Here is a 57,671-nt window from a genome sequence, read left to right on the forward strand (position 1 = left end):
GCCAAGATCCAGATCTGCAGAAGGAACATTAGCAGCATCTTCCGGAGCATAATCGGTGAGCCGAAAGAACGCTTCACGCACCTGAGCTGTCGCTTCATCCCCTAAGGGTGTGTGCCATGTGGCCAGACCTGCAAGACGGTCCAATCGATAATCGGTCGGCCCGTTGAGTTCAATTACATCGAGTTCTCGCTGGATCAGGTCAATAAAGGGAAGGAAATGCTCCCGATTAAGACCGTTGAGATAAAGGTCGGATGGAGCGCGGTTAGATGTGGTAACCACGACAACATTCTCATCGCAGATGAGAGCGCTAAACAGTCGGCTCATGATCATTGCGTCTGCCGAATTGTTTACCACCATTTCGTCAAACGCGAGCACACGCAAATTCTGCGCTATAGCTTTAGCGACAGGCGGGATGGGGTCGCCAGTTTCGCTTCTACGGGCAGCGCGTAGTCGCTGGTGTACTTCCAGCATGAACGCGTGAAAATGAATGCGGCGCTTTTCAGTAATGGAGAGCGTGTCGTGGAAGAGATCCATCATCATGCTTTTACCGCGCCCAACGCCGCCCCACATGTAAAGCCCTTGAAGGCGAGAGGATTTTTTATTGCCGAACAGCTTACTGAGAAAACCACGATCAGTAATAGCGTTGCTCTGTTCAAGTTGATCCTGCAAACGAGCTAGTCGAGAGACGGCGGCCTGTTGTTCTGCATCAGGACGCAACTCACCTGCTTCGATCAGCCTGTGATAGCGTTCCAGTATTCCACTCATCCGAAAGTCTCGCGTTGATTCACTGGCCGGTCTTACGGACAATTCCAGAGAAAGAGGCAATCAGGCCGTGCTCCTGTTCGACCTGCCCGCGGATAAATACAAGGCGGCCCGTTTCACGAACAATTTCACCGACAGCATCGAGTGGTTGCTCAAGCTGCCCCGGGCCGACGAACTGGTTCGATAGTTCCAGTGTCACAGCACCGCCGACGGGCTGGTCGGCAAGGACTCTCCAGGTGGTGAAAAGAGAAATGTCGATCAGCGCCATGATCGTGCCGCCGTGAATAGTTCCCATCGGGTTAAGATGACGTTTGAGCGGGATCATGCGTAATCGGGCATGACGATCATCATCACGCCTGAGCATCATTTCACCCATCACTTCACGATTGAAGTGATTATCTTCATCTTTACCTAACTGCCATTGCAGCCAGCCAGGCCGATCGGGATGGGGGGCAAGCTGCAGCCCACTGGTATCGCCGGGAACACTGGACACGGTCTTCAGGCTTGCCGTTCGACCTGCATCTTCTTGATTTCGGCAATTGCCTTGGCAGGAGATAGACCTTTAGGGCAGGCATTTGCGCAGTTCATGATCGTGTGGCAACGATAAAGGCGGAAGGGGTCTTCCAGATCGTCAAGCCGTTCACCAGTCATTTCATCGCGGCTATCAGCCAGCCAGCGATAGGCCTGAAGCAAAATGGCCGGGCCGAGGAACTTGTCGGAATTCCACCAATAGCTCGGGCAGGATGTGGAACAGCAGGCACATAAAATGCACTCATAAAGGCCATCGAGCTTGTGGCGTTGATCGGGGCTTTGCAGGCGCTCTTTGCCCGAAGGTGTAGTCGAAACCGTTTGCAACCATGGCCGGATCGAGGCGTATTGAGCGTAGAAGTGTGTAAAGTCGCCCACCAGATCCTTGACCACTTCGAGATGTGGCAGCGGCGTGATCTGAACGTCGCCTTTAAGGTCTTCGATTGCAGTAGTGCAGGCAAGACCATTCTTGCCGTTGAGATTCATCGCGCAGGATCCACAGATGCCTTCCCGGCAGGAACGGCGAAATGTGAGTGTTGGATCGATTTCATTTTTAATTTTGATCAGTGCGTCCAGAACCATTGGGCCGCAGGCGTCAAGATCGATCTCAAATGTATCGTAACGCGGATTCTCACCTGATTCCGGATCCCAGCGGTAAATCTTGAATTTGCGGACGCGGCTGGCGCCTTCGGCCGTGTGATGATGGCCTTTGCCGGTGATTTTGCTGTTTTTCGGGAGAGAAAAAGTTGCCATGTTTCGATCCTGCGCTTGTATGCGCCCTATCTAGCCAATTTGAATTATGCTGCAAGCGCGAGAATGCCTGCGCATTTGGAGGCCTCTATGACGCCGCGCGGCTGTCCATGCAAACGGCAATCTTAATTTGATGGTTGATTTGATCCAAAATTGACCGAATTTTTGCTTTCTGATGCCAAAATTCGGCAAAAGAAGTGCAACGTAAACGCCCGTCCATTGGCTCAATTATGCTGATCGTGTCGACTCGGGGAATAAGTTGGCGGGAAAAATCGCCGTAACGTGTATTAGAGAGCGCAGCATATACAGGGTTAAACTGAACTACGCTCTATCGCGTATTCATTGGTTTTGGTGCTGCCTTAGCGGGCTCAGCAGAAGTGATCATTTTGTTGGCAGCTCTTTAAACAGGTCGTCAGTATGGAAAATCCTGTTTCCTTTGTGGAATTTTGCGGAGAGTGTGTGCATGCATAATTCCGTCATTTCCACCCAGATTGAACGTATTGAAGAGTTCCGGACCGAACCGACGCTGAAATGTTAGCCACGCTCTCCCAAAGCAGGCAGCAATGTAAGTGATCGAAGGCACGGCTAAATCGGATATATTTTCATCCCCGATATGAGTTTGATCGCGAATAGCTAGGACCGCGTTATCGGGACATGCTTTTTTGACCAGATCCTTGCCGGATGGTTCAGAACGATCTGTTTCGAGCAGCTCGGCATCGAAGAAGGGGGCTGACCGGCGCTCTTACTTTCATCTTCAACCGTTCATGGTAAGTTTAATTTAATTGGCAAGCTAATAATAAGACTGACTATGTCATCATATGTCATATAGCTAATTAATCGAATGCTTTCGTTTTGAACCGCCGAAAGCAGAGTGCTGAGCCATGTTTCTGTGGGGGCGAACTGTCAGGAGGCCCGGTATGGACGGACAATTGGAAGATGTTTGGAAAGGATATGAAAACTTCCCTCCAGATATTCAGCTCACAATTTTTTTGGTTTTGTCTGCCAGACGGTGGCGGGCTGAGCTCGATGGGCAATTGCGTCTGATAGGTCAGAATTCGGCGCGAATGGAAACGCTATGGGCGATCAGCCGATCACCGCAGGATAGTACGCAGACTGAAATTGCCCACAATATTAGAGTTGAGCGTGCAACGCTTACCCGTATGCTGGACGGACTTGAAAGCGAAGGGTATGTTAAACGCCTCCCACAGCCTGCAGACGGACGATCTAAATATATTCGTGTGACTGAGGAAGGGGAGCGGGCGCTGGCAAAAATTATGAATATTGCCAGCCCACTTCGTCACGCCTTGCTTGAAGAATTGGGACCAGACGAATTGGATCGCGCGACCCAATTTCTGGTTGATCTGGTGAATCGAATTGATGATCTTGGGCTGTAAACTCGATATTTCCTGAATTCACTCACGTTGAATCTCAGGCATCCGGCAATCCGACACGGCAAACGACAGTCGTGATAAACATCGTTTGGTTATCGTAAATCGCACTATCACTATTCTCTAACAGTCCACAATTATTGTCGTGAATGGTTGAGTGTATGGGCAGGCCGAAGGACTTTCTATGGCTTCTCTTAGGGGCTTGCCATCATAGCTAAAGCGATGCTCTTGATATGTCGATGAAGCACAGTGGTAAGAGTGCCTGTAAAGCCCTTGCGGCATGACATTGTACCGTCTTTAAAGACGGTAAATCGTTTCATATCGACACCAAAGGATTATGCTATGCGGATCGTGCTGCCAGCTTCTCTGGCTCTGCTTCTTGTTTCTACCGCCCCAGCTTGGGCTGCCAGCACGCCAAATTCCGCGAATTCTGTGCAAAGCGATAAGGGGCAGGCACAATTCGCACCGTTGCCCGATGACAAGTCCATCAAACAGACTGCGATGATCGGCGGCAAAAGCATCACTTATACAGCTACGGTTGGCTCGCTTCCGGTGAAGGATAAGAAGGGCAAAACGATCGGAGAAGTTGTCTATACTGCTTATACTGTACCCGGTGCCGCACAGAAACGGCCCGTGACTTTCGCGTTCAATGGTGGGCCGGGAGCGGCCTCTGTCTATCTTAATCTCGGAGCCATCGGTCCGAAAAAAGTTAATTTTGGCGCGAAAGGGGACGTGCCATCCGATCCGGCCGTATTGCAAGATAATCCCAATAGCTGGCTCGATTTTACCGATCTGGTGTTTATTGATCCAATTGGGACAGGCTTTTCACGTAGCCTGGTGGATGAGGAAAAGACCAGCCAAGCATTCTATACAGCCGATTCAGATATCCATTACCTCGGTCGCATCGTTTATGACTGGCTCGTCAAGAACGATCGGCTGACCAGCGCCAAATATCTGGTGGGTGAAAGCTATGGTGGATATCGTGTGCCGCGTCTTGCCTATTACTTGCAGACGCAGATGGGAGTTGGAGTTTCGGGTATGACGCTGGTCTCACCCTATCTTGACCCGCCGGCCATTGGACAAGATGATGCGCTGTCACCTCTGCCATGGATGATCAATCTGCCAAGTATGGCTGCAGGGCATATGGAGCGGCAGGGCATACCTCTTAGTCAACAGACTATGGCTCCGATAGAGAAGTATGTGCGTACGCAGTTTGCGCAGGATTTTCTTGCTGGATTGAATGATAAGGCGGCAACGGCACGTTTGTCTGCCGAAGTGGCTGAATTGACCGGTCTTGATCCCGCGCTTGTCAAACGCATGAACGGCAGGATCGATATTGGCACCTATCTGCGGGAGATTCGTCGTGATCAGGGGCTGATCGGCTCCGTTTATGATTCTAATTATACCGCCTATGATCCTTTTCCATCCAAGGCAGATGCGCAGTATAATGATCCGCTTTTGACCACTCTGATCGCACCGACGACTTCCGCGATGGTCGATTTCGTCACAAGGCAGGTGGGATGGAAAATCGATGCATGGTATAATGCTCTGTCTTATGATGTGAACCGTGCCTGGGATCGTGACGATACGGATAGCCCAGTCAGCGATCTGCGTCAGGCCATTTCAATTGATCCGAAGATGGTGGTCAATATCGTGCATGGCTGGAACGATTTGTCCTGCCCCTATTACGCATCTCGTCTGATTGTTGCACAAATGCCTGATTTTGGCGTCCAAAGCCGCGTCAATCTGCATATGTATCCGGGGGGGCACATGTTCTATTCACGGTCGGATAGTGGAGCAGCCATGCGGCAGGATATTCTGGCCAGTTATCAGCGTCAGGAGTGAGAATCCGGTCCAATAGACATTGTTAAAGCAATCATTCGCAAAGCTATTGCTGTTTGCGATTTTGAACGGCGTCAGGTCTGAATAGCTTTTCCATCTGCGCCTAGAGATGACTGTTGAACAGAGAAAACCCCTCCTCTGACTAATCCAGAGGAGGGGTTTTGTGATTAGTTACCGAATGTACGTTGCCACCATCCTCGACGAGGAGGGCCCGAAGTGTCGCCACCTTCCACCTCGATAGAAGGAGAATCTGACTCATTCTCCGTATTGCCAGTTTCTTCAGCAGCACTATCTGTCGCTGGGGCCGGGCCTGTCGGGCTTTCCGGTACAGGCGGAGACTCATTATTTACGGCCTCACTGCTTGTAACAATCTGTTCTTCAGTTGCCATATCAGCAGCATGTTTATCCGCTAATGCTTCGTTTCCATCAGCAGCAGGTTCAGCCTTTTTTCGGCGAGTGCGACGTTTCGGTTTGGGAGGAGCCTCTTCTGTCGTTTCCGAAGATACTTCACTGCCTTCCTGACCTGCTACGGATGTCTGCTCGGAATCGGTTTTTTTTCGGCGTGTCCGGCGTTTGGGCTTAGGCGTTTCTTCCTCAACTTTTACAGCGCCCGTTTCCTTTGTGTCTAGCTCTGCCTCTGCAGGTGTCTCAGTCTTCTTGCGGCGAGGGCGACGTTTAGGTTTTGGAGCTTCTTCCTCTTCAGTTTCAGCCATAGGAGTATAGGAGGGTGCTTCTTCTGGCTTGGCGGCGGTAACAGTCACGTCACTATTGAGTCGTTTAGGCTCATCGGCAGGGACATCACCTGCTTCTGAGAATACCTCCTCTGAGACTTCGCTAGATACCGTATCATCGGTATCTTCGAAACTTTCTGGGCTCTCCTGATCGTCCCGCTTCTTGCGGCGACGGCCTCCACGGCGACGGCGCTTCTTGGGTTTGTCTTCCGCATCATCTTCAGAAGCGATTTCGTTGTCGGGTTCACTATCCTCTTCGGAATCCGCTTCATCCTCGGAAGAATTGTCATTGTGATCCTGTTGCTCGTCTATGTCAGGCTGCCGCTTCTTGCGACGACGGCCTCCACGGCGACGGCGCTTCTTGGGTTTGTCATCCCCATCCTCATCTTCGACATAGTCGCGTGCATCGCTGCTGTCTTCTTCCTCATCATCGTCGATGATAGGATCGAATTTTGGCGTGGAAGAGGGGCGAGGGCCAGAGCTGGCCACGCGCATTTTTGCCCCTTCATCTTCGCCTTCAGGGATAACTTCAACGCTAACGCCGTAGCGTCTTTCAATCTCGGCCAGGTCGGCGCGTTTGGCGTTAAGAAGATAGACGGCTGCTTCTGTGGAGGCGTAGAGTGAAATAATCGTGCCCTTGCCCTTAGCCGCCTCATCTTCAATCACACGCAGAGCCGAAAGGCCGGCGCTGGAGGCGGTACGGACGAGCCCAGTACCATCGCAATGTGGACAGGAGCGAGTTGTTGCCTCGAGCACGCCTGTTCGCAAGCGTTGACGGCTCATTTCCATCAGCCCGAAGCCGGAAATCCGTCCGACCTGAATTCGAGCGCGGTCATTCTTGAGGGCATCTTTCATGCAGCGTTCGACCTTACGGACATTGGAATTGTGTTCCATGTCGATGAAGTCGATCACGACTAGCCCAGCCATATCACGCAGACGCAACTGTCGGGCAATTTCCTGCGCAGCTTCGAGGTTAGTAGACAGCGCTGTTTGCTCGATGCCGTGTTCCTTAGTGGACCTTCCGGAGTTGATGTCGATCGAGACTAGCGCTTCGGTTGGATTGATGACCAGATAACCGCCGGATCTGAGCTGGACTACCGGATCATACATCGCAGAAAGTTGATCTTCCGCACCATAGCGCTGAAACAGTGGTACGGGATCGGCATAAGCTTTTACGCGTCGGGCATGACTTGGCATCAGCAGTTTCATGAACTGCTTGGCGGCCTTATAGCCTTCCTCTCCTTCGACCACGACTTCTTCAATTTCACGATTATAAATATCGCGGATCGCACGCTTGATGAGATCGCTGTCCGAATGGATTACTGCGGGTGCTGTTGAGGTCATTGTGCGGCTGCGAATCTCGTCCCACAGGCGGGCGAGATAATCGAAATCGCGTTTGATTTCAGTCTTGGTGCGTTGCAGCCCAGCCGTGCGGACAATCAAACCCATGCTGCGGGGCAATTCCAGCGAGGAGACAATCTGCTTCAGCCGCTTGCGATCCGATCCGTTAGAAATCTTGCGTGAAATTCCGCCACCATGGCTGGAATTGGGCATCAGCACGCAATAGCGACCAGCTAGGCTAAGATAGGTTGTGAGAGCCGCTCCTTTATTGCCACGCTCTTCTTTGACGACCTGAACAAGCAGAACTTGCCGCCGATGAATAACATCCTGAATTTTATAACGACGGCGCAGGGCCTGGCGTCTGGCACGCAGATCGTCCATTTCCTTGCTGCGTGACCCGCCTTGGCGGCGGCCGCGACCACGCCGGTTGCGGCCACGGCGCGTACGATTGCCGTTGTTTTCTTCGGATTCGCCTTCCTCTTCATCTTCAGAGTCGCTGGCTTCATTATCCGTGTCACCGTCGACCTGACCGTCTTCTATAGTGGCGACATCATCTTTTTCCGAAGTGTCGATTTCCTCGACACCGGGCGCATCGTCATCCTGATCGTCATCGCTATCATCAACAACATCGTCGTCGTCTTCGCGGGCTCGCAAGGCGGCTTCTTCATCAGCATGCGCCTGCTCTTCTGCGAGTAAAGCGTCGCGATCTTCTTTCGGAATCTGATAATAGTCGGGATGAATTTCGCTAAACGCCAAAAATCCGTGACGATTGCCTCCGAAATCGACAAAGGCAGCTTGTAAAGAGGGCTCGACCCTCGTTACCTTGGCCAGATAAATATTACCTTTGATCTGCTTGTGTTCAGCAGATTCAAAGTCAAACTCGTCAATGCGGTTGCCTTTGAGGACCGCCACCCGTGTTTCTTCCGGGTGGCGCGCATCGATTAACATGCGCGTTGCCATTCATTATTCTCCGGGCGCGCGATGCCCTTGCTGGCCTATATGCTGCCGAGATACAGAACCCGGTGCTTATCCTTGAGGGGAGAGCGCGCGCAAATGTGTGAGTTCCGCAAGACAGGAGACGATATGCCTTGTCGTTGGCGGAAATGTTAAAGGCGCCACGGTCCGACCGGACAGTGGCGGAAGGAAATGTTTCGACCGATAAAAGAAGGCGCAGGGGTACTGTCCGCGCATCAGCCTGGGTCACTGCCGCTGCGCAAGCTGCTAGCTGCGGCGGGAGAAACGGGCTGGAACTTCTCATTATGGCATCAACCTGTACGTAAAACCGGGTATGTTATCCCGGATCAAAGCCGGACGCTTTGTTGCCCGGTATGCAATTGCTAGCATCGACTTGAAAATCGAGCAACCTTGTTGCGCGCCTTGGTAAAATTACCTTATCAAAACGCGTCTTTTTTGCCCTGCTTGTCGTTTAAGGCGCATTGAATGATGTATCGCTGGCCTAAAATAGCCATTTTGCTGGGAGGGCTCATAGGTGTTGGTGTATTTTTTGCCCTGGCATGGTGGCTGCTGTTGTCGTCTAAGCCCATTCCTGATTACGTGCTGCGTATAAAATTGCCTCATGCAGGTAAAACGGTTGGTCTGCCGCATATAGAAGGGGCTGAGAGTCCCGCTGCACCATTGGTTGTGATCGATCCGGGACATGGCGGATACGATCCCGGGGCGTCGGGATCAGGGCTACAGGAAAAAGCTGTGGTGCTGCGATTGGCTCAGGCTTTGCGTAATGCTCTCCTTGAGCAGGGCGGTGTACGTGTGGCTATGACCCGACGTGATGATCGCTTTCTTGTTTTGGATGAGCGGGTTGCGATTGCTCGTGATTTAGGAGCGAATTTGTTCATTTCCATTCATGCGGATTCTGGTGGTTCGGATGAGGAATTGAGTGGAGCGAGTGTCTACACTCTATCCAATGAGGCATCGAGTGAAGCCGCCGCTCGCTTTGCTGTGCGTGAAAATGAAAGTAATATCGTCAATGGTGCCTCGCTGGACGGGCGAGACGATAAGGTCACTTCTATTCTTGTGGAGCTCTCCCAACGCCAGACTCAGGAAAATTCGGTTGAACTAGCTGAGCTGATCTTGCGCGAAGGGAGAGGGCAGCTTGATTTTTTGTCCAGTCCAAGACGGTCGGCGGCGCTACGTGTGCTGCGTGCGCCCGACATCCCCTCAGTGCTTTACGAGGCAGGGTTTATTTCCAATCAGGATGATGCGGCGCATCTTGCCTCGGCGGAAGGTCGAAAGACTATAGCCGATAGTCTGGCACGTGCTGTCCGGATATATTTTATTCGACATTCATATCAGCAAGATAGCATTGTCGAGAATGCAGGCTGAGCATTATGTCAACTGCGGGATAATTGAAGTGGGAAATGGAAAACTCGCTGAGCCTGGTTGCTCGACTTGTCTTTGCTAGTGCCTTGGCCTGAAAGCTGCGGTTGTAGAGGCAAATCTATCCACAGGCCGCTTCATTCTGGCGCGAGACAGAAATTGCGTGCTAAGGGCTCCGACCATGTCCGATAAAGAACTGAGCACCGGCGAGTATTTTCGCTATCGTATTCGGCGTGACACGCGTGGTGTCGTGAGCTTTTGTGCCCGGAACTGGCGGGAACGTCGTCTGTTTCGCTGGGGCGCGGTTCTATGTGCTCTGGGGGTACTTGGACTGATCGCCGGCTGGATTTTGATCGCTCGCGATTTGCCGGATGCCGAAACACTGCTCGACTACGAACCGCCTTTGCCGACTATGGTGCGTGGGATTGATGGCGAGATTGTGCATAGTTTTGCCCGTGAGCGGCGCGTACAGCTTCAGTTTCAGGACTTTCCACCGCAATTGGTAAATGCTTTCACATCGGCGGAAGACAAGACTTTCTGGACGCATGGCGGCGTCGATTTCACCGGCCTTGCCGGTGCGGTAGTGGATTACGTCAGTAAGCTGGGGTCGGGCGAGCGCGCACGAGGCGGTTCGACGATTACGCAGCAGGTCGCCAAGAATATTCTGGTTGGCAATGAATATTCGATCACCCGCAAACTGCGTGAAATGATTTTGGCGCACCGAATTGAAGGTGTGCTGACCAAGCAGCAAATTATGGAGCTTTATCTAAACGAGATTCCACTCGGTCGGCGCAGTTTCGGGGTTCAGGCCGCAGCGCGTGCTTATTTTGACAAGGATGTAGGCGATCTGGACCTACATGAAATGGCTTATCTGGCAGTTTTGCCCAAAGCACCGGAAACCTATAGCCGCAAGCAGCACTACGATGCTGCTCTGGAGCGACGTAATTGGGTGCTTGGTCAGATGGCTGAGAACGGCCATATTACAGAAGCGGAAGCGGCGCGGGAAGAAGCCAAACCGCTGGGCTTGGTCGATCACGCCACCCCGACGCGCTCCGCCGATGCCGGCTACTTCCTGGAAGAAGTGCGCCGTCAGCTCATGGCGAAATATGGTGAGACGGCCGAGGATGGGCCGCATAGTGTTTATGCAGGTGGCCTGTGGGTACGCACATCGCTGGATACTGAATTGCAGAAAGCTGCGCGGGACAGTTTGCGTGCGGGTCTATTGCGTTATCACGCCAATAGAGGGTGGCGCGGGCCTATTGCCACGATCAATTTCGACGATGGCGAATGGCGTAGTCAACTTGCCAGTTCATATTTGTCAATCAATTATCAGGACTGGCGTGTCGGTGTGGTGACGAAACGTAACGGGAATTCTGCGACTATTGGTTTTACCGATGGCAAAGAATACCCTCTTACCAATTTACCCGACGCTTTAAAGCCGGGCGATGTGATTGTCGCTTCGCCAAAAAATAACCAGTATCGCGTGCGTACGGTCCCCGAAGTTTCCGGCGGCTTCCTTGCCCAAAATCCCGCCACAGGCCGTATTCTCGCAATGCAGGGAGGCTTCGATTTCCGGCTCGGTTCCTTTAATCGTGCTACGCAGGCAGACAGGCAGCCGGGATCAACGATCAAACCATTCGTTTACGCCACCGGTCTCGATAATGGCTTCACGCCCGCCACCATGGTCCCTGATAAGACCTATTGCTATTATCAGGGCTCCAATTTGGGTGAAAAGTGTTTCCGTAACTATGGCGGTCGTTCAGGCGGTGAACATACGATGCGCTGGGGGCTTGAACAGTCTCGTAACCTGATGACGATCCATGTGGCGATGGACTCGGGGATGGACAATGTGGTGAAAACGATCGATCGCGTGGGGATCGGCAAATATAAGCCTTATCCGGCCTTTGCTCTTGGCGCAGGAGACACGACCGTTTTGAAGATGGTCAATGCCTATTCCGCTCTTGTCGATCATGGTCTTCAGCATCAGCCTACCGTGATCGATTATGTGCAAGATCGCCATGGCAAGGTCATCTGGCGGGCCGATACGCGTGATTGTACCGGCTGTAATATGGATGAATGGGACGGCAAACCGATGCCGCGTCTTGCCCAGAAGGGCGTGCAGGTGCTCGATCCGCGCACAGCCTATCAGACGGTGCATATGCTCGAGGGCGTGGTCCAGCGTGGTACTGCCGTTGTCTTACGAGATTTAGGACTGCCCTTGTTCGGCAAGACAGGAACGACCACGGGGCCGACGAATGTCTGGTTTGTCGGCGGTTCGCCCGATATTGTCGCTGGCGTCTATATGGGTTTCGACCAGCCGCGTAACATGGGTGGTTATGCTCAGGGAGGGACCTATGCAGCGCCTATCTTCAAGCAGTTTGTCAAGGAAACACGCGATAAGTGGAACGGACGACCGTTTCTGGCGCCCGAGGGCATTCGAATGGTGAGGATCGACCGGCGAACCGGGCATCGTGTCTTCGATGCCTGGCCAAGCGGAGAACCATTGGCTTCGGTTATCTGGGAAGCCTTTAAACCCGATACGGAACCTCGCCGCAATGCCCGACAGGATGAGATAGATGCCTTGCGTGAGCTGGTTATTGCGCAATTGCGCCGACGTGAAGCGCGGGCAAAGGCGGATTCGAGTTCCAACGGTAATGCGCCGGGCAATTTTGCAGAGGAACAGGGTGGAATTTACTAGAAATCCGGAATTAAAGTTGAAGTGAGGGTTGGTATGTATCGTCACTCCTTGCTGGACTTCGTCTCTGCAGGAGTCCATCATAAGGATATGAAAACAGCTCTTCTTACCCTGTGCGGCGGACTCGCTCTCACTGTGTCCGCCATGCCTGCGTTTGCAGCTCTGGATCAGGGAGTAAAAGCGCCCGAATTTGTCACTACAGGGGCTCTGGCTGGGCAGTCTTTTTCCTTCGATTTGGATAAGGCCCTGAAAAAGGGGCCAGTTGTGCTCTATTTTTTCCCGAAAGCATTCACGCAGGGGTGTACGCTGGAATCCAACGCTTTTGCTGAAGCGATGGATGATTTTCACAAGGCTGGCGCTCAGGTCATCGGTCTTTCGGCAGATGACATTCCCACTCTAAAGCGCTTTTCGACTGAAGAGTGTCGTGATGCGTTTCCGGTTGGTCAGGCAACACCCGCTATTATCAGTGACTATGACGTTGCTATGGTGATGAAGGGCAAGGCCACCGGGATGAGTGATCGTACCTCATATGTGATCGGACAGGACGGACGGGTTGTTATGGTTCATTCCGATCTTGACTGGCGTCAGCATGTCGCGCGGACGCTGAAAGCTGTACAGTCCCTGCATCACTGACCAGGTTGCCGGCCAACACGCTTTCTAGAGATGTATTCGCCAAAGAGCGTTTCGCGCGCTTTTGTTTGTGCGCAGCACTTACCCACCACTTTCGTAAAGGTTACGCTTTCGCTAAGCGGATCGTGATCAATTGGAGAATTGTTATGCGTGCCGAAGGGCAGGCTCAGATAGACCGTATCGAAGCTGCACTGGCGTTGGTGCGCAAATCCCTCGACTGGGACCGTGCATTGCGTCGTCTCGATGAACTGAATGCGCGGGTTGAAGATCCGACCTTGTGGGATGATCCCAAGGAAGCCGAAAATGTCATGCGCGAACGCCGTCGCCTTGAATCGGCGGTGGGAACGGTCAACGAGATCACGCAGGAAATGTCGGATGCCGTTGAATTCGTGGAACTTGGTGAAGCGGAAGGCGATGATGATACGGTGACCGAAGGCTTGGAGACGCTCGAACGTCTGGCTGAACGGGCTGATGCCGATAAAGTGCAGGCTCTGTTATCCGGTGAAGCGGATTCCTATGATACATATCTGGAAGTTCATGCCGGAGCTGGCGGTACGGAAAGCCAGGACTGGGCGGAGATGCTTCAGCGTATGTATTCGCGTTGGGCAGAACAGAGGGGCTTCAAGGTCGAGCTGGTCGATTATCATGCCGGCGATCAGGCGGGGATCAAATCGGCTACCCTGCTGATCAAAGGTGAAAATGCTTATGGCTATGCGAAGACTGAAAGCGGTGTGCATCGCCTTGTCCGCATCAGCCCTTATGACAGTTCTGCTCGTCGCCATACCAGCTTTTCGAGTGTCTGGGTTTATCCGGTCATCGATGACGATATCGAAATCGAGGTTAATGAAGGCGACCTTCGGATCGACACCTATCGCGCCAGCGGTGCGGGTGGACAGCATGTTAACACCACTGACTCCGCAGTTCGTATTACGCATCTTCCTACCGGTATCGTAGTCGCGAGTCAGAATGACCGCTCTCAGCACAAGAACCGTGCTACGGCGATGAATATGCTTAAAGCACGTTTATACGAAGCGGAATTGCACCGCCGGGAAGCGGAAGCTTCGGGTGAATATCAGGAAAAGACCGAAATAGGCTGGGGACATCAGATCCGGTCTTATGTGCTTCAGCCTTATCAGATGGTGAAGGACCTTCGTACGGGCGTTACCTCTACCAGCCCGGGCGATGTTCTGGATGGAAAGATCGATGATTTCATTGCGGCTGCGCTGGCTCAGCGTGTGACGGGTGAAGCTGTCGAAGTCGAGGATGTCGATTGATCTGGCGGGCGACTTTCGCGGTTTTACTGTCACTGGGGGCGAACGCCTGCAGTGACAGCGCGAATAATTCTGACCGTCTTGTAACGTCACGGGACTTTCCGCGCGCTTATCGCCCTGTTTCGAGCACGGGCGTGAACTATGTATCTACCGAGCAATCGCGCGACGACAGGCGGGAAGCTGAGACAGTCATGAACCTTGCGGATCTGCGCCAGGGAATGACTGTGGCAGATATTGGGGCCGGGGAGGGATATTATACTGTTCGCCTGTCAGGGCGGGTAGGAGCCTCAGGAAGAGTGCTTGCTCAGGACATTGATGAGGGCGTGGTGCAGCGTCTCGGAAATCGGGTTGAACGTGAAAGACTCGAAAATGTTTCGATAAAGCTGGGCAGGGAAGATGATCCCCGATTGCCTGAAGACAGCTTTGATCGTATTTTCCTTATTCATATGTATCACGAAGTTTCAGAGCCTTATGCCTTTTTGTGGCGCTTGAGACCAGCTTTGCGGCCAAACGGCCGGGTAATTATTGTCGATGTGGATCGGCCGACGGATAGACATGGGATTGACCCGCGGCTGCTCTTTTGTGAATTCGGACAAGTGGGGTTTCGTCTCGTTGAATTTGTCCGTAAACCGGAACTCGCGGGGTATTACGCCCAGTTCGAGGTGGTGGGCAATCGGCCCCAGCCGGAAAAAATTGAGCCCTGCAGCCAGCCTGGTGACAGGAATGACGACGTCGCCGCTTAGCGGTAACGATAGGATGGAAAATGTCTTTTAAAGGTTTACGGCCAATTAACTATGCTGGCCGAGAAGTCTGGCCCCTTATCGAAGGCGGTAAAGGTGTTTCGGCCACCAATCACGCCAGTTCGGGCGCTTGGGCTGCGGCTGGCGGAATTGGGACGATCAGTGCGGTTAATGCAGACAGTTACGATGCAGAAGGCAAGATCGTTCCGCAGGTATATGAACAGCTGACCCGGAAAGAGCGCCATCAGCAGCTGATCGATTACGCCATTGACGGGGCAGTTGCACAGATCGAACGTGCACACGATATCTCAGGGGGCAAAGGCGCTCTCAACATTAATGTCCTGTGGGAAATGGGCGGTGCGCAGCAAGTGCTCGAAGGGGTGCTCGAACGCACTAGAGGCCTTGTCGACGGCGTAACCTGCGGTGCAGGTATGCCTTATAAGCTGGCTGAAATAGCTGCCCGGTATAATGTTAGCTATCTGCCGATCATCAGTTCTGCACGCGCTTTTCGAGCCTTGTGGAAGCGCTCATATAACAAGGTCGCCGATCTGATGGCTGCCGTAGTTTATGAGGATCCGTGGAAGGCCGGGGGGCATAATGGCCTGTCAAATGCGGAAGATCCCACCAGGCCGGAAGATCCATTTCCTCGCGTTAAAGCATTGCGCGATGTGATGCGTAAGGAAGGCATCTCCGACGATGTGCCGATTGTTATGGCCGGAGGAGTCTGGTTTCTGCGCGAGTGGGAAGACTGGATCGACAATCCTGAGCTTGGTTCCATAGCGTTTCAATACGGTACCCGCCCGCTTCTGACGCATGAAAGCCCGATTCCGCAGGGATGGAAGGACGCTTTGCGCGATCTGGAACCCGGTGACGTGCTTCTGCACCGTTTTTCACCCACAGGGTTTTACAGTTCTGCGGTTCGCAATCCATTTTTGCGTACTCTTGAAGCGCGTTCGGAGCGCCAGATTCCTTACTCCCGCGTCGAGGCGGGGGAACATACGGTACAGCTTGATGTCGGGGTTAAGGGCAAGAATTTCTGGGTTGCTCCGAAGGATCGCGAGCGGGCGCGGCAATGGGTGGCCGAAGGGCATACCGATGCGCTGAAAACGCCTGATGATACGGTTATTTTTGTCGATTCCGAGGAAAGAACGCAGATTCGACAGGATCAGGCGGATTGTATGGGCTGTTTGTCCCATTGCAGTTTTTCCTCCTGGAAAGACCATGACGACTTTACCACCGGGCGTCTCGCAGATCCGCGAAGCTTCTGTATTCAAAAGACTTTACAAGATATTGCTCATGGCGGTGAGGTGAATGAAAATCTCATGTTCGCCGGCCATGCCGCGTTCCGGTTCAAGCAGGATCCGTTCTATTCCAACAATTTCACACCGACTGTGAAGGAACTGGTGGATCGTATCCTGACCGGCGACTGATTTCCGGTCGAATGGGTTCAGTCAAAGGCTGTGGAGTAAAGATTGCTCCGCAGCCTTTTGTTTTATCGTGATTTTTATTCTAACTCGTCCAGAATCCGTTCCTCTTCTTCGCTCATCCGCATGGGAAGGAACAAGGAGACCATAAGAGCGCATAAGAGGGCCACAAAGGAGGCGAAGAGGGCCACAAGGCCGATTGCGAGGACCTGCCAGCCGATCATCACGGCAATCGAGGTTCCCTGCGGCAGCCCCGTTCCGCCAAGGGCATCGCTCGTGAAAATCGCTGTGCCAATCACGCCGACCACGCCCCCCGTCCCATGAACGGCAAAAACATTCAGCCGGTCGTCTATATGCAGGCGATGCCTGACCAGATGAGCAGTGCCATAGGAGCACAAAGCGCCGAGCAAACCGATCACGATAGCAGCGCCTGGCGATATGAAGCCGGCTGCCGGGCTGACCACCACAAGCCCGGAGAGCGCACCGCTGGCACAATCGATCAGCGGGTCGCTTGTTTTGCGAATCCGTCCCAGAACGGTCCAGGTCAGTCCGGCGATACAGGCAGCGCCCTGCATATTGATAAGCGCGGTGGAAGCGTCGTCCGTTGCCGCCAGTGCAGAGCCGCCGATCAGCCCGAACCAGCCGAGCCATAATAACGCGACGCCTATGGCGGTCATGGCGGGAGAATGCGGGGCAGGTACGGCACCTTCGCGCAGGGCAATACTCTTACCCATTAATAGGGCTGTCACCAGCGCCGAAAACCCGGCGGTGACATGGATGACGAGACCGCCGGCAAAATCCATCACGCCGAAAGAAGCCAGCCATCCGCCGCCCCATACCCAGTGGGCGACCGGTGCATAGACCAGCAGGCTCCAGATCGCGAGGAAGCACAAAGCCCATGACGAGCGCGCCCGCCCGGCCCATGCGCCGAGCATGAGGGCAGGCGCGAGAATGGCAAAACCCATCTGAAACAACGCAAAACTGCTTTCGGGAACCAGCGTCCCGTCGCGCAGGGCATCGAGCTGGATCAGCATCCACGCATTACCGGCCCCGATCCAGCCATTTGCCGGGAAACCGAAAGCCAGCGTGTAGCCGGTGACGATCCATAAAAGCGATATCACCATGGCGAGGAGCGCGATTTGCCGCAACAGCCGCCGGAAAACTCCGCGCGTCACCTGCCCGCCATAATAAAGCGCCAGCCCCGGCACCGCCGCCACCAGAGCCAGCACGGCACAGATCATGATCCATGCGGTGTCGCCGCTGTCATTGACGGCCAGATAAGGCGACTGGCCAAAACCCGCGGAAGGAACGGCAAGCAATGCCGGAAAGGCAGCCATTCTGAATTTCATTCGAGTGCATCTCCCCCAAAATTAAAAGAGGCCTATGCCAATCTGTTGAAGGGATCAAAGAAAAGCCCGGAACCGGGTAGCCTTGTCTGAAATTGGGACATTTCGTGCCATGGGCCAGACCATTTCTGCCGCTCATGCGCACAGAATTGTTCGATCCCTCAGCGATGGTGCGGGTGCAGATTCCAGCCAGATTGATTCATCCGTCCAGTTACAGGTGACTCATCGTAATGGCGGAATGACCGCAATGTCGGGGGGAATGGACGTTGCAAATGACGCAACGAAACGTCTGCTATTGGGCCGGTAGGAGACTGTCCGCTTTAGGCGCAATTCAGCTAAAGAGCGGTCATTTCGCTTCCGAGGCTCTGCTTAAGAATGGCAGGCTTGGGCGCAGATATCTAGGCATCCGACCTTACGAATTCTCCGCCTGGTCTTCGTCAAGTCAACCTTGCCGCGCTTGTGTGGCATATGAACAGATGCCAAAGAAACAAAGGTCTGATCGCAGGGGGTAAGTATGGATTCCGAACCGAACGAAGAACTCAACATAAAGTTCATTAAGGATGCCCCTTCAGACGAAGATTTCTTTGGGTCGCATGGAAGAGTTTCCGATGCCGTTGCTGATGTGATCATAGAACCAAATGGCATCCAATCGATTGGGCTATTGGGTAGCTGGGGTAGTGGAAAAAGCACTGTTGTTAAGCAGGTTGAAGATCGGTTGGCCAGAAGTGCTCAATACATCCATTCATTCAACTATGACGCATGGCTTAATCAGAACGACCCCCCTCGTCGTTCATTTCTTGAAGCGCTAATCCAAAACCTCGTTGATAACTCGCTTTCCTCAAAGCGCGACTGGGAAAGTCGGCTCGCTGACCTCGCGGGGAAATCCGAGGAAACGACTACAACGACAGATCGAAAACTTTCATCGACCGGCAAATGGCTTGTTGGATCACTAGCCTTGGTCCCAATCGGAACAGTCGTGTTGGGGGCCGGCCTTTCGTCTGAAGACGTAAACAACGAGAAATTGTTGATCCTTCTTGGTGCACTCTTGACCCTCGCGCCCGCTGTCGTCGGACTATTCTTCTACATAATGTGGCGCCCGTGGCAGTTATCTTGGCTGTTAGGCATCACGAAAAAAGGTTTCTGGACCGAACATCGGGAACCACACACTAAGGAATCGATACTTGCCCTTTTGACGAACCAGTCGATTGAGCGAACTGACACAACCACCAAAATCAGTCCCGAGCCTACGGCGTCTGAGTTTCGCGTGGTGTTCCGTGACATTTTGGCTGTGCTCAAAGAAAAGCGAATGCAGCTTGTGATTGTGATCGACAATCTAGACCGGTTGCCTGAAGACGATGCCATGGAGCTATGGGCGACGATACGAAGCCTTTTCGTCGGCCCTGAGTTTTATGGAATCGGGGTTGAGGTTACGCCGCCTCCTACCGTCGTGGTGCCAATCGATGAGAGATCCGTCGAACGAATGTTCGCGTCAAATGGCTCCGCTGAGGCTCCGGCTTTGGCGCAGTCATTTCTGGATAAGACCTTTGATGCATCGTTCTATATCAGTGATCCAGTCATGTCTGACTGGCGAGAATTCTTTAAGCAGAAGCTCAATGAGGCTTTTGGAGAATTCGCGACGGAGGAGCGTGTCTATTGGACAACAAGATTTCTTGAAGAGCGTATGGCGACGGATACGAGACTGCAACGTGTCACGCCTCGCGCACTCATCAAAACCGTCAACTCTATTGTGGCTCTAGCAAAACAGTGGGGTCTAAGCACACTAGATTTCCTCTCACTAGCTCTCTTCGCGATCAATCGCGATCAGATTGCCAAGGCTCCAACCCAGTTCGTGGAAGGGACACGGCCACTTGCTGACCGCGCCCTAGCAGACTGGAGGCGCGAAGTCCTCGCCCTTCACTACGGTGTCACAAAAGATAAGGCCTACCAAGCGCTACTGCTTGAACCTCTCAAGGCGGCGATTAGCTCGGGAAATGCCGATGAGTTTGCAAGACTGGCCGCTGTTCCGGGCTTCAGCGCGGTTTACGAGCAAGTGATTTCGGGCCCTCCAGAGGCAGCAACTACTCCAGGTCCGGACCCCGAATTCGTCTTGAACGCTGCCTTGCTTTCGGAAGAGCATAAGACTCAAAGCTGGGCCTCCAGAGGATTGGTGACACTCGCGCTAACGTGGCCAACTTGCGGGAAAGTCGGCGCTTTCAGGACAGACTTCGCTGAAGCTATTGGTGCAATGGAGCCTTACAACAAACAGGCTTCGTTTCTTACGAGCTCAGCAAGCCAACTGGCCGCCTCTTTGCCAGAAGCCTCACTTGATAGGGAGGGCCTGAACTCCATCGTCGATGCTCTGAAGCTGATAAATAAAGCCGCAATCAAGCGTGGCGTTAAACCCCCGACCGTCATGGCCACGCTCCCGCATAAGGAGCTATTCACGTTGGTTGAGGACGTGCCGAGTGATTTGCTTCCGATACTCGCCACAGACAAGTCAGCCGCAGAGGTCATCACAGCGCTGGAAGCTGCGCTCAAAAATCCAGACGAGTCGACCGACGTCGCGACCGCGACACGCGCCCTTTCTCAAAGACCGACAATTCGCTTCAAGGGTGGCAAGTCTCCAGATTGGAACCCCCTTGTCGCCACGGCCAATAGTACGATTGCTGGCAACAATGCTTCGTTCCACGGTACAGGCCCTTCAGTCGACGTTCTTGGTATTCTGCATGACACAAACGAGAACGCAAAAACCAACATTCAACAATTGTTTGATCAGGGCCATTTAGCCAATCGACTCAATGAGGCGGATGCCGAGAAAGATCTGCGGCTCACGACGGACATCACCGCGCTCATGATGTTGAAGGGGACTGACTTTGCAGCGCCTAACGGCAAGAGTTGGGAGCAGATGGTGAATGACCACAAAGACTTTGCGGAGAACCTCGATAGCTCACTCTCTTGGTACCTAAAGAAAGACCGCATCACGTTTGCTCTAGAAGCCTTGCAAACACGAAAATCATTGCGGCCGGCAATTGGGGAATTGGCCAAACTTTGTGTGTCAGAGAAAGGCTGCGTTGGCCTTTCGACCTCCTACGTGCTCAATCACGTGAGTTTGCTTGGCGGTCTTATTGGCGAGGAGCTCCTTGACTCTGCTTTGACTATTCTCGCCCGAAGAACCGATTTTTGGGCCGCTCTCGAGGCCGTTCAAAGCGGCTCACGATATGAAGCTGCGTTCCTAAGATTAAGTGGCTTGGACGGAGTTGATGGCGATCAACTCTTGGTTGATCTGAAAAAGCGATTGTCGGAGCTTGTTAATGAAGATTGGGAAGAAGGGATCGCAGAAGAGGGCGTCGCATACCGATTTGCCAAACTATATGGCGATGAAATGGGACAAAAGGGTGGCCTTGGAGACGAGCTCAAGGCTGCGCTCAAAGATTATCGTCCCCAACTGTTGAATGCTGAAAACCCAGTCCGCGAACGATGGTTCTTCCTCACCGCTTTTGTCTCGGCGGGGACAAGAGCGACCCTTTACAAAAATCTTCGCGATACAATTCACGCAGGGAGCCACGTGGAGGATCTAGGTGGACTAATTAGAGCTGGAGGGGCGAGATTCCTTGAGGAAGGGAAGTTCGCTGATGCTAGTGATAAAACCGCAAGGCATGTGATCCTTCCGCTCTTGGCGTCAAATGATGGCGTCGCAGTTCTTGATGAGCAAGCCGAGCTTTTTCGGCTAATTTTGAGGGATAGCGACAAGGAAACGAAGGTCGCAGCTCGTGAGGCAATCGATTCCCTGAATTCAAGCTCAGAAACTGATGAGAAAAGAAAATCTCTCGAGGTTCTCGAAGCATTTGAGAGAATGCTCCCAAAGCCGAAGAAGGCGAAGGCCTCAGAGAAATCTGAAGTGGATGCTGGTGACCCGAGTAGCGATGAGTAGTGATCCACATTGAGCGATCAATGGTGAACAAATCTTCGTATTCGGCGCGGTGGGTTCGATCAACGGATCTGAATGTCTGCTCACGGACTCCCGGAACACGGACGCCAATGACCGACATGAAGGCGCGAAGCTGACGTTGCAGTTCGGCATGTGTGGCGTCCGCTAAGTCGGCGTATCCGGAACGGCAGCTTTTTTATCACCAAACGCTATTGCGGCCACTTCGATAGAACGGTGAGTCAGTCTAAATTGGACGGATGAGTCAATCGTTCCATTCCCACTAGTGCGGGAGCAGGCTGCCTATCCAGGAGCGTTTGCCGCGCGGCTGCCTCCGATCTGTCTCTGTGGGTGTGAGCGGCGCCATCAAAACGGTGCATTGCCTGTGCTATGGCAATCGCTTCACCATCCGAGCCCTGACACGCTTCAACAGGATTTCAACGAAGCGTCGGCCGAAATCCTGCCGATCACTGACATGATGGCGCGGGTGGGGCGGTCGGGTGGCCGTGCCGGCTGCTGAATGACGGCATTTCGGGTCTGAACCGCTCCCTTCGCTATCGCGGCAGGGTCTGTCCGGTTGCTGTCCGGTGCGCATCGGCCCCGGCAAAGCTGGAGAGCGCTTGAAGTCTGCCGGGCTGAGCGGCTAAAGACTGGCGCATGAGCCGTTTATCTCGCCTGTTTATGTCCATTGCTGCCCTTTCGGCAGTGTCCGGTCCTGCGTCGCTTGCCGCGCAGGACCGGGAAGTGCCTTACTGGGCCTCGCTGCGTGCCGATAAGGTGAATATGCGTGTGGGGCCGAGCGAGAGCTATCGGATCGACTGGGTCTATCACCGCAAGCAATTGCCGATAAAGGTCGTGCGACTGAAGGAAGGCTGGCGTCTGGTGCGCGATCCTGACGGTGCGCAGGGCTGGATCGTCGCGCGATTGCTCAATCCGGAGCGTTCGGCGCTGGTAACGGGCGACGGGCTGGCTGCGATGCGTGAAGAGGCGAATGGCCATTCCGCTTTGCGCTGGAATATCGAGCCGGGCAATGTCGGAAAGCTGGGCGATTGCCGGGCAGGGTGGTGCTATATGGATATAGGCGGCCACCGGGGCTGGATGGAAGAAAAGCGTTTATGGGGTGCGGGCGCTCCCTGAAGGAAGGCGCCCGCCGGACCCGTTTATATTCGTTACCCGCCGTTACAGCAGTTCGACGGCCACAGCCGTCGCTTCGCCGCCGCCGATGCACAGGCTGGCAATGCCCTTTTTCTTGCCCTGCTGTTTCAGAGCGTTGAGCAGAGTCACCGTGATGCGTGAGCCGCTGGCTCCGATCGGATGGCCCAGTGCGGTGGCGCCGCCATTCACATTCACCTTGTCATGCGGCAGATCGAGATCGCGAATGGCGAACATCGCGACGCAGGCAAAGGCTTCGTTGACTTCGTAAAGATCCACTTCGTCTTTCGACCATCCGGTCTTGTCGAGCAGCTTCTGAATCGCGCCGACGGGCGCTGTGGTGAAGGCCTTGGGGTCCTGCGCGTGAGAACTCATCCCCACGATTCGGGCAATCGGGGTGAGGCCCTTTTCCTTCGCCACGCTTTCGCGGGTGAGCACGAGAGCGGCCGCACCGTCGGAAATCGAGGAAGAGGTGGCTGCCGTGATCGTTCCGTCCTTGGCAAAGGCGGGGCGCAACTGGGGGATCTTGTCCGGGCGGCCCTTGCCCGGCTGCTCGTCCATATCCACAATGACATCGCCTTTGCGCCCCTTAATGGTGACGGGGACGACTTCATCGGCAAAAGCGCCGCTTTCGATCGCCTTATTGGCGCGGGCGAGCGACTCGATGGAGTAATCGTCCATCTCTTCGCGGGTCAGTTTGTATTCATTTGCCGTCACCTGCGCGAAGGAGCCCATCGCCGCACCGGCGTCATAAGCGTCTTCGAGCCCGTCCAGAAACATATGGTCATAAGCCGTGTCATGGCCCAGACGCGCACCCGAACGGTGCTTCTTGAGAAGGTAGGGCGCGTTGGTCATGCTTTCCATGCCCCCGGCCACAACCACCTCGACGGAACCGGCCGCCAGTGCTTCGGCCCCCATGATAATGGTCTGCATGCCCGAGCCGCACACCTTGTTAACCGTTGTAGCTTCAGCACTTTTCGGGAGGCCGGCTTTCAGGGCCGCCTGACGGGCAGGAGCCTGGCCGAGACCTGCGGGAAGCACGCAGCCCATATAGATGCGGTCGATATCCTCCCCGGCCACACCGGCGCGCTGCACAACCGCCTCGACGGCTGTGGCGCCCAGATCGGTTGCCGAAGCACCCGAAAGGGCACCCTGCATGCCGCCCATGGGTGTGCGGGCATAAGAAAGAATAACAATAGGGTCATTTTGGGAAAAGACGGACATAAGAATTAACGCCTCTCATTTGCCGGAGTGTTAGCAGCGGTTTCTGATCTAGGAAAAAGGTCTCTTAAAAGCAAATTTCAGCCAATTATGACGCTGTTATTGCGGGGCGTTCGCAACAACACGAAAATTGCTGGATGCGCCCTTGAACAAGGGGGCGGGTGGGATTAGGGCGCACACAACCGAACTAAACAGTCGAGTCAGAACTTGGTCGATCTCACGCAATATTTGCCGATCCTGATTTTCCTGGTCATCGCCCTGGGATTATCCGGATTGTTCGTTTTCCTTCCGATGGGTGTATCCCGTCTGACGGGTGCCAACAAACCCAGCAAAGACAAACTTGCCGAATATGAATGCGGCTTTCCGGCCTTCGAGGATTCGCGTCATCAGTTTGATGTCCGTTTCTATCTGGTCGCGATCCTGTTCATCATCTTCGACCTCGAAGCGGCCTTTTTGTTTCCCTGGGCTGTCAGCCTCGATCTGACTGGCTGGCCGGGCTGGATCACCATGATGGTATTCCTGGGTGAGCTGATTATCGGCTTTGCCTATGCCTGGAAGAAAGGAGCGTTGGAATGGGAGTGAGTGAAACGGTTCCTGCCGCGCGGCCAGGCGAGGTTCGCCAGCCCGATCAGGATTACTTTCAGGCCCTGTCCACGGAAGTGAACGATAAGGGTTTTCTCGTCACCAGCACGGAAGAATTGTTCCAGTGGGCCCGCACGGGTTCGCTGTGGTGGATGACATTCGGCCTTGCCTGCTGTGCGGTCGAGATGATCCATGTGAATATGCCGCGCTATGATATGGAGCGCTTCGGTGCTGCCCCGCGCGCTTCTCCGCGCCAGAGCGACGTGATGATCGTTGCGGGGACGCTGTGCAACAAGATGGCGCCTGCTCTGCGCAAGGTCTATGACCAGATGTCCGAGCCGAAATATGTCATTTCGATGGGCTCCTGCGCGAATGGCGGCGGCTATTACCATTACAGCTATTCGGTGGTGCGCGGTTGCGACCGGGTGGTGCCGGTGGATATTTATGTACCCGGCTGCCCGCCGACAGCCGAAGCGCTGCTTTACGGCGTGATGCAGTTGCAGCGGAAGATCCGCCGCGCCGGCACGATCGAGCGATGAGGGCAGGCTGATGGCAACCATTCTTCATCCCGCACCCAAATTCACCCCCGCTGAAGAGGTGAAGGACGCGATTTGTGCCACGCTCGGGGATATTCTCCTCGAAGCGGTGATCGAGCATGAAGAGCTGATTCTGACCGTGAAGCGGGAGCGGATCGAGGATGCGCTCCGTCTGCTGCGCGACGAGCATGAATATCAGCAGCTCATGGAAATTGCCGGGGTCGATTATCCCCAGCGGCTCGAACGTTTCGAAGTGGTCTATATGCCGCTTTCGGTGACGAAAAATCACCGCTTGCTGGTCAAGGTCAGCACGGATGAAAATACACCGGTGCCGACCGTGACGACGCTGTTCCCCAGCGCAGGCTGGCTCGAACGCGAAGTGTTCGACATGTATGGCGTGCTGTTTCAGGGCAATACCGATCTGCGCCGCATTCTGACCGATTACGGATTCGAAGGGCATCCTTTCCGCAAGGATTTCCCGCTCACCGGCTATCAGGAAGTGCGCTATTCCGAAGAGGAAAAGCGGGTGATCTACGAGCCGGTCGAACTGGCGCAGGATTTCCGCAGCTTCGATTTCATGAGTCCCTGGGAAGGGGCCGAATATGTCCTTCCCGGTGACGAAAAGGCCGAGGCCCCCAAGGCTGACAGCGCCAAGACGACGGATAAGCCCAAGGATACCGGCGCCGGTAAGGCCGCCGATGAAAAGGCAGCCGAAAAGAAGAGCGATGCCGCTCCCGCCCAGACCGATAAGGGCGAAGATAAAAGCGGCGCGCCTGAGGCAACCGAGGATCGTCCGGGCAAAGAACCTCGCAAGGGTGAAACGGTCGAAACCAAGTCGGCCACCGAGGTCGACAAGGATAAGGGCGCGTCATGAGCTTTACAGTAGAGGAATCGCCCACCACCATCGGTGACGAAGCGATCACGAACTACACGATCAATTTCGGTCCGCAGCATCCCGCTGCGCATGGTGTGCTGCGTCTGGTCATGGAACTGGACGGCGAAATCGTCGAGCGGATCGATCCGCATGTCGGCCTGCTCCACCGTGGCACCGAAAAGCTGATCGAATACAAGACCTATTTGCAGGCGCTGCCTTATTTCGACCGGCTCGATTACTGTTCGCCGCTTTGCATGGAACATTCCTATGTTCTGGCTATCGAGAAGCTGATGAACATCGAGGTTCCGCTGCGGGCGCAATATCTGCGCGTGCTTTTTGCGGAGCTGACCCGGATTTCGAACCATATGCTCAATATCGGTTCGCATGTCATGGATGTCGGCGCGATGACGCCCAATCTGTGGCTGTTCGAACTGCGCGAGGATTGCCTCAATTTCTTCGAGCGTGCGTCCGGCGCACGGATGCACAGTGCCTGGTTCCGCCCCGGCGGTGTCCATCAGGATGTACCGCTCAAGCTGCTCACCGATATTGGCGACTGGATTGAGACACGTCTCCCCGAACTGTTCGAAGATGCGATGAGCCTGGTGGTCGATAACCGCATCTTCAAGCAGCGTAATGTCGATATTGCGGTGGTCAGCAAGGAAGATGCGCTGGCCTGGGGTTTCTCGGGCCCGATGATCCGGGCTGCGGGTATGCCCTGGGATATCCGCAAGAGCCAGCCATACGATGTCTATGACCGGATGGATTTCGAAATTCCGGTCGGAACGGCAGGCGATTGCTATGACCGCATGATGGTGCGGGTCGAGGAAGTTCGCCAGTCGGCTAAAATCATCAAGCAATGTGTCGCTGAAATGCCCGATGGCCCGGCGCACAGCACCGACCACAAGGTTTCACCGCCGCTGCGCGGTGAGATGAAGCAGTCGATGGAAGCGCTGATCCATCATTTCAAGCTCTACACCGAAGGCTTCCACGTTCCTGCCGGTGAGACTTATGTCGCGACCGAAAGCCCCAAGGGCGAATTCGGCGTCTATCTGGTCTCGGACGGCTCGAACAAGCCTTATCGCTGCAAGATTCGTCCGACGGCGTTCAGCCATCTTCAGGCCATGGAATTCATGAGCAAGGGGCATATGCTACCCGATGCCACGGCTATTCTGGGCGCTATGGATATCGTGTTCGGGGAGTGCGACCGGTGAGCAAGCTCGAAATCGCGAAACGGATGATTGGTTATTACAATGCGCAGGATGCGGAGAGCTATGTTGCGCTGATGACCGAAAATGCTTCGGAAGCGGGCTATCGCGGCGATGTCGTGCGTGATGGCCGGGAAGGCATTGTTTCCGGTCTGACAGCCATGTTCGGCGAATTCCCCGAAAACCGTGTGGAAATTCTCTACGGCGCGGAATTCGAAAATTATGCTGTGCTGCATGAACGGGTTTTCCGGTCAGCAACTGCCGAACCTTTCGAGGTTATGGCCATCTATAGTTTCGAGGGCGACAAATGCTCTCGAGTGGAGTTTGTTCGCTAATGGCTGAACGCGCACCCGCACCTGATAGCCCCGAACTGCGTGAGCGGTGGGGCAATTTCGCCTGGACACCTGAAAATGCCGAACAGGCAAAGAAGGTCGTCGCCCGCTATCCGGAAGGTCGCCAGAAATCGGCGGTGATGCCGCTGCTCGATCTGGCTCAGCGTCAGGTCGGCGCCGAAACCGATACGCAGGGCTGGCTGCCGCTGCCGGTGATGGAATATATCGCCGGCTATCTCGATATGCCGATTATTCGCGTGCTCGAAGTGGCGACCTTCTACACGATGTATAATCTGGCCCCGGTCGGCAAATTTCATGTGCAGGTCTGCGGCACGACGCCGTGTATGCTGCGCGGCTCGGATGATATTCTCGATGCCTGCTACAAGCGCGGCATGAAGCAGGGCCATACGACGGAAGACGGTCTGTGGACTCTCACCGAAGTGGAGTGCATGGGCAATTGCGCCACGGCGCCGATGGTCCAGATCAATGACGACAATTACGAAGACCTGACGCCGGAACGTCTCGACAAGGTGCTCGACGCGCTGGCGGCAGGTGAAATCCCCAAGGCCGGTACGCAGGAGCCGGGGCGCCATACCAGCGAACCGTCCGGCGGACCGACAACCCTGAAAGACATGGTGGCTGAAAACCATGACTATCGGGGTGAATGGTGAGCGCTTCGCTCGCTACTCTTATTATCGCGCTCGTGGCGGTGGCCCTTGCATGGAAAGTGCTTAAAGGGATCACCAAGACGATCGCACTGGTCGTGATCCTGGTGGTTGCTGCCATTTTCGTATTCGGAGGAATGAGCTGATGCTCGCCGATAAGGACCGTATCTTTACCAATGTCTATGGCTTTCAGCCATGGAATCTCGAAGCGGCACGCAAGCGTGGCGACTGGGATGATACGAAAGCCATCCTCGCCAAAGGGCAGGATGCGATCATCGACGAAATCAAGGCATCCGGTCTGCGCGGCCGGGGCGGGGCAGGCTTCCCCACCGGCATGAAGTGGAGCTTCATGCCCAAGGAAGCGCCGAAAGATAACAAGGGCAATCCGCGCCCGAGTTTTCTGGTCATCAATGCCGACGAATCCGAGCCCGGTTCCTGCAAGGACCGCGAAATCATGCGTCACGATCCGCATAAGCTGATCGAAGGCGCTCTGGTGGCCGGTTTCGCCATGCGTGCGCGGGCGGCCTATATCTACATTCGCGGCGAATATATCCGTGAAGCCGAAACGCTCTTCGCAGCGGTTCAGGAAGCCTATGATGCAGGGCTGCTGGGCAAGAATGCGGCGGGTTCGGGTTACGATTTCGACGTTTTCGTTCACCGTGGCGCCGGCGCCTATATTTGCGGTGAAGAAACCGCGATGATCGAAAGCCTTGAAGGCAAAAAAGGGCAGCCGCGTCTGAAGCCGCCTTTCCCCGCCGGGGCCGGCCTTTATGGTTGCCCAACGACGGTTAACAATGTGGAATCCATCGCCGTTGCGCCGACGATTATGCGGCGCGGCGCGGCATGGTTCTCCGGTTTCGGTCGTGAAAACAACAAGGGCACCAAGCTCTTCCAGATTTCCGGCCATGTCGAGAAGCCTTGCGTCGTCGAAGATGCGATGGGCATTACTTTCCGCGAACTGATCGAAACGCATTGCGGCGGTATTCGCGGTGGCTGGGACAATCTGCTCGCCGTAATCCCCGGTGGCTCCTCGGTTCCGCTGGTGCCTGCCGAGCAGATCATGGACTGCCCGATGGATTTCGACGGTCTGAAGGGTGTCGGCTCCGGCCTTGGCACCGCAGCCGTGATCGTGATGGATAAATCCACCGATATCGTGCGCGCCATCAGCCGCATCGCTTCCTTCTACAAGCATGAAAGTTGCGGCCAGTGCACACCGTGCCGTGAAGGAACGGGCTGGATGTGGCGTGTGATGGAACGTCTGCGCGAAGGCGAAGCCGACAAGTCCGAAATCGATATGCTGTTTGAAGTGACGAAGCAGGTGGAAGGCCACACGATCTGCGCTCTGGGCGATGCGGCCGCCTGGCCGATCCAGGGCCTGATCCGCCACTTCCGCCCTGAATTGGAGCGCCGCATCGATGCCCGTGCGGGTGCCTTCCAGGAGGCTGCTGAGTAATGCCTAAAGTAACCGTAGACGGCCAGGAACTCGAAGTTCCCGATGGTGCCACCGTTTTGCAGGCCTGTGAGCTTGCCGGTAAGGAAATTCCCCGTTTCTGCTATCATGAACGGCTGTCGATCGCCGGCAATTGCCGCATGTGTCTGGTCGAGGTGAAGCCCGGACCGCCCAAGCCGCAGGCAAGCTGCGCGCTGCCGGCGACCGAAGGGCAGGAAATCCGCACCGACACGCCGATGGTCAAGAAGGCGCGTGAAGGGGTGATGGAATTTCTTCTCATCAACCATCCGCTCGATTGTCCGATCTGCGACCAGGGCGGCGAATGCGATCTTCAGGATCAGTCGCTGGCTTATGGTCGTGGCGCTTCGCGCTACCATGAAAATAAGCGTGCGGTGACCTCCAAGAATATGGGGCCGCTCATCAAGACGATCATGACGCGCTGCATCCATTGCACGCGCTGTGTGCGCTTCTCCGAGGAAGTGGCCGGTGTCGATGAAATCGGCGCATTGTATCGCGGCGAGAATCTTCAGATCACGACCTATCTGGAACAGGCTGCCAAGCATGAGCTGTCGGCCAATGTGATCGATCTGTGCCCGGTCGGTGCGCTCACCTCGCGCCCATATGCTTATGAAGCCCGTCCGTGGGAACTGAAAAAGACGCTGTCTATCGACATTTCCGATGCGATGGGCGCCAATATTCGGGTCGACAGCCGCGGCCGTGAAGTGCTGCGCGCTCTTCCGCGCATCAATGACGATGTGAATGAAGAGTGGATTTCGGATAAGGCGCGCTATCAGGTCGAAGGTCTCACCCGCCGCCGGCTCGATAAGGTATGGATCCGTAAGGCAGGCAAGCTTCAGCCGGCGAGCTGGAATGAAGCTTTCGAGCTGATCGCCGCGGCCAAACCGGGCAAGGATATTGCCGCAATAGCCGGTGATCTGGTCGATTGCGAAACGATGTTTGCCGCTAAAAAGCTGGTTAACGCGCTGGGCTCGGACCTCGTGGAAAGCCGTCAGACTGGTATGACCTACGATGTCTCGAACCTCGCAGCGGTCAATTTCAATACGAGCTTCGCCGAAATCGAAAATGCCGATGCGATCCTGATCGTCGGCAGTCATATTCGCTGGGAAGCCGCACTGCTGAATGTCCGGCTGCGCAAGGCGGCCAAGCGCGGGGCACAGATCTTCCTGATCGGCCCTGAATGGGAAACCACCTATCCGGCTGAATTTCTGGGCGAAAACGTTTCGCTGCTGCACGATCTTCCGGCGCATGTCGCAAAGGCTATGTCCGGGGCAGAACGTCCTGCAGTGATCGTGGGCGGTGCCGCTCTTGCTAAAGGTGCGCTGCATCCCGCTCTGGCGCTGGCCGAAGAGTGGAAACTGGTCCGCGAAGGCTGGAACGGCTTCAATGTGCTGCATTTCTCCGCCGCAAGGATGGGATCGCTGATGCTGGGTTTCGCGCAGAAGGGCGGCATGGCCGATCTCGCTGCAGCAAAGCCGAAGGTCGTTCTCTCGCTCGGCGCGGATGAAATGGATTACGAACCTTTCGCCGATGCGCTGAAAGTCTATATCGGTCATCACGGAGACAAGGGCGCGCATGCGGCGGAAATTATTCTGCCCGCTTCGGCCTTCACCGAAAAGGCCGGGACCTATGTGAATACAGAGGGCCGCGTTCAGTTCGCTGACAAGGCCGTTTTCGCACCGGGCGATGCCCGTGAAGACTGGACGATCCTGCGGGCTCTCGCCGATGCATTGGGTGTTTCGGTCGGGTTCGACAGTTTCGATCAGCTGCGCGCGGCCATGATTGCCGAAGTGCCGGCGCTGGGTGTCGAAGGTCTGGCCGATTACGGCGCTCTTCCGGCTGCGGATTCTTCCGTGAAAGCAGACGGTGCCATCAGCTATCCGATCAAGGATTTCTACATGACCAACCCGATCGCTCGGGCCAGTGCGGTGATGCAGCAATGCTCTGCCGAACTGCTCCATGGTGAAGCGCTTCCGGAGGCCGCCGAATGACCGCCTTTTTCGAATCCCTTGGCATGACCTATGGATGGGCCTGGTTCGTGGCGACGGTCTGCGGAATCCTGCTGATTGCGCTGCCGCTGATGCTGGCAGTGGCCATGGTCATTTATTTCGACCGTAAGATCTGGGCGGCTATGGCGCTCCGGCGCGGGCCCAATGTGGTCGGCCCGTTCGGCCTGCTGCAAAGTTTTGCGGACGGTTTGAAAGTCTTCCTTCAGGAAACCATTATCCCTTCGGCTGCGAATAAGGGGCTGTTCCTGATCGCACCGATCATCACTTTTACCGTGGCGCTGATGGCCTGGGCGGTGGTGCCTTTCGCCGACGGGGCCGTGCTCGCCGACATCAATGTCGGTCTGCTCTACGTTCTGGCGATCTCATCGCTCGGTGTTTATGGCGTGGTGATTTCGGGCTGGGCGTCGAACTCCAAATACCCCTTCTTTTCGGCGCTTCGTGCGGCCGCGCAGATGATTTCCTACGAAGTTTCCATCGGTTTCATTCTGATCTGCGTGATCCTGTGGGCCGGTACGAACAATCTCAGTGAAATCGTACTGGCGCAGAAGGGGGCCGGGCTTGGCATCGTCAATGGTTTCTTCTTCAATATTCTGCTCTTCCCGATGTGGGTTCTGTTCCTGATTTCAGGCATGGCCGAAACGGCGCGTCCGCCTTTCGACCTGACCGAAGCGGAATCCGAACTCGTAGCGGGGTATCAGACCGAATACAGCTCGATGTCTTTCGCACTCTTCTGGCTCGGCGAATATGCCAATGTCCTGTTGATGTGCGCGCTGAACACCACGCTGTTCTTCGGTGGCTGGCTGCCGCCGCTCGATATCGGCATTCTTTATGTCGTGCCGGGCTTTATCTGGTGGCTGCTGAAGACTGCCTTCTTCTTCTTCGTCTTCTCCTGGGTGAAGGCGACGGTCCCGCGCTTCCGCTATGACCAGCTGATGCGTCTGGGCTGGAAAATTTTCCTTCCGATGAGCCTGCTCTTCGTAGTGCTGGTTTCCGGTTATCTTATGCTGACGAGGTACGGATGAGCGTCCCCCATCTCATCAAGACCTTCACGCTCTATGAGTTCGTGAAGGCCCACGCGCTGACCTTGAAGTATTTCTTCAAGCCCAAGGCGACGATCAACTATCCGTTCGAGAAGAACGATCTGAGCCCGCGTTTCCGTGGTGAACATGCTTTGCGCCGCTATCCCAACGGGGAAGAGCGCTGCATTGCCTGCAAGCTGTGCGAAGCGATTTGTCCGGCACAGGCGATTACCATCGAAGCCGAGCCGCGCGACGATGGAAGCCGCCGGACGACGCGCTACGATATCGACATGACGAAATGTATCTATTGCGGTTTCTGTCAGGAAGCCTGTCCGGTGGATGCTATCGTCGAAGGGCCGAATTTCGAATATTCGACCGAAACCCGAGAGGAACTCCTCTATGACAAGGCGAAACTCCTCGCGAATGGGGACAAGTGGGAGCGGGCGATTGCCGCGAACCTTGAAGCCGATGCGCCCTATCGCTAACCGGCTCGCCAAGGACTGACGGTCATGATCCATACGATAGCTTTCTATATCTTCGCCGCCATGGTGATCGCCTCCGGGGCGCTCGTCATCATGGCGCGTAACCCGGTCCATTCGGTGCTGTGGCTGATCCTCGCATTTTTCAATGCGGCCGGCCTGATGGTGCTGGTCGGAGCCGAATTCATCGCCATGCTGCTGGTGATTGTCTATGTCGGCGCGGTTGCGGTGCTGTTCCTCTTCGTCGTGATGATGCTCGAAATCGACTTCGCTGAAATGCGCGCCGGTTTTGTGAAGTATTTTCCGATAGGGGTGCTGCTCGCCATTGTGCTGGTGGCGGAAATGATCCTCGGCATCGGTGCCTATAGTGCAGGGGCTCTGCATCTCGGTACGGCCGATGGAACCGGCGCACCGCTGATCGGTGAAAGCAATATCGAAAGCATCGGTGCGCTTCTTTATGGCCGGTATCTCTTCCTGTTCGAAAGCGCAGGTCTCGTTTTGCTCGTCGCCATGATCGGTGCGATCGTGCTGACTCATCGTGAACGTGGCGATGTGCGCGGGCATCAGAATATCAACAAGCAGGTTCGTCGCCGTCCGGATGACGCAACCGTCAACACGCGCCCCGAAGTGGGCAAAGGGATTGAACTATGACCGGGGTGAAGCTGTGATCGGCATTGAACATTACGTCGTCGTCAGCTCGATCCTTTTCGTGCTTGGCGTGCTGGGAATTTTCCTTAACCGGAAGAATGTGATCGTGATCCTTATGGCGATCGAGCTCATTCTGCTGTCGGTGAATATCAACTTCGTGGCGTTCAGTGCCTTTCTGAACGATCTGGTCGGCCAGATTTTCGCGATGTTCATTCTAACCGTCGCAGCGGGTGAAGCCGCGATCGGCCTTGCCATTCTGGTTATCTTCTTCCGTGACCGCGGCACGATTGCCGTCGATGACGTCAACCGGATGAAGGGATAAAAGAACATGTCCTCCATCCTGATAATCGTTTTCCTGCCGCTTCTGGCATCGGCCATTGCCGGACTGGGCAATAAGGCTCTCGGCAATGTACCTGCCAAGGTCATCACCACCGGCGCACTGTTCATTTCCTGTGCGCTGAGCTGGCCGATTTTCCTCAGCTATCTCGCCGGTACGGCGGAACCTTCCGTGGTTCCGGTGCTGATGTGGGTACAGTCTGGCGATTTTGCATTCGACTGGGCTCTGCGCGTCGACACGATGACGGCGATTATGCTGGTGGTCATCACCAGCGTGTCGGCTCTCGTGCATCTTTATAGCTGGGGCTATATGGATGACGAGCCGGATCAGCCGCGTTTCTTCGCTTATCTTTGCCTGTTCACCTTCGCCATGCTGATGCTGGTGACGGCCGATAACCTCGTTCAGATGTTCTTCGGTTGGGAAGGCGTTGGCCTGGCCTCTTATCTGCTGATCGGCTTCTGGTTCCGCAAACCGAGTGCCGGAGCTGCTGCGATCAAGGCCTTTGTGGTCAACCGTGTGGGCGACCTTGGCTTCATGCTCGGTATTTTCGGCACGTTCCTTGTGTTCGGTACGGTTTCGATTCCCGAAATCCTTGCGGCTGCTCCGGGAATGTCGGGGGCGACCCTGCATTTCCTCGGCATGGAATTCCACACCATGACGATCCTGACGCTGCTGCTCTTCATCGGCGCGATGGGTAAATCGGCTCAGCTCGGTCTTCACACCTGGTTGCCCGACGCCATGGAAGGCCCGACGCCGGTTTCCGCACTAATCCATGCGGCGACCATGGTGACGGCCGGTGTGTTCATGGTGTGTCGTTTGTCGCCGATGTTTCAGGCGGCGCCCGACACGATGACTTTCGTCACACTGATCGGCGGACTAACCTGTCTGTTTGCAGCCACTATCGGTACGACACAGTGGGATATTAAGCGTGTGATCGCTTATTCGACCTGTTCGCAGCTCGGCTATATGTTCTTCGCTGCCGGTGTCGGCGCATACGGTGTGGCGATGTTCCACCTGTTCACGCACGCTTTCTTCAAGGCGCTGCTCTTCCTCGGTGCCGGTTCGGTGATCCATTCCATGCATCACGAACAGGATATGCGTTACTATGGTGCGCTTCGTAAGCAGATCCCGGTAACCTTCTGGGCGATGATGGCGGGGACGCTGGCGATCACCGGTGTCGGTGTTTACTGGCTCCATGCAGGCTTTGCCGGTTACCATTCCAAGGATGCCATTCTCGAAGCGGCTTTTGCCAGCGGCACTGAAATGGGCCGCACAGCCTTCTGGCTGGGTGCGATCGCTGCCTTGCTGACGAGCTTCTATAGCTGGCGACTGATGTTCCTGACCTTCTGGGGCAAGCCGCGCTGGTCACAGTCTGAGCATATTCAGCATGCCGTTCATCACGGTCATGATGAACCTGAAGAAGCCAATCCGGCGCGTCAGGAAGATTCCGGCCACGATGTCAGCCATCACGTTCCGTCTCCGGAAGAAGACGATGGCACTGCCGGGTATCATCCGCATGAAAGCGGTTGGGTAATGCTGGTGCCACTGATCCTTTTGTCGGTTGGCGCTGTCTTTGCCGGCTTCGTGTTCAGCCCCTACTTCGTGGAAAGCGAGAGCTTCTGGCAGGGATCGATCGTTTATAACGAACATCTCATGCACGAAATGCACGGCATTCCGACCTGGGTGAAACTGTCTGCCTCCATCGCGATGTTGATCGGTCTGGCTGTTGCCTGGTTCGCTTACATCAAGGACACGTCCATTCCGGGCAAATTCGTCAATCAGTTCAGGCAGGTTCACGCTTTCCTCTACAACAAGTGGTATTTCGACGAGTTGTACAATCTGATCTTCGTCCGTCCGGCATTCTGGCTCGGCAAGGTCTTCTGGAAGCAGGGCGATGTCGGCCTGATCGACCGGTTCGGTCCTAACGGTGCGGCCTGGGTCGTCGAACGTGGCGCTGTCGTCGCGAAGAAGATCCAGTCCGGCTATCTCTATTCCTATGCGCTAATCATGCTGCTCGGCTTGATTGCCGCGATCAGCTGGGTGATGGTGCGCTAAATGGAGGGTTTTCCAATTCTTTCGCTGATGCTGCTGGTGCCGCTCGTCGGAGCGGTGGCCTGTCTCTTCGCAGAGGCTCGCGCCGCGCGTATGATCGCGCTCATCGCAACCCTGATCGATCTCGCTCTGGGGATCGTGTTGTGGCTCAATTTCGATGTCGGCGGAGCTCAGTGGCAGTTCGTCGAACGCGCTGAACTGTTTGCCGGTTTCAGCTGGGCGCTGGGGATCGACGGTATTGCTCTGTTGCTGATCCTGCTGTCGGTTTTCCTCATGCCGATCTGTATCGGTGCGAGCTGGAAATCGATCACCAAGCGCGTGGGCGAATATATGGCGGCGTTCCTGCTGATGGAGGTGCTGATGATCGGCGTCTTCGCAGCGCAGGACCTCTTCCTGTTCTACATCTTCTTCGAATCCAGCCTTATTCCGATGTATCTCATCATCGGCATCTGGGGTGGCGATAACCGGATCTATGCCAGTTATAAATTCTTCCTCTACACTTTGCTCGGTTCGGTGCTGATGCTGATCGCGATGCTGTGGATGGTGAATGTAGCCGGGACGACCGATATTCCCACGCTGATGGCCTATGATTTCCCGGTAAAGGCGCAAACATTGCTGTGGCTGGCTTTCTTCGCCAGTTTTGCGGTGAAAATGCCGATGTGGCCGGTTCACACCTGGTTGCCTGACGCTCACGTGCAGGCTCCGACGGCAGGCTCTGTTATTCTGGCCGGTGTGCTTCTGAAGATGGGCGGTTACGGTTTCATCCGTTTCTCGCTGCCTATGCTGCCTGAAGCCTCGTCCTATTTTGCCGATTTCGTCTGGGCTCTGTCGATGATCGCGGTGGTCGTCACCAGCCTTATCGCTCTGGTCCAGAGCGACATGAAGAAGCTGATCGCCTATTCATCGGTCGCCCATATGGCGATTGTGACGGTGGGCCTGTTCTCCTTCAATGTGCAGGGCCTCGAAGGCTCGGTAATGCTGATGCTGGCGCATGGTCTGGTTTCAGGCGCGCTCTTCCTGTGTGTCGGCGTTATTTATGACCGGCTACACACGCGTGAGATTGCCCGGTATGGCGGCCTGGCCGTGAACATGCCGAAATATGCGGTGTTGTTCCTGTTCTTCACCATGGCCAGCATCGGCCTTCCGGGAACGGCCAACTTTGTCGGCGAATTCCTCAGCCTTGCTGGTATCTATCAGGTATCGACCTGGGCCGCGCTGATCTGCGGTACAGGCATTATTCTGGGTGCAGCTTATATGTTGTATCTTTATCGCCGGGTTGCTTTCGGCGAACAGAAGAATGCCGATGCCGCAGCTTTGCCCGATCTGGATGCCCGCGAATGGGTCATGCTTGGTGCGCTGGCTGCTGCGACCTTGTGGATGGGCGTCTATCCCGAAAGCTTCATGGCACCGATGCGCAATGACATTGCGACACTCGAAGCCCGGCTTGCCCAAGCGGCTCCGGAAAGCGATTCACATTTTGAAATGGGGGAACCCGTACCAATGGCAGATCATGCCGACGCTGCTCATGAAGCAGCCGAGGGGGGAGCACACTGATGGATTTCAAGTCTTCCCTTGGGCTGATTGCGCCCGAGATTATCCTTTCGGTTTCCAGTCTCGTACTGTTGCTGGTCGCCGCCTGGGCCGGTGACAAGGCCAGCCGCGCGATCAGCGTCATTGCCTGCTTCGTTCTGGGCGCCTGTTTCTTCTTGGTTGCGCCGATGGTTTGCGCCGGAGTCGCAGGCCCGGACGCAGTGGCTTTTGATGGTCTGTTTACCGCCGATGCTTTCGCCGGTTTCGCCAAGCTGCTGATTTTCGCGGCGACGGGTGCCGCACTGGTGATTGCACCGAGCTTCTTTGACCGCACCCGTTCGATGAAGGCCGAATATCCGGTTCTCATCCTGCTGGCCGCGCTGGGCATGTCGCTGATGGTTTCGGCCACCGATTTGCTTACGCTGTATATCGGTCTCGAACTGAACAGTCTGGCGTCCTACGTTCTTGCCGCTTTTCTGCGTAATGATGAGCGTTCGGCGGAAGCGGGTCTGAAATATTTCGTCCTCGGGGCATTGGCGAGCGGTATTTTGCTGTTCGGCATGAGCCTGACTTACGGCTTCACCGGTTCCACCGATTTCACGGCGGTCCGGGCAGCTCTGACGGGTGACATGTCCACCGGTGCGCTGTTCGCCGTGATCTTCGTGCTGGCCGGTCTGGCGTTCAAGATTTCGGCTGTGCCGTTCCATATGTGGACGCCGGATGTCTATGAAGGCTCTCCAACGCCTGTCACAGCGTTCTTTGCCACTGCACCGAAGGTGGCCGCTGTTGCTCTGTTGATGCGGGTTTCGCTCGATGCGTTCGGTATGCAGGCGGATGCCTGGCGCCAGATCGTGCTTTTTGTGGCACTGGCTTCGATCATAGTCGGTGCGCTGGGCGCTATCGGTCAGGCCAATATCAAGCGTCTGATGGCCTTCAGTTCGATCAATAATGTCGGCTTCATCCTGATCGGCCTTGTCACCGGAACGGTGGACGGGGCGAGTGCGATGCTGGTCTATCTGGCCATTTATATCGCCATGACTGCGGGCAGCTTTATCGCCATCGTAATGATGAAGGACGAAAATGGCGCTCCGGTTGAGCTGATCGCCGATATCGCCGGTCTGTCGCGTAGCAAGCCGCTTCTCGCCGCCTGTCTGGCGATGATGATGTTCAGCCTTGCCGGTATTCCGCCGCTATTCGGTTTCTGGGGTAAGTTTGTAGTGTTTCAGGCTGCTGTTGAAGCCGATTATGTGGCGCTGGCCGCAGTTGGTATCGCTGCCAGCGTGATCGGTGCCTTCTATTATCTGAAGATCGTCAAGGTCATGTATTTTGACGAGCCGGCGGATGTGGTGAAGGGGTCTTCGGACTGGGCGCACTGGGCTTTGCTTGCCATCAGCGCGTTGTTCATTTCTCCGCTTGGCTATTTGCTGACAGGCTGGCTCGGCGGCGTTGCGGATAAGGCTGCGACGACATTGTTCCTCGTGGCCGCCTGAGCGGCACCGGTTTGATCGAGTTCGTCGCCGAGACGGGGTCTACCAACGCTGACCTTCTCTCTCGCCTCATGTCGGGAGAGAAGGTCGCTGAAGGCGACTGGCTGGTAGCGAACCGGCAAACTGCGGGGCGCGGACGTCAGGGACGGAGCTGGCTTAGCGAAGCCGGTAATTTTTACGGCTCTACTGTCGTCTTTCCGCAAGCGAGTGACCCTGTTCCGGCCGGATTGTCCTTCGTGACTGCACTGGCTTTGTATGAAGCGCTGGTGCCGATGCTCGAACGGCCCGATTGTCTGCGTCTCAAATGGCCCAACGATGTTCTGCTCGATGGTGCAAAGCTGGCCGGAATCCTGTTGGAAAGCAAGGGATCGGGTCCCGGCAGCGGGCTGGTTATCGGTGTCGGTGTGAATCTCGCAGCCGCCCCTGCCATAGCCGATAGGGACGTGCGTAGTGTTGCCGGAAGAGGCGTAGCGCCCGACCGCGATCTTTTCGCCAGTCGTCTGGCGGAGTCTTTCAGCAAAGAACTCCGTTTGTGGCGTCAGCAGGGTTTGAGCCCGGTGCTGGAGCGCTGGCTTGCCGTGGCGCATCCTGTTGGCACTCCCTTATCCGTCCATGCTACGGATAGTTCCCGGATCAGCGGGCGCTTTGCCGGACTGGGCGATGACGGGGCGCTGCTGCTGGAGGATAATCAGGGCAAAACGCATAGGCTGCATGCCGGTGATGTAATGCTGGGAAGGAATTGAGCCATGCTTCTGGCCGTGGATATGGGCAATACCAATGTCGTTTTCGCTTTGTTCGAAGATGGCGAGATCCGTACACGCTGGCGCATAGCGACCGATCCCCGCCGTACCGGTGACGAATATGCGGTCTGGTTGATCCAGCTCATGCAGATCGAGAAAATCGAACCAGCGGTCATCACACAGATGATCGTGTCCACAGTGGTTCCCCGGGCAAGACATAACCTCGAAGTGCTGGGCCAGAAATATTTTGGTGTAACACCCATTTTTGCCGGGGAGGGCGTGGCCGAATGGGATTTCCCGATTGATGTGGATCAGCCGCGCTCGTTAGGAGCGGACCGGGCGCTCAACGCGCTGGCCGCTCATGCCAAGCATGATGGCGATCTGATCGTGGTGGATTTCGGCACAGCGACGACTTTCGATGTGGTGGATTTCCGCGGTGCCTATAAAGGGGGCATTATCGCTCCCGGTATCAATCTGTCGCTTGAAGCATTGGTGAGCCAGACGGCCAAATTACCCCGCGTGGCGATCGATGCGCCGCATACCAGCTCGGTAGTGGGCCGGAACACCGAAGACCAGATGATGATCGGTCTGTTCTGGGGCTATGTCGCGATGATGGAGGGGCTGATTGCCCGGTTGCGCGCGGAAATCGGCCGCCCGGCCAAAGTTGTTGCGACAGGTGGCCTGGCCATCCTGTTCGACCAGAAAACGGAGATTTTTGACGCTGTGGATGCTGATCTGACCCTTGAGGGCCTTGCCCTTCTCGCTGAACGGACGAATGCCCGGTGAAAAAGAATTACGCACCCGAAGATGAGGTTCTTTTCCTCGCACTTGGCGGCTCCGGCGAGATCGGCATGAATGTCAATCTTTATGGCTGTCAGGGCAAATGGCTGATGGTCGATCTGGGTATGACCTTCAGCGGCAATGAATATCCCGGTGTCGATCTGGTTTTTGCCGATCCGGACTTTATTGAGGACCGGCTCGATGATCTTCTGGGCATTGTGCTGACGCATGCGCATGAAGATCACATTGGCGCCATTCCCTATTTTGCCGCCGATTTCGGCGTACCTCTCTACGCCACCCCTTTTACTGCCGAACTGATCCGACGAAAATTGCAGGAAGCCGGCATTGCTGATGAGGTCGAGCTGCATGTGGTCGATGACGATCATGGCCGTATCGAGCTGGGGCCTTTCGGCATATCCTATGTGCCGCTTGCGCATTCCATTGCCGAAGGCAACGCGCTGTTGATCGACACACCGCAGGGACGCATTTTCCACACTGGCGACTGGAAGCTCGACGAGGAACCGCTGATCGGTGAGCCGGCGACCGAAGAAGAACTGACTGCGATCGGCGATGAAGGTGTATTGGCGCTCGTTTGCGATTCCACCAATGTTTTCAATCCGGTGCCCTCCGGCTCGGAGGGTGCGGTCTATCGTGGATTGCTGGAGGAAGTGCAGCGCCATACGGGCAAGCGCGTGCTGGTGACGACTTTCGCTTCCAATGTCGCCCGTCTTCAGACGCTCGGTTATATTGCGCAGGAAACCAATCGCAAACTGTGTGTTGCGGGTCGCTCGCTGGACCGGATCATCGAGGTGGCAAAGGCAAATGGCTATTTGCGGGAATTTCCGCCCACGGTGGATTTCGACACGGCGATGTCCCTGCCGCGCGGTGAAATTCTGATTGTTGCGACAGGTGGGCAGGGTGAGCCGCGTGCGGCTCTTGCCCGGATTGCCGAGGATAATCACCCGATCGGTCTCGATAAAGGCGATGTGGTGCTGTTTTCCAGCCGTCAGATTCCCGGGAACGAATTGTCGATCGGGCGAGTGCAGAACCGTCTGGCGGAACGTGGTATCACCATGATTACCGACCGGCAGAGTGCAATTCACGTTTCGGGCCATCCGGGACGACCGGAACTTGAAGCGCTTTATAGCTGGCTGAAGCCGGAAATTCTTGTGCCCGTTCACGGCGAAATCCGGCATATGCAGGAACAGGCGCGGGTAGGGCTTGCCAATGGCATACCGCATGCTGTGTTTCAGAAGAATGGCGATATTGTTCGCCTTGCCCCCGGAACACCGGGCAAGATAGGTGAGATCGAGACCGGGCGTCTGGTACTGGATGGCGATGTCATTATTCCGGCTGACGGTGAAGCCATCAGTATGCGGCGGCGCATGGCGCGTGACGGGATGCTGATCGTGGTTCTTGATGGCACTCTCAGCCCGCAAATTCAGGGATTTGGCGTTCCACTCGATGAAGATTATGATGCTTTCGTGAGTGAAGCGGAAGAGGATGTAGGAAAGGCCATCGCCAAACTGAAGGGCGGTGCGCGGCACGACCGTGAAGCCGTTATGGAAACGGCACGGCTTGCGGCACGGCGCGCGGCACAGCGCTGGTCAGGCAAGAAACCGCAGACGCGGGTGATACTGGCCGGAGGCTGAAGCGATGCAGTGGACATCGATCCTGGCGATTTATGCTCTTGTCTGGATCATGTGCGGTTTCATCATGCTGCCTTTCGGCATTCGCACGCATGAGGAGCAGGGGCTGGATAAAGTTCCGGGGCAAGCCGAGAGCGCTCCGGCCAACTTCCGCCCCTGGCGTGTGGTTATCCGGGCGAGTATTCTCGCTGCCGTCATATGCGGAGTGTTCGTGGCGAATTACCACTATGGCTGGGTCGGGCTGAACGATCTCAACCTCTATGACCCACCCGAAGCATGGTCTGGAAATCGTTAGATCTCAGAGGCTTTGCGCTAGTTCCTGGCACAATGTTTCAACCAGCCGGGCAACGGGCATGATGCGGCTCAAGGGCGCGCCCTGTCCGGCCCAGCTCGCTGCAAAGCTGTAATCCCCCTCGGCTTTGGCGGCCATGTGAAGGGCTTTGCCTGCATCGTAGGCTATCGGGTAGTCCGGGATGCTGGCGACCGAAATCTCGTCTTCCAAGGCGGTAAAGCGATTGGCGATACAGCGTGCCGGGCGCCCGGAAATAACCCGAGTCAGGCGTGTATGTTCGGCAGCAGGGCCGGTGAGTGCATGACGATAGGCTTCATCGGCGGCGGATTCGGGGCAGCCTATAAAAGCCGTGCCCATTTGTGCGGCTACAGCACCCAGTTTCAAAGCTGCAACTATCCCGGCTCCATCCATAATTCCACCGGCAGCGATGACGGGGAGGGTGGATTTTTGTACGAGCAAACGTGTCAGGGCGAATGTCCCGAGCCGTTCATCGGGCTGGTCGGGATCGAATATTCCCCGATGACCGCCCGCTTCGATCCCCTGAGCAATAATGGCGTCCAGCCCGGCCTGTTCTATGGCTTGCGCTTCTTCAAGACTGGTCGCTGATGCCAGAAGGATCGAGCCATTCGCCTTCAGTGCCTGCACAGCATCGTTGGAGGGCAGCCCGAAATGGAAGCTAACCACAGCGGGACGCATATCGAGCAACAGCGCCAGCATTTCAGGATCTTGATCGAAGGTGCGATAGATTTCATGAAGCTTTTCCGGCGGTTGTGTGTCGAACTCTGCGAAATAGGGGTGCAGGGACGTAATCCAGTCCGCTTCCTTCGCACGGTTTTCCTGCGCAGGCTGGTGAGCGAACAGATTGACGTTGAATGGCTTCTCCGTGGCCGAGCGAAGCTGAGACATCATCTCTCCGGCTTTGCTCGCATTGGCAGCGCCAAGGCCCAGAGAACCAAGCGCTCCGGCATTGGAGACAGCGGCGGCCAGTTCCGGTGTCGTAATTCCGGCCATCGGAGCCTGAATAAGCGGAATAGTCAGGCCAAGCCGTTCACAGAAAGCAGGTAACATTCAAAGCACCGGAAATTTCAGCTCCGCAAACGATCAATAGCCTGAGCGAGTGCGACATAGAGGCGGCCCATATCGGAGGAAAGCAGAGTCACGCCCAGCGCGTTCCCGTCACGCGTCGAGAGAATATCGCGCAGCATGGCTTCGAAATCGTGAATATACCGACTGACCGTTTCCCGAAAATGCGGGTCCTCCTCATAGATTTCGATGATCTGTCGCGCTTCGGAATTATCGAGCAGACGAACGGCACGGCGCGTGAAGATGCCGCGATCTCCGCGCAGATAACTGGCCCAGGCGGTATCGGTCACTTCATTGGAGAAGACCTTGCCAATATCGATAGCGCTTGAGTTGAGGGATTCGATAATCAGCGCCATGCGACGTGAAAAATCGTTGTCGAGCTGTTCTTCGGCCTGTTCGCGCGCATAAGCGACGCGGCTTTCGAGATTGCCGGCCAGTTCATCGACCCGGCGCAACTCATTGGCAAGCTGAGCTGCGGCTTCCTGGCTGGCTGTGCTGGCACGCGAAGCGCTGTCTTCAAGCTGGCCGACGGCCTTCTCTGTATGTTCGCGCAAGGCTTCGGTGATGGCATCGCCGCTTTCTTGCGCAATCCGGGCGGCAATGGCCCGAATGGCTTCGGCATTTTCTCCTTCGAGATTGGTAATGGCCTGACGCGCAGCATCCTGCATCGCATTGATAGCCTGTTGCAACTCTGTTTGCGCGCGTTCGGCCAGTTCTGTGCTTTCGGCGTTGGCCGCGCCGAGTTCTTCGCGCAGTGCGGCGATATGCGTGCTGTGTGCGGAGCCCTTTTCCGCCAGCCGGTCATGCAATTCGTCAAGCTGTTGCAGGGCAGCTGCACCTTCCTGACGGGCGCTTTCGACCTGGTGACTGATTTCAGCCCCTTTCCGGCCTGCATCGCCGAGCCGGGCAGCAATGCTTTCGATGCGCTCTTCGAACTGAGCCAACTGTGCTTCGGCAGCGGTGACCGCTTCAGGCAGGTCTGTCCGCCCATGATCGGCGCTTGAACGAATAATTTCGAGCAGGCGAATGCCATCATTGGTGATCGACTGAACCAGAGTTCCTGTATTCTCGAGCGTGTCGCGGCTTTCTGTGACGCGGTCACGCAGTGCGGAAACGGTTTCTGCCAGAAGGTGACCTGTTTCGTCTCCCTGAGCGACGATAGCCTGCATCTGGCTGTTCAGAGAGGCGACACGATCGGACAAGGCGTCACCGCGTTCGACCAGGCGGTTGACATATTCAACCTGCTCTTCCTGTCGCGCGATAAGCTGCGCGTCGAATGTCGTCAGGCGCGCATCCAGCGCTGCAAGCGCCTCGGCTTCATGCTGTTGAGCCAGACTGGCTCGCCGTGCTGCTTCCGCATCGAAGCGGTCCAGTCTTTCGGTAAGCCGCGTATCGAAGTCCGCTGTTTGCTCATTGAGCGACAAGAGGCGTTTCTGTGCGCTTTCCACAGCGCGCCGGTCCGTTTCCGAGATCTGCCGGAAGGCATCCTGCATACGCTCTTCGACGGCACCAATTTCCTCTTTCCAGCGGGCCAGAGCTTCATCCTGCCCATTACGGATATCGCGCGCAATCCGGGCACCTTCTTCATTGAGAGCAACGCCCCGCTCGCGCAGAGCGGCCAGAGCATCTTCCTCATGCCGGGCGAGTTCGGCGCGCTTGGCGGCGATCTCTTCTCCCAGCGCTTCTGCCCGACGGCGAATGACAGCCAGAGCCTGTATTTCGCGCCTGTCCAGCTCGGACCGGAAATCCTGACTGGTTTCCTGCAAGGCGGTAAAGCGGGCCCGTGTCTGTACTTCCAACTGACTGGCCTGCGCTTCGAAACCCGCCAGTGTTGCATTGACTTCTTCACGAACGGATTCGACCTGCTGCCGATTGGTGTCGCCGAGCGCGTTGAGCTGTTCGAAACCGGAAATCAGCGTATTCAGCTGGTCTTGTGCAGTGTTGCCGGCCTGACCGATCTGATTGGCCACATCGCGCGCTGAATTGGCAATAACGGGCAAATCGCCACGCAGCTTTTCCATATTGCCAAGAGCTGTATTGCTGACTCTGCTAATGGCTTCCACCTGATTGCCATTGTCGCGGATCAGTTCCTGCAGGCGGTCTGCATGGCCTGAAATCCGGTCAGTCGCGACGCGGCCCAGTGAGTCGAGGTCGCGCGACTGGGCGGCGATAAAATCGCGGGCAAGGCTCAATTCGCGATTGACGGTCGACAGGCGTTCTTCAAGACGGGCGGATTCCTGCGACAGACTGAGTGCGGCATCGCGGAAACGTGCTGTTTCACGGCGGCTATTGCGCATGGCAAGCAACCAGAGCGCTACCACCAGCAGAACCGGAACCGACCATGCGGTGATCCAGTCTGACCAGTCCTGCACGGAGGCGCCGTTCAGCATGGTGGTACGATGGGCATAGATAAAAAATGCCGTCCAGATCAGAATGGCTGCGCTGGCCAAAACAGGGAGTAACCATCCCTTTGCGCCGCTCCCAGCTCCGCTCACTTCTTCATCTTGCAGAGTCGGATCCTCACTCCATTCGTCCTGCATTATCAGATCATCACTGTCATTTGCATCGGGTGTATTCCCGGTGGAATAGGTTGGGGTGTCCAATCCTTCATTTTCGGGAGAAGGAGAAGCATTGGGCTCATGCGAACCGATTGAGACGAGATTCTTTCTGCTTGCCATGAAATGAGATTATCACAGGCTGGCAAATGAGGAACCCCACCTGTGGAGCCATTCCACTGTTTAAAGGCCGGAAAGTTCGCCTTATCCGCTGCAATGATACAGCCCGCATCACTACGAATAGGGAATTAACCTTGTTTTGTGCGGAATAGCCTTGTCGACGGCTTGGAATCACCAATGCTGTGGCCTAGTGACCATGCCATTACAAACAGGAGCCTTTGCTTGCGGATCGCGCTGATATCCCTGCTGCATCATACGGATGACGATCCGTCGGCGTTACGGGGAAGCCTGTCGCTTGCAGGGCGCAGCGTTGCGTTGCGTCAACTGGAATTCGCTCTGGCGCTGGGATGCGAACGCATTTTGTGTCTGGCGCCGGAGCAGGATGTTAGCCTGCATATCTTGCAGAAAACGGCTGAAAAACGCGGTGCCCGCTTTCGTGTCGTGGCCAGCGCACGGGCTTGTATCGGCGCTGCGCATGCAGAGGATTCAGTGCTGGCTCTGGCCGATGGCCTTTTGCCCGAAGCTCTTGAACCGTTTGATTTGCTCGAAGAGGGGACAGGCATTCTGACGCTGAATGCTGAAAAGGGCGTGCCAGCGGGTTTCGAACGGATAGATGGAGAAAAGGCGTGGGCGGGCGCCATGATGTTGCCCGGCAGCTTGCTGGAACGTCTCGCTGAATTGCCGGAGGATGTCGATCCGCAGCCGGCCTTGTTGCGGATTGGACTGCAAGCCGGGATTCGCGAACGCTCCATTTCCGATGACCTTGTGGCCGATGGCCGGTGGCTTATGCTGCAGAAGCGTATCGATCTTGAAGCGCTCGAACCCTTGTGGCTCAGCCGTTCCGTGCCGGATTCACGGAATTTCGCACCGACCGGCCATGCGGTGAGCTGGATTTTACGGCGCTGGGGTACAAGTCTGGCGGAACGAAAAGACAGTCTTCGGATTTTTGCCGGAGCGATTGTTTTTGCGCTCGCTCTGGCGCTTGTCTGCGCATGGTTCGGTTTGTCAGCACTGGCATTTATCATACTGATTGTTCCCGGCTTTCTGATCTCTATGCATCAGGGCATTAAGGTCATCCAAAAGGATGGTTTCAATATAGTTGAACCTGGAAACCTGCTTGAGTCCTCGCTTTATTTCGGCATCGATCTGGCGCTGATCTGGGTTTCGGCCCTTGCTATTCAGGATGATTGGGCCGGACGGCTTTTCCCGCCTGTCATGCTGATGGGGCTGGCTTTTCTCGCTGTTCAGCCGGCACGGCGGACAGTTTGGATCGACATCGTCACGGACCGTGCCGTCCTGGCTGGCCTTTTGGCGATTGCGAGCTTTTGGAGCCAAACTGGAGCAGTCATCATGCTGCTCGCTTTGATATTGCTGTTATTCTGTCTCTGGCGAGCCTGGGAAACAAAAAGATAAGGGGGTTTTAACCTCTGAGACTTACAGCGGCTCGCTGCAATGAGGCGTGAATGAATGAGATTATGGACAATCCGGTGAAACACGAACTGCGCGAAGAGCTGGCGCAGTGCGATGCTGCGATTGCCGGATTTGCGCCGGTTCTAAAGCATCTTTTGCTTTATGAGGATAGTGCCGCATTCAGTGAGAGGGTGGTTGCCCAAAGCCGTGGAATGCTGGCGGATATAGCGCATCAGCTATTTAATAGAAGTGAATTTTTTAACAATAATAACAGTCGTATAAAATCCTTTTCTCAGGAAAAGGATGAACTTGCCGAATGTCTCTGGCAGGACAGCGATTTGCTGACGCATGTTCATGGTCTGGCTATCGAATGGCAGTTGGCGGATTATCTGGAAAGTAATGTGGGACTGGACGTGGCCTTATCCCCTCTGCTGCAGGAACTGGTCGGATCAGGGCGTCCCGAACTGGCTGAAATGGCGATGAGTGTGCTGGCGGCGCAGGCCCGTGCATCGCAACAGGCCATGCGCATGGAATTGCCTGTGGAAGAGCTTCCGGCGGAGCTTTTTGACCGGGTTTTGACTCTTTTTGAACGGGCGCAGAGCGGAACCGAACGGGCGCAGAAAGCGCTGGAAGAGGGCCAGAACCGGCGAAAAGCCTATGATGAACGCCGCATTCGGCTCAATCAGATCGCTCGCTTGCTGGTGATGCTCGGACCGAGGCTTGAAGAGGCGTTATCTATCGATCATGCCGGTGTAGCGATTTTTGCCACCGCCCTTGCGGCAGCGTCGGGACAGGACCGGCATCTCATGCTTTATTCCTTCAGCGAAAATCAGGCTGCGCGCCTCGCTTTGTCGATGCGTGCCGCCGGTTTTCGACGTAAAGTGATGGAGCGGCAATTTGCACTGCTCCATCCTGACTGGACGATGCCACCTGCTTTTGCCGATATTTCCTCTGATGCTGCGCGGGAATTGCTGGCCGCTTCGCCTTTCGGCACGAGTGGCTGAGCGATGATCCGGGCTCCCGAAAGCATCGCCAGAGCCGCAAGCGACGGGCATGACCGGCTGATCGAGGCCGATGAGCCGCTGGCTGGGCTGCAACGAGCCTGCGGAGGTGAAATTCCGGGGCTGATTGCCATTCCGGCATTGCTCGAACTGGTCCGTAAGGCGCGTCAGCTCGGGCTGAAACTGTCCCGCCCTCTTGCTGCGGAAGGGGAGCATGGCGCGATATCGGCCTGGATCGAAGTGATGCCGGCAGAAGAGGGTTGCGAGATTGCCGTTATTGAATGGAATGAGGAGGGCAGGGAGAACCGCCCCGATCCGGAAACCAATCCCTATCGGTCCGATATTGAGCGCCAGCTTGCAGCACTGACAGCGCGTATTGCATCGGACCGGACCATTCTTTCCGCCGAAGCGCATGATCCGGCGCTGGAGGAATTCGCCCGGCAGATGCAGGGAACGATCGGCCAGCCGCTAAGCGATCTGATTGAAATGCCTGAGGAGGCCGGCGGGCAGCTGTCTGATCTTCAGGCACTGGACGGAATGGCGATCGATATCGATGGCAGCGACCGGAGCTGGGTCGTGTCGCTTATTCCACTGGAACCGGGGCGGCGGGGTAATGCGGGAGAAAGCCGCGGTTTCGCACTGCATATTCTGCCTGCCATGCCGGATGAGGAGGAACCGGAAGAGACGCCTCCTCCGCCTGAGAGCTTTTTGCCGGATAATCGTCTCGCGACGGAAGCGGTGATCGGACAGGAAATCGCCCCGGTCCTGCGCCAGCCTATTTCGCGCATCATCGCCAATGCCGAAACGATCCGCACGCAGATGGCCGGGCCGCTGGCGGAGGAATATGCCAGCTATGCCGCCGATATCGCCGCAGCGGGCGAACATTTGCTGGGGTTGCTGGACGATCTGGCGGATCTGGAAGTGGTGGAATCCGATCACTTTACGACGTCGCCCGATCGGATCGATCTGGCGCAGGTGGCACATCAGGCCTGCGGTATTCTCAATATGCGCGCGCTGGAACGCGATATGCGGCTGAGGCTTCCCGCCGATGGAGAGAAAATGCCGGCTATCGGCGAGTTCCGGCGGGTTTTACAGATCCTGCTCAATCTGATCGGCAACGCTATTCGCTATGCGCCGCAAGGGTCCGAAATCCGGATTATTCTTGCCCGGCACGGTGATCGTGCCAGGATTACGGTGGAAGATGAGGGCGAGGGCCTGTCTGTGGAGGAACAGAACCGCCTGTTCCGCAAATTCGAGCGTCTGGGCCGGAAGAACGATGGCGGTTCGGGGCTTGGCCTTTATATTTCGCGCCGTCTTGCCCGCGCCATGTCGGGCGATTTGCAGGTCGAAAGCGAAAAGGGACAAGGCGCTCGTTTCACACTGGATTTGCCCGCGAGAGAATAATATCGAAGCTGACCATGCGTTTACCTTCGGACCTGTCTGATAGTCTTATAGCTGCCGGCAGGCTGATGCGGAAAGCGCAGGAGCGCTGGTGGATCATCGGAAGCGCTGCGGCGGCTTTGCACGGCGCCAGCTCCATTCATGCTTCGGATATAGATATTTTGCTGAGCCCTTCGGATGCTCGTAAAATTCTGCCTGGTCTCGGTATCCGGCCTGCCTCCGGCAAGGCGAATAGCCGGTTTTGGTCGGAGATTTTTGCTCGCTGGGGCGGTGCATCGCTCGATCTGGAATTTATGGCCGGGCTCCACCTAAGCGATGGTGGGCAATGGCGGCCCGTCAAGCTTCAGACACATCGTCTCTTCTGCCTGGAGGGGACGGATATTATCGTCCCGGAACTCGACGAGCTGAAAATGCTTTTTGCAATTTTCGCACGGCCGAAAGATTTCGAACGTCTGAGGCTTCTCAACGCGTTGAACTAAACATTCGCTTCCTCCTTATGGGTGAGGCAATCACGATGCGGATGAAGACCTGTTTTCAGGGCGGATAGCTCACTGCTTGATCTTCTCGATAATAATATGAGGAATACCCTTTGAATTTCGCTCCGATGACAAGCCATTCTTGCCGATAGTGCCGCGTATACGGCGACGCAGATTGGAGAAGGAGGCGAAGCTGACAGTATCCACCGGGTGATCGAGATGGACAGATACCCGGAAGTCGTCTCCCTCGCTTGTTATATCCACCATTTTACCCCTGAAGGGCTGGTCCATATAACGGCCTTCCACCCGATCGCCGGGACGCAGAGATGCTATATCGGGTGCGTCGGACAATTCCGGTGCCTGGGCAAGTCTGGCCCGCAGCGTGTTCCAGTCGCGCGCACCCTGTTCACGGGCCACCAGTTCCAGTGCCTGACTGTGGGACAGAGCCCGACCTTTCACGGCCATCGCTTCGCGCAGGTTTTTCGCGCGATATTTCGCTTCTGCAATCGTTTCGATGGTCATATCGCAGCCCTTTCAACCGGCCGTCGGGTTCCGCCTTTCGAGCCTTCCTTCAGCCTGGGCCGGACAAACAGGAAAACAGCTACAGTCATGATCGTAAGATCGGCTGCCGGGAAGGCGAACCATAAGGATTGCGTCCCAAGAAGAGCGGCAAACAGGATGATGAACAACGGCGCAAAGAAAAACGGTTTGAGCAATAACAGAGCCGCCGTTCGCCCTGCATTACCGATGGCCTGAAAATAGAGCGCCATTATGAGGATCGGGCCGGAAAACAGATAAAAAACAAGCATGGGCCGCAGGATCGTTCCGATGGATTTTACGAGATCCGGATCATCGACGAACAGGAAGCCAATCCGGGCATGGGCCGCAAACAGAGCCGATTCCAGCATAAAACAATATCCAAAGGCCAGCACGATCGCGAGCCGTAAGGCGGCATTGGCCCGACAGTGCAAACCCGCCCCGGTATTGGTTCCGATAATTGTTTGCGTGGCCAGCGCCAGAGCCATCAGCGGCATGAAAGCGAAGCCGAATATCCGTGTGACGATGCCATAGGCTGCGATGCTGTCCGCATAGCCCGGCAGGCTGCCGAGCTTCAGCGTGACGATCACCGCTGCCGAGACAAGGGCCATTCCGATAAAACTGAGGCTCAGCGGCAGGCCAAGCGCGAGAATGGATGGCCAGTTTCTCCACAGGGAATGCCCGCCCAAAGCGGAAAGGGGGACAAGCCGGTTATCTCGCCGACGCAATTCGAGCAATAACAGTAACCCCAGAATCTGAGCGGCCACCGTACCCCATGCCGAGCCGGCAACGCCTAAGCCGAAACCGACAATCAATATATAGTTCAAAACGATATTGGCGAAAGTTACACAGACGGAGAGGATTGCCATAAAACCGGCACGCCCTTCATTGCGCGCGGCATCGGCATGCAGGCTCATCAGAAATTGTATCGGTGAACCGCCTATCAGAATGAGCAAATAGACATAGGCCATCTGGGCAATATCGCTGTTCCGGCCCGCCAGCATCCGGAGCCATGCCGGACCGAGGAACAGAAAAGCGATGAAGAAAATGCCCGCGATGCTGAGTGCAAGGCCATGCGCAGCGGTGAATATCGCGGCTGCGGAGAATTTGTCTTTCGCTCCCAGATGACGGGCAAACAGGCTCGACATGCCCCCGCCGATCAGTGAAGCTAAAGCTATAAGCACCATGACGACAGGAAAGCTCAGGCTGACAGCGGCAAGCGCTTCAGGCCCGACGAAACGGCCGAGAAATACAGCGTCGACAATGTTGAGCAATCCGCTCATTCCCATGACAACGGCCATGGGCACAGCATTGGTCAGAAACAGCCGCCCGAGGGGAGCGGTCAAAAAATCATTTCTTTCGGAAAACACAGACGACATCGCACATTCCTCATGCGAAGCATTTCTGTAAGCTGGGTGCCTGCATTGCCCACCAGCGAAATGCTCTTCGAGGGTGAGAATCTCGTCTGTTCCGGGCTTCACCGTGATTTTCATCGCAGGCGGCAGGTGCCCGGCACCTGCTATGCGCCCTGAGCCGAAACGGTCCCGATGTCAATCGCGGAATTCACCGGGCCGCCGCGAAGTCTTCGTCACATTTGCTCATTCCCGCTTGCCGAGAGTGCTCTTGATATCGTTGCGCCATTCATTGCTTTCGACATGGCGGAGCAGGGCAAGGTCGATCGGTTCGCGCAAAGAGCTGCCCTGGGGCAGGGCGATGCCGTAATCCTGTCGGCCGAATGTGCCGGGCAGCAGGCGCAGATCCTGATTATAGGACGTGCGGACCATATAGCGCAGCAGCGGATCGTCATAGACGAAAGCATCGATCGATCCGTCCTGCAATGCGGCGAGACCGGATTCCACATCGGGGAAATCGGAAAAGCCATACCCTTCCTCGGTCAGCCATTCATCACTTGCAGAGCCGGCAATCGACCCGACGGCGACATTGGGGAGATCGTCCGGGCCGGAGACAGCCCCTTCCAGCCTGCCGGCTGTCAGCGAAGACGCAATCATGCCGGTGAAAGTCGAAATGATGATAATGGCACCGAACATCCAGATCAGCGCGATGACCTTGCCCAGCACGGTGCGCGGTGCCTTGTCGCCATAGCCTACCGTGGTCATGGTTACGGCAGAGAACCAGAATCCCGAGCCGATCCCGCGCAGGCTGTGATCGAATTCATCCTCATTCGCCCGCCGCTCAGCCAGCCAGAATAGCAGGCCCATGAAAAGGAGCAGAGCACAGAGCGCCAGCACGGCTTTGAGAAAGTTCAGGGTAAAGAAGTTCTGGAACAGCGAATACCAGGCGGTTGGCGTTTTGCGCAATGCGATACCGAAACCGGTCGCATAAAAGGGATGCGTGAAATCGACCTGCTGTTCGCGGCCCGATGTGATGGTCAGCGCGCCGACACTGGCATCATAGGTGCCATCAGCCACACCTTCGACCATACCGGAAAGGTCGGTTTCGACGAAATGATAGCTATAACCCCGATCCTCGGCAATGTCGCGCCACAGATCGATGGCGAGACCGCGCCATTCGCCATCGGGGCCTTTCATGGCAAAGGGCGGGGCTTCGCGCGTGGCAATGGCCATATCGGCGGGGCTTTGGCTGTTCTGAGCGAGAGCCGGGCCGCTATGCAGGATCAGACAGAGCAGCAGCGCCCAGAACTGGACGGAGAGGATGCCTTTTCGTGATAGTCTGTGCTGCATGATGCCCCTTTTTTGCCCGGATCGCCCGTTGAATGTGCCAAGGCTAACATTCTGACAGGCTGAGAAAAGGATTAATCGGGGACTTATGGGGTTGGGAAGCCGCCCGGCCGGGCCGGATCGGCTATTCGCGCCCGGAACAACCGGTTGCGCCCGGCCTGCTTGGCTTCGTAAAGCGCGTGATCCACTGCTTGCAGCGCAGCTCTGGCATCGCCTTTAAACAGGGCCAGCGGCACCATCCCGCCGCTGATCGTGATACAGCCGGCGGGGCTGGCACGATGGGGGATAGCGCAATCGGCAATGATGCGTGTTGCTGTAAACAGGGCTTCTTCCGCCTGTTCCGCTGTCTCCCGTTCGAGCAGGGCGGCTATTTCTTCGCCGCCATAGCGATAGATCCGCGCATCGGGCAGCGTATCTTTCAGAGTATGAACCACCCGGCACAAGGCCTTGTCACCAGCGGTATGGCCGTAATTGTCGTTATACCGCTTGAAATGATCGACATCGAACAGGGCCAGAACCGTCGAACTGCCCGTTCCTGCCGCAAGTGCGAGATCATGATCGAATGCACGCCGGTTGAAAGCATCGGTCAGCGGATCTTTCAGGCTAAGATCGCTGAGTTTGCGATTGGCCTGCTCCAGCTCACGGGTGCGATCCGCCACAGCCTTTTCCAGTTCGTCACTGGCGTCCCCGACCCGCTGCGCCATATTGCGGAAAGAGCGGGACAAGAGGCCGATTTCATCATCACGCTGTTCGGGAACGGGAACATGGCCCTGCGCCACGGCATCATAATTACCATCCGCAATATGCTCGGAGGCTTCCTTCAATGCGTTCAGCGGATGAGCAATGCTTTTGCGCAGGACCAGCGCCACGGCTAGAATCAGCATAGCTGCCAGTGCGGTGATCAGCAGGAACAGTACCCAGGTCGCGCGATAGACATTGCCGATCATGATCGTGTGAGGCTGAACGGTTATTAGCCACCAGCCTGTGCCAGTCAGCTCCGTCACACCCAGATAAGCGTCAATATCCGGATCGTTCAGGACGAGCGGTTCGCCATTGCGAGGAATATCGGACTGGCGCAGACGGGTGTAGATATTGAGCAGAACAGGGTCACCAAGATCCTTTACATTCACCTCACCCGAAGCATCTTTCAGCTTTTCCATCAGAGCGGGATGGGCAATGACGCTGCCATCATCGGTCAGGATCAGACTGTATTCGCCATTCTCTGATTTGCGGGTGATCCAGCGTAACAATGCACCGAGAGCGATATCGGCATTCACCGTGGCGAGATGACGCCCGTCTGGTGCATCGATCGGTAGCATATAGGTCGCAGTCCAGTCATTGGCCGCCTCATCGAAATAGATCCCCGCCCAGATCGGTTTACGGGAGGGATCGTTTGCCAGGCTTGTGGTTTTGACCACGGCTCTGTCGGTCAGCGTCATGTCACTGTCGGCCTCCAGGCCCCAGGGCATTCCAGGCCAGTAAGCAATCAGCGCGCCTTCAGGCAGACTGATATGGACATCGGAAAAATCTGTCATCCAACTCGGAGCTAGCTTGTCGAGCATTCGGTAGCTGAGCACGAAACGGCGGCGTTGTTCTCTATCGAGCGGCAAAGCTTCATGGGCAACGAAGCCGGTCATACTGTTATGTATGATGCCGTCTTCGTCGCGATAGCCCGTATAATATTCGCGTTTCAGTCTGACAGTGCCATCGCCCGGCGCAGCAAAATACCGGGAGAATTGCGTGTCTGTCAGAACTTCGGGATCGGTATAGGACTGTAAAAACGCCTGCCGAAAAAGATCGAGATCGCGTTCTGCATGAAGGAAGAGCTGGCTTTCGGCGCCGCCGCGTTCTGCCACATAGTCGCTGAGACTTTCCAGCTCGCGCTGTTCGACCTGCTGATACAGGAAAGCGAAGGCCAGGCCGCCCATCGCGACTGTGCCGAGAAAACTGATCGCCACCAGCCGGATGATAATATGCGTGACGAAAGAACGGCGAGATTGTGCAGGCAAGCTTGCAAGCCCGGCCTGTCCGGTCAGAGAAATTTGTGGCCTTTTTCGGCCCCGGAAAATCATGTTTTGGCAATCCCCACACGCGCCCTGTCAGGTTACTGATAACAACTAGCTGGCTGTGTAGGCCGTAAAATTTTAAGATCGATTGAAAATTTATCGAGATATTATCGTGCAACTGGACAAAACCCCGCATGGGCCGTGTCCATTAAAGAGAGGATTTGCTTCTGTGCGCTGATATATGCTGACTATCCGGCTTATCGTTTGCGCCAGGTCAGCCAAATGAAAACGAGGCCGACGCCCATGGCGACAGCCCCGTTATATGCCCATTCGCGATTGGCCAGCATGAAACTGTCAGCTGGCCACATTACCAGACCCAGACCCTGAAGCATCCAGAGCGCACCGAGCAGTACACAGACCGTTCCGGCAATTAGCCCCAGGGCTCTGAGCATGGTGTTTCTCCGTTAGCGTTTATCCATCGGAATATAATCGCGTTGTGTCGGCCCGGTGTAAAGCTGACGCGGACGACCGATGACCTGACCGGGATCAGAGATCATTTCGTTCCATTGTGCAACCCAGCCCACCGTGCGGGCAAGCGCGAAGAGCGCGGTGAACATGGTCGTCGGGAAGCCGATCGCCGAAAGAATGATACCCGAATAGAAGTCCACGTTGGGGAACAGCTTCTTCTCGACGAAGTAATCGTCGTTCAGGGCGATTTCTTCGAGGCGCAGAGCGGTTTCGAATACAGGATCGTCCACCTTGAGTGCATCGAACACTTCACGGACGGTTTTCTGCATGACCGTGGCGCGCGGATCGTAGTTCTTATAGACGCGGTGCCCGAAGCCCATCAGGCGGAACGGATCGTTCTTGTCCTTGGCCCGCTCGATATAATGCGGAATTTTGTCGGGCGTGCCGATTTCACGCAGCATGTTGAGCGCTGCTTCATTCGCGCCGCCATGTGCCGGGCCCCACAGGCAGGCGATGCCGGCTGCGATGCAGGCAAAGGGGTTCGCACCGGAAGAACCGGCAAGACGTACGGTCGAGGTGGAGGCATTCTGTTCGTGATCGGCATGAAGGATGAAGATCCGGTCCATAGCCTTTTCGACTTCCGGAATGACTTCATATTCTTCGGCCGGAACGCCGAAGGTCATACGCAGGAAATTGCCGGTGTAAGACAGCGAATTGTCCGGATAGAGCATCGGCTGACCGATGGAATATTTATAAGCCGCGGCCGCAATCGTGGGCATTTTCGCAATCAGACGGTGAGAGCTGATCTTGCGGTGCTCGGGATCCGAGATATCGGTACTGTCGTGATAAAATGCCGAAAGTGCCCCGACCACGCCGCACATGATCGCCATCGGGTGCGCATCGCGGCGAAAACCCTGATAGAGATGGCGAAGCTGCTCGTGCAGCATCGTGTGGTGGCTGATCGTATATTCGAAATGGTTGAGTTCCTGCTCCTGCGGCAATTCACCGTTCAGCAGGAGATAGGCCACTTCCATGAAGCTGGAACTTTCCGCCAGCTGACCGATCGGATAGCCGCGATGCAGCAACACGCCTTCCTGACCGTCAATATAGGTGAGCGCGCTTTCGCAGGACGCCGTGGACTTATATCCCGG

At 55.8% G+C, this 57,671-nt stretch carries 48 protein-coding genes (2 of these 48 only partly in view); 34 read left to right on the forward strand and 14 right to left on the reverse strand.

From position 1 onward, the window contains the following. The 3 genes in view from zapE to D6851_RS01865 are tightly spaced (at most 19 nt apart) and all read right to left on the reverse strand, a layout consistent with a single transcriptional unit that may run on beyond the window. Positions 1–765, reverse strand: the 5' portion of a protein-coding gene (gene zapE, locus D6851_RS01855) for a cell division protein ZapE (RefSeq protein WP_120323153.1). 363 nt of this gene lie to the left of the window's left edge; only the first 765 of its 1,128 coding nucleotides appear in the window; its start codon is at positions 763–765; the stop codon falls past the left edge of the window. A gap of 19 nt (positions 766–784) precedes the next feature. Then, positions 785–1,255, reverse strand: coding sequence for a PaaI family thioesterase (locus tag D6851_RS01860; protein WP_238473890.1), 471 nt, complete (start codon positions 1,253–1,255; stop codon positions 785–787). Positions 1,256–1,260: 5 nt separating this feature from the next. Then, positions 1,261–2,043, reverse strand: a complete 783-nt coding sequence (locus D6851_RS01865) for a succinate dehydrogenase iron-sulfur subunit (protein ID WP_120323154.1) — start codon at positions 2,041–2,043, stop codon at positions 1,261–1,263. 914 nt (positions 2,044–2,957) lie between these two features. Here D6851_RS01865 and D6851_RS01870 point away from each other — a divergent pair. Continuing rightward, positions 2,958–3,434: a MarR family winged helix-turn-helix transcriptional regulator gene (locus tag D6851_RS01870; RefSeq protein ID WP_183029943.1), complete on the forward strand. Its 477-nt coding sequence runs from the start codon at positions 2,958–2,960 to the stop codon at positions 3,432–3,434. A gap of 336 nt (positions 3,435–3,770) precedes the next feature. Further along, positions 3,771–5,273, forward strand: a complete 1,503-nt coding sequence (locus D6851_RS01875; protein WP_120323156.1) for a S10 family peptidase — start codon at positions 3,771–3,773, stop codon at positions 5,271–5,273. A gap of 164 nt (positions 5,274–5,437) precedes the next feature. Here D6851_RS01875 and D6851_RS01880 read toward each other — a convergent pair whose 3' ends face one another. Further along, positions 5,438–8,302, reverse strand: coding sequence for an Rne/Rng family ribonuclease (locus D6851_RS01880; RefSeq protein WP_120323157.1), 2,865 nt, complete (start codon positions 8,300–8,302; stop codon positions 5,438–5,440). Between the two features lie 480 nt (positions 8,303–8,782). Here D6851_RS01880 and D6851_RS01885 point away from each other — a divergent pair, with 480 nt between their 5' ends. The 6 genes from D6851_RS01885 (at position 8,783) to D6851_RS01910 (ending at position 16,442) form a co-directional block, all read left to right on the forward strand. Continuing rightward, positions 8,783–9,682 carry an N-acetylmuramoyl-L-alanine amidase family protein gene (locus tag D6851_RS01885; RefSeq protein WP_238473891.1) on the forward strand — a complete coding sequence of 300 codons (900 nt, stop codon included), beginning with the start codon at positions 8,783–8,785 and terminating at the stop codon, positions 9,680–9,682. Between the two features lie 175 nt (positions 9,683–9,857). Next, positions 9,858–12,374 (forward strand): penicillin-binding protein 1A, encoded by a 2,517-nt coding sequence (locus D6851_RS01890; RefSeq protein ID WP_120323159.1) that lies wholly within the window; start codon positions 9,858–9,860, stop codon positions 12,372–12,374. Positions 12,375–12,461: 87 nt separating this feature from the next. Beyond that, positions 12,462–13,004, forward strand: coding sequence for a peroxiredoxin (locus D6851_RS01895; RefSeq protein WP_120323490.1), 543 nt, complete (start codon positions 12,462–12,464; stop codon positions 13,002–13,004). Between the two features lie 143 nt (positions 13,005–13,147). Beyond that, complete coding sequence (gene prfB / locus D6851_RS01900) at positions 13,148–14,275, forward strand: peptide chain release factor 2 (RefSeq protein ID WP_120323160.1); 1,128 nt, start codon at positions 13,148–13,150, stop codon at positions 14,273–14,275. Between the two features lie 131 nt (positions 14,276–14,406). Next, complete coding sequence (locus tag D6851_RS01905; RefSeq protein ID WP_420797073.1) at positions 14,407–15,015, forward strand: class I SAM-dependent methyltransferase; 609 nt, start codon at positions 14,407–14,409, stop codon at positions 15,013–15,015. A 20-nt stretch (positions 15,016–15,035) separates the two neighbouring features. Then, positions 15,036–16,442 (forward strand): NAD(P)H-dependent flavin oxidoreductase, encoded by a 1,407-nt coding sequence (locus tag D6851_RS01910; RefSeq protein ID WP_120323162.1) that lies wholly within the window; start codon positions 15,036–15,038, stop codon positions 16,440–16,442. A 74-nt stretch (positions 16,443–16,516) separates the two neighbouring features. Here D6851_RS01910 and D6851_RS01915 read toward each other — a convergent pair whose 3' ends face one another. Beyond that, positions 16,517–17,773 (reverse strand): ammonium transporter, encoded by a 1,257-nt coding sequence (locus D6851_RS01915; RefSeq protein ID WP_238473892.1) that lies wholly within the window; start codon positions 17,771–17,773, stop codon positions 16,517–16,519. Positions 17,774–18,296: 523 nt separating this feature from the next. Here D6851_RS01915 and D6851_RS01920 point away from each other — a divergent pair. Beyond that, positions 18,297–21,713: a P-loop NTPase fold protein gene (locus D6851_RS01920; protein WP_120323164.1), complete on the forward strand. Its 3,417-nt coding sequence runs from the start codon at positions 18,297–18,299 to the stop codon at positions 21,711–21,713. Positions 21,714–22,364: 651 nt separating this feature from the next. Beyond that, positions 22,365–22,844 carry an SH3 domain-containing protein gene (locus tag D6851_RS01925; RefSeq protein ID WP_120323165.1) on the forward strand — a complete coding sequence of 160 codons (480 nt, stop codon included), beginning with the start codon at positions 22,365–22,367 and terminating at the stop codon, positions 22,842–22,844. A gap of 42 nt (positions 22,845–22,886) precedes the next feature. On the opposite strand, the gene D6851_RS01930 is transcribed toward D6851_RS01925, so the two are convergent. Then, positions 22,887–24,083 carry a thiolase family protein gene (locus tag D6851_RS01930; RefSeq protein ID WP_120323166.1) on the reverse strand — a complete coding sequence of 399 codons (1,197 nt, stop codon included), beginning with the start codon at positions 24,081–24,083 and terminating at the stop codon, positions 22,887–22,889. 204 nt (positions 24,084–24,287) lie between these two features. Here D6851_RS01930 and D6851_RS01935 point away from each other — a divergent pair, with 204 nt between their 5' ends. Genes D6851_RS01935 through D6851_RS02025 form a run of 20 tightly spaced genes read left to right on the forward strand, consistent with a single transcriptional unit; the run spans position 24,288 to position 42,767 of the window. Further along, positions 24,288–24,662 carry an NADH-quinone oxidoreductase subunit A gene (locus tag D6851_RS01935; RefSeq protein ID WP_120323167.1) on the forward strand — a complete coding sequence of 125 codons (375 nt, stop codon included), beginning with the start codon at positions 24,288–24,290 and terminating at the stop codon, positions 24,660–24,662. Continuing rightward, a complete protein-coding gene (locus tag D6851_RS01940; RefSeq protein ID WP_120323168.1) occupies positions 24,653–25,201 on the forward strand; it encodes a NuoB/complex I 20 kDa subunit family protein in 549 nt (182 codons plus the stop codon). Before D6851_RS01935 ends, D6851_RS01940 begins: the two co-directional genes overlap by 10 nt. 10 nt (positions 25,202–25,211) lie before the next feature. Continuing rightward, the gene (locus D6851_RS01945; RefSeq protein ID WP_120323169.1) at positions 25,212–26,072 is read left to right on the forward strand and encodes an NADH-quinone oxidoreductase subunit C; all 861 of its coding nucleotides are present in this window, start codon (positions 25,212–25,214) and stop codon (positions 26,070–26,072) included. After that, a complete protein-coding gene (locus D6851_RS01950; protein ID WP_120323170.1) occupies positions 26,069–27,283 on the forward strand; it encodes an NADH-quinone oxidoreductase subunit D in 1,215 nt (404 codons plus the stop codon). Before D6851_RS01945 ends, D6851_RS01950 begins: the two co-directional genes overlap by 4 nt. Continuing rightward, positions 27,280–27,612, forward strand: coding sequence for a nuclear transport factor 2 family protein (locus D6851_RS01955; protein WP_420797074.1), 333 nt, complete (start codon positions 27,280–27,282; stop codon positions 27,610–27,612). The genes D6851_RS01950 and D6851_RS01955 overlap by 4 nt, the downstream gene beginning before the upstream one ends. Then, positions 27,612–28,280 (forward strand): complex I 24 kDa subunit family protein, encoded by a 669-nt coding sequence (locus tag D6851_RS01960; protein WP_120323171.1) that lies wholly within the window; start codon positions 27,612–27,614, stop codon positions 28,278–28,280. The genes D6851_RS01955 and D6851_RS01960 overlap by 1 nt, the downstream gene beginning before the upstream one ends. Beyond that, a complete protein-coding gene (locus D6851_RS17655) occupies positions 28,274–28,420 on the forward strand; it encodes a hypothetical protein (protein WP_183029970.1) in 147 nt (48 codons plus the stop codon). The genes D6851_RS01960 and D6851_RS17655 overlap by 7 nt, the downstream gene beginning before the upstream one ends. Continuing rightward, positions 28,420–29,727, forward strand: a complete 1,308-nt coding sequence (gene nuoF / locus D6851_RS01965; RefSeq protein WP_183029944.1) for an NADH-quinone oxidoreductase subunit NuoF — start codon at positions 28,420–28,422, stop codon at positions 29,725–29,727. Before D6851_RS17655 ends, nuoF begins: the two co-directional genes overlap by 1 nt. After that, complete coding sequence (gene nuoG, locus D6851_RS01970; RefSeq protein WP_120323173.1) at positions 29,727–31,733, forward strand: NADH-quinone oxidoreductase subunit NuoG; 2,007 nt, start codon at positions 29,727–29,729, stop codon at positions 31,731–31,733. Before nuoF ends, nuoG begins: the two co-directional genes overlap by 1 nt. After that, positions 31,730–32,773, forward strand: coding sequence for an NADH-quinone oxidoreductase subunit NuoH (gene nuoH, locus D6851_RS01975; RefSeq protein ID WP_120323174.1), 1,044 nt, complete (start codon positions 31,730–31,732; stop codon positions 32,771–32,773). The genes nuoG and nuoH overlap by 4 nt, the downstream gene beginning before the upstream one ends. Then, positions 32,770–33,255 carry an NADH-quinone oxidoreductase subunit NuoI gene (gene nuoI, locus D6851_RS01980; protein ID WP_120323175.1) on the forward strand — a complete coding sequence of 162 codons (486 nt, stop codon included), beginning with the start codon at positions 32,770–32,772 and terminating at the stop codon, positions 33,253–33,255. The genes nuoH and nuoI overlap by 4 nt, the downstream gene beginning before the upstream one ends. Before the next feature lie 24 nt (positions 33,256–33,279). Then, positions 33,280–33,900 carry an NADH-quinone oxidoreductase subunit J gene (locus D6851_RS01985; RefSeq protein WP_120323176.1) on the forward strand — a complete coding sequence of 207 codons (621 nt, stop codon included), beginning with the start codon at positions 33,280–33,282 and terminating at the stop codon, positions 33,898–33,900. Between the two features lie 13 nt (positions 33,901–33,913). Continuing rightward, on the forward strand, positions 33,914–34,219 hold the full coding sequence (gene nuoK / locus D6851_RS01990) for an NADH-quinone oxidoreductase subunit NuoK (RefSeq protein WP_120323492.1): 306 nt from the start codon (positions 33,914–33,916) through the stop codon (positions 34,217–34,219). 6 nt (positions 34,220–34,225) lie between these two features. Beyond that, complete coding sequence (gene nuoL, locus D6851_RS01995) at positions 34,226–36,289, forward strand: NADH-quinone oxidoreductase subunit L (RefSeq protein ID WP_120323177.1); 2,064 nt, start codon at positions 34,226–34,228, stop codon at positions 36,287–36,289. Then, positions 36,290–37,840, forward strand: a complete 1,551-nt coding sequence (locus D6851_RS02000) for an NADH-quinone oxidoreductase subunit M (RefSeq protein ID WP_120323178.1) — start codon at positions 36,290–36,292, stop codon at positions 37,838–37,840. It begins immediately after the preceding gene. Next, positions 37,840–39,306, forward strand: a complete 1,467-nt coding sequence (gene nuoN / locus D6851_RS02005; RefSeq protein ID WP_120323179.1) for an NADH-quinone oxidoreductase subunit NuoN — start codon at positions 37,840–37,842, stop codon at positions 39,304–39,306. The genes D6851_RS02000 and nuoN overlap by 1 nt, the downstream gene beginning before the upstream one ends. A gap of 11 nt (positions 39,307–39,317) precedes the next feature. Next, positions 39,318–40,046 (forward strand): biotin--[acetyl-CoA-carboxylase] ligase, encoded by a 729-nt coding sequence (locus D6851_RS02010; protein ID WP_120323180.1) that lies wholly within the window; start codon positions 39,318–39,320, stop codon positions 40,044–40,046. A 3-nt stretch (positions 40,047–40,049) separates the two neighbouring features. Continuing rightward, the gene (locus D6851_RS02015) at positions 40,050–40,829 is read left to right on the forward strand and encodes a type III pantothenate kinase (RefSeq protein WP_120323181.1); all 780 of its coding nucleotides are present in this window, start codon (positions 40,050–40,052) and stop codon (positions 40,827–40,829) included. Continuing rightward, positions 40,826–42,475 carry a ribonuclease J gene (locus D6851_RS02020; protein WP_238473893.1) on the forward strand — a complete coding sequence of 550 codons (1,650 nt, stop codon included), beginning with the start codon at positions 40,826–40,828 and terminating at the stop codon, positions 42,473–42,475. The genes D6851_RS02015 and D6851_RS02020 overlap by 4 nt, the downstream gene beginning before the upstream one ends. Positions 42,476–42,479: 4 nt before the next feature. Then, complete coding sequence (locus D6851_RS02025) at positions 42,480–42,767, forward strand: DUF1467 family protein (RefSeq protein ID WP_120323182.1); 288 nt, start codon at positions 42,480–42,482, stop codon at positions 42,765–42,767. 3 nt (positions 42,768–42,770) lie between these two features. Here D6851_RS02025 and D6851_RS02030 read toward each other — a convergent pair whose 3' ends face one another. Together D6851_RS02030 and D6851_RS02035 are read right to left on the reverse strand one after the other, a co-directional pair. Further along, on the reverse strand, positions 42,771–43,832 hold the full coding sequence (locus D6851_RS02030; RefSeq protein ID WP_120323183.1) for an NAD(P)H-dependent flavin oxidoreductase: 1,062 nt from the start codon (positions 43,830–43,832) through the stop codon (positions 42,771–42,773). Positions 43,833–43,849: 17 nt separating this feature from the next. Next, the gene (locus D6851_RS02035; protein ID WP_120323184.1) at positions 43,850–46,525 is read right to left on the reverse strand and encodes a coiled-coil domain-containing protein; all 2,676 of its coding nucleotides are present in this window, start codon (positions 46,523–46,525) and stop codon (positions 43,850–43,852) included. A 219-nt stretch (positions 46,526–46,744) separates the two neighbouring features. Between D6851_RS02035 and D6851_RS02040 the strand changes: the two genes are divergently transcribed. From D6851_RS02040 to D6851_RS02055, 4 genes are read left to right on the forward strand one after another with little or no spacing between them, the layout of a single operon-like run. Next, positions 46,745–47,935, forward strand: a complete 1,191-nt coding sequence (locus tag D6851_RS02040; RefSeq protein WP_120323185.1) for a hypothetical protein — start codon at positions 46,745–46,747, stop codon at positions 47,933–47,935. Positions 47,936–47,985: 50 nt separating this feature from the next. Then, complete coding sequence (locus D6851_RS02045; RefSeq protein WP_120323186.1) at positions 47,986–48,936, forward strand: hypothetical protein; 951 nt, start codon at positions 47,986–47,988, stop codon at positions 48,934–48,936. 3 nt (positions 48,937–48,939) lie between these two features. After that, positions 48,940–50,337 (forward strand): sensor histidine kinase, encoded by a 1,398-nt coding sequence (locus D6851_RS02050; RefSeq protein WP_120323187.1) that lies wholly within the window; start codon positions 48,940–48,942, stop codon positions 50,335–50,337. A gap of 14 nt (positions 50,338–50,351) precedes the next feature. After that, the gene (locus tag D6851_RS02055; RefSeq protein WP_147395405.1) at positions 50,352–50,813 is read left to right on the forward strand and encodes a hypothetical protein; all 462 of its coding nucleotides are present in this window, start codon (positions 50,352–50,354) and stop codon (positions 50,811–50,813) included. A gap of 69 nt (positions 50,814–50,882) precedes the next feature. On the opposite strand, the gene D6851_RS02060 is transcribed toward D6851_RS02055, so the two are convergent. The 6 genes from D6851_RS02060 to D6851_RS02085 all read right to left on the reverse strand — a co-directional run. Further along, positions 50,883–51,332, reverse strand: a complete 450-nt coding sequence (locus D6851_RS02060) for a glyoxalase superfamily protein (protein WP_120323189.1) — start codon at positions 51,330–51,332, stop codon at positions 50,883–50,885. Next, a complete protein-coding gene (locus D6851_RS02065) occupies positions 51,329–52,693 on the reverse strand; it encodes an MATE family efflux transporter (RefSeq protein ID WP_210210306.1) in 1,365 nt (454 codons plus the stop codon). Before D6851_RS02065 ends, D6851_RS02060 begins: the two co-directional genes overlap by 4 nt. A 252-nt stretch (positions 52,694–52,945) precedes the next feature. Then, complete coding sequence (locus tag D6851_RS02070; RefSeq protein ID WP_120323190.1) at positions 52,946–54,049, reverse strand: transporter substrate-binding domain-containing protein; 1,104 nt, start codon at positions 54,047–54,049, stop codon at positions 52,946–52,948. An 83-nt stretch (positions 54,050–54,132) separates the two neighbouring features. Next, the gene (locus D6851_RS02075) at positions 54,133–56,055 is read right to left on the reverse strand and encodes a diguanylate cyclase domain-containing protein (protein ID WP_183029945.1); all 1,923 of its coding nucleotides are present in this window, start codon (positions 56,053–56,055) and stop codon (positions 54,133–54,135) included. Positions 56,056–56,309: 254 nt separating this feature from the next. After that, a complete protein-coding gene (locus D6851_RS02080) occupies positions 56,310–56,504 on the reverse strand; it encodes a hypothetical protein (RefSeq protein ID WP_120323192.1) in 195 nt (64 codons plus the stop codon). Between the two features lie 12 nt (positions 56,505–56,516). Then, a protein-coding gene (locus D6851_RS02085) for a citrate synthase (RefSeq protein WP_120323193.1) crosses the window boundary here: on the reverse strand, positions 56,517–57,671 show its 3' portion. Its footprint extends 132 nt past the window's final position; only the last 1,155 of its 1,287 coding nucleotides appear in the window; its start codon lies beyond the right edge, outside the window; it ends in the stop codon at positions 56,517–56,519.

Origin of the sequence: Altericroceibacterium spongiae, from assembly GCF_003610805.1 — a bacterium.
Classification (GTDB): domain Bacteria; phylum Pseudomonadota; class Alphaproteobacteria; order Sphingomonadales; family Sphingomonadaceae; genus Altericroceibacterium; species Altericroceibacterium spongiae.

Excerpts from the sequence above, each read along its gene's own strand:
- D6851_RS01865 (WP_120323154.1), bottom strand. The coding sequence starts at position 2,043 with ATGGCAACTTTTTCTCTCCCGAAAAACAGCAAAATCACCGGCAAAGGC.
- D6851_RS01870 (WP_183029943.1), top strand. The coding sequence starts at position 2,958 with ATGGACGGACAATTGGAAGATGTTTGGAAAGGATATGAAAACTTCCCT.
- D6851_RS01875 (WP_120323156.1), top strand. The coding sequence starts at position 3,771 with ATGCGGATCGTGCTGCCAGCTTCTCTGGCTCTGCTTCTTGTTTCTACC.
- D6851_RS01880 (WP_120323157.1), bottom strand. The coding sequence starts at position 8,302 with ATGGCAACGCGCATGTTAATCGATGCGCGCCACCCGGAAGAAACACGG.
- D6851_RS01885 (WP_238473891.1), top strand. The coding sequence starts at position 8,783 with ATGATGTATCGCTGGCCTAAAATAGCCATTTTGCTGGGAGGGCTCATA.
- D6851_RS01890 (WP_120323159.1), top strand. The coding sequence starts at position 9,858 with ATGTCCGATAAAGAACTGAGCACCGGCGAGTATTTTCGCTATCGTATT.
- D6851_RS01895 (WP_120323490.1), top strand. The coding sequence starts at position 12,462 with ATGAAAACAGCTCTTCTTACCCTGTGCGGCGGACTCGCTCTCACTGTG.
- prfB (WP_120323160.1), top strand. The coding sequence starts at position 13,148 with ATGCGTGCCGAAGGGCAGGCTCAGATAGACCGTATCGAAGCTGCACTG.
- D6851_RS01910 (WP_120323162.1), top strand. The coding sequence starts at position 15,036 with ATGTCTTTTAAAGGTTTACGGCCAATTAACTATGCTGGCCGAGAAGTC.
- D6851_RS01915 (WP_238473892.1), bottom strand. The coding sequence starts at position 17,773 with ATGGCTGCCTTTCCGGCATTGCTTGCCGTTCCTTCCGCGGGTTTTGGC.
- D6851_RS01920 (WP_120323164.1), top strand. The coding sequence starts at position 18,297 with ATGGATTCCGAACCGAACGAAGAACTCAACATAAAGTTCATTAAGGAT.
- D6851_RS01925 (WP_120323165.1), top strand. The coding sequence starts at position 22,365 with ATGAGCCGTTTATCTCGCCTGTTTATGTCCATTGCTGCCCTTTCGGCA.
- D6851_RS01930 (WP_120323166.1), bottom strand. The coding sequence starts at position 24,083 with ATGTCCGTCTTTTCCCAAAATGACCCTATTGTTATTCTTTCTTATGCC.
- D6851_RS01940 (WP_120323168.1), top strand. The coding sequence starts at position 24,653 with ATGGGAGTGAGTGAAACGGTTCCTGCCGCGCGGCCAGGCGAGGTTCGC.
- D6851_RS01945 (WP_120323169.1), top strand. The coding sequence starts at position 25,212 with ATGGCAACCATTCTTCATCCCGCACCCAAATTCACCCCCGCTGAAGAG.
- D6851_RS01950 (WP_120323170.1), top strand. The coding sequence starts at position 26,069 with ATGAGCTTTACAGTAGAGGAATCGCCCACCACCATCGGTGACGAAGCG.
- D6851_RS01960 (WP_120323171.1), top strand. The coding sequence starts at position 27,612 with ATGGCTGAACGCGCACCCGCACCTGATAGCCCCGAACTGCGTGAGCGG.
- D6851_RS17655 (WP_183029970.1), top strand. The coding sequence starts at position 28,274 with ATGGTGAGCGCTTCGCTCGCTACTCTTATTATCGCGCTCGTGGCGGTG.
- nuoF (WP_183029944.1), top strand. The coding sequence starts at position 28,420 with ATGCTCGCCGATAAGGACCGTATCTTTACCAATGTCTATGGCTTTCAG.
- nuoG (WP_120323173.1), top strand. The coding sequence starts at position 29,727 with ATGCCTAAAGTAACCGTAGACGGCCAGGAACTCGAAGTTCCCGATGGT.
- nuoH (WP_120323174.1), top strand. The coding sequence starts at position 31,730 with ATGACCGCCTTTTTCGAATCCCTTGGCATGACCTATGGATGGGCCTGG.
- nuoI (WP_120323175.1), top strand. The coding sequence starts at position 32,770 with ATGAGCGTCCCCCATCTCATCAAGACCTTCACGCTCTATGAGTTCGTG.
- D6851_RS01985 (WP_120323176.1), top strand. The coding sequence starts at position 33,280 with ATGATCCATACGATAGCTTTCTATATCTTCGCCGCCATGGTGATCGCC.
- nuoL (WP_120323177.1), top strand. The coding sequence starts at position 34,226 with ATGTCCTCCATCCTGATAATCGTTTTCCTGCCGCTTCTGGCATCGGCC.
- D6851_RS02000 (WP_120323178.1), top strand. The coding sequence starts at position 36,290 with ATGGAGGGTTTTCCAATTCTTTCGCTGATGCTGCTGGTGCCGCTCGTC.
- nuoN (WP_120323179.1), top strand. The coding sequence starts at position 37,840 with ATGGATTTCAAGTCTTCCCTTGGGCTGATTGCGCCCGAGATTATCCTT.
- D6851_RS02015 (WP_120323181.1), top strand. The coding sequence starts at position 40,050 with ATGCTTCTGGCCGTGGATATGGGCAATACCAATGTCGTTTTCGCTTTG.
- D6851_RS02025 (WP_120323182.1), top strand. The coding sequence starts at position 42,480 with ATGCAGTGGACATCGATCCTGGCGATTTATGCTCTTGTCTGGATCATG.
- D6851_RS02030 (WP_120323183.1), bottom strand. The coding sequence starts at position 43,832 with ATGTTACCTGCTTTCTGTGAACGGCTTGGCCTGACTATTCCGCTTATT.
- D6851_RS02035 (WP_120323184.1), bottom strand. The coding sequence starts at position 46,525 with ATGGCAAGCAGAAAGAATCTCGTCTCAATCGGTTCGCATGAGCCCAAT.
- D6851_RS02045 (WP_120323186.1), top strand. The coding sequence starts at position 47,986 with ATGAATGAGATTATGGACAATCCGGTGAAACACGAACTGCGCGAAGAG.
- D6851_RS02050 (WP_120323187.1), top strand. The coding sequence starts at position 48,940 with ATGATCCGGGCTCCCGAAAGCATCGCCAGAGCCGCAAGCGACGGGCAT.
- D6851_RS02055 (WP_147395405.1), top strand. The coding sequence starts at position 50,352 with ATGCGTTTACCTTCGGACCTGTCTGATAGTCTTATAGCTGCCGGCAGG.
- D6851_RS02060 (WP_120323189.1), bottom strand. The coding sequence starts at position 51,332 with ATGACCATCGAAACGATTGCAGAAGCGAAATATCGCGCGAAAAACCTG.
- D6851_RS02070 (WP_120323190.1), bottom strand. The coding sequence starts at position 54,049 with ATGCAGCACAGACTATCACGAAAAGGCATCCTCTCCGTCCAGTTCTGG.
- D6851_RS02080 (WP_120323192.1), bottom strand. The coding sequence starts at position 56,504 with ATGCTCAGAGCCCTGGGGCTAATTGCCGGAACGGTCTGTGTACTGCTC.